Annotated in this window: 46 protein-coding genes and 1 pseudogene (1 of these 47 running past the window's edge); 22 read left to right on the top strand and 25 right to left on the bottom strand. The window is 41.0% G+C overall.

The features are described from left to right. The 9 genes from ndk to der form a co-directional block, all read left to right on the top strand. Positions 1-313: the 3' portion of a nucleoside-diphosphate kinase gene (ndk, locus tag ATS76_RS06300; protein ID WP_008111339.1), read on the top strand. 119 nt of this gene lie to the left of the window's left edge; 313 of the gene's 432 nt are visible here — the last part of the coding sequence; the start codon falls outside the window, past its left edge; it ends in the stop codon at positions 311-313. A 183-nt stretch (positions 314-496) separates the two neighbouring features. After that, entirely contained in the window at positions 497-1,630 is a 1,134-nt protein-coding gene (locus ATS76_RS06295) for a bifunctional tRNA (adenosine(37)-C2)-methyltransferase TrmG/ribosomal RNA large subunit methyltransferase RlmN (protein WP_006793574.1), read from the top strand. Between the two features lie 115 nt (positions 1,631-1,745). Continuing rightward, the gene (gene pilW, locus ATS76_RS06290) at positions 1,746-3,617 is read left to right on the top strand and encodes a type IV pilus biogenesis/stability protein PilW (protein ID WP_058551480.1); all 1,872 of its coding nucleotides are present in this window, start codon (positions 1,746-1,748) and stop codon (positions 3,615-3,617) included. Continuing rightward, a complete protein-coding gene (locus tag ATS76_RS06285; RefSeq protein WP_058551479.1) occupies positions 3,614-4,474 on the top strand; it encodes a RodZ domain-containing protein in 861 nt (286 codons plus the stop codon). Before pilW ends, ATS76_RS06285 begins: the two co-directional genes overlap by 4 nt. A 5-nt stretch (positions 4,475-4,479) precedes the next feature. After that, positions 4,480-5,598: a flavodoxin-dependent (E)-4-hydroxy-3-methylbut-2-enyl-diphosphate synthase gene (gene ispG, locus ATS76_RS06280; RefSeq protein ID WP_058551478.1), complete on the top strand. Its 1,119-nt coding sequence runs from the start codon at positions 4,480-4,482 to the stop codon at positions 5,596-5,598. Positions 5,599-5,855: 257 nt separating this feature from the next. Then, positions 5,856-7,136: a histidine--tRNA ligase gene (hisS, locus tag ATS76_RS06275; protein ID WP_058551477.1), complete on the top strand. Its 1,281-nt coding sequence runs from the start codon at positions 5,856-5,858 to the stop codon at positions 7,134-7,136. Between the two features lie 19 nt (positions 7,137-7,155). After that, positions 7,156-7,776: a YfgM family protein gene (locus ATS76_RS06270; protein ID WP_058551476.1), complete on the top strand. Its 621-nt coding sequence runs from the start codon at positions 7,156-7,158 to the stop codon at positions 7,774-7,776. A 10-nt stretch (positions 7,777-7,786) separates the two neighbouring features. Beyond that, the gene (bamB, locus tag ATS76_RS06265; RefSeq protein WP_058404574.1) at positions 7,787-8,965 is read left to right on the top strand and encodes an outer membrane protein assembly factor BamB; all 1,179 of its coding nucleotides are present in this window, start codon (positions 7,787-7,789) and stop codon (positions 8,963-8,965) included. A 74-nt stretch (positions 8,966-9,039) separates the two neighbouring features. Continuing rightward, positions 9,040-10,506 carry a ribosome biogenesis GTPase Der gene (gene der, locus ATS76_RS06260; protein WP_058551475.1) on the top strand — a complete coding sequence of 489 codons (1,467 nt, stop codon included), beginning with the start codon at positions 9,040-9,042 and terminating at the stop codon, positions 10,504-10,506. Between the two features lie 78 nt (positions 10,507-10,584). Here der and ATS76_RS06255 read toward each other — a convergent pair whose 3' ends face one another. Further along, the gene (locus tag ATS76_RS06255) at positions 10,585-11,088 is read right to left on the bottom strand and encodes a TFIIB-type zinc ribbon-containing protein (RefSeq protein WP_058551474.1); all 504 of its coding nucleotides are present in this window, start codon (positions 11,086-11,088) and stop codon (positions 10,585-10,587) included. A 40-nt stretch (positions 11,089-11,128) separates the two neighbouring features. Beyond that, positions 11,129-11,716: a DUF4202 domain-containing protein gene (locus tag ATS76_RS06250; protein WP_082664327.1), complete on the bottom strand. Its 588-nt coding sequence runs from the start codon at positions 11,714-11,716 to the stop codon at positions 11,129-11,131. Positions 11,717-11,935: 219 nt separating this feature from the next. Here ATS76_RS06250 and ATS76_RS06245 point away from each other — a divergent pair, with 219 nt between their 5' ends. Next, positions 11,936-13,663 carry a DUF885 domain-containing protein gene (locus ATS76_RS06245; protein ID WP_058551472.1) on the top strand — a complete coding sequence of 576 codons (1,728 nt, stop codon included), beginning with the start codon at positions 11,936-11,938 and terminating at the stop codon, positions 13,661-13,663. Between the two features lie 157 nt (positions 13,664-13,820). Next, positions 13,821-15,131 carry a DASH family cryptochrome gene (locus tag ATS76_RS06240; RefSeq protein WP_058551471.1) on the top strand — a complete coding sequence of 437 codons (1,311 nt, stop codon included), beginning with the start codon at positions 13,821-13,823 and terminating at the stop codon, positions 15,129-15,131. 1 nt (position 15,132) lies between these two features. Here the strand turns inward: ATS76_RS06240 and ATS76_RS06235 are convergent, their stop codons facing one another. After that, positions 15,133-16,227, bottom strand: a complete 1,095-nt coding sequence (locus ATS76_RS06235; protein WP_058551470.1) for a YeiH family protein — start codon at positions 16,225-16,227, stop codon at positions 15,133-15,135. A 137-nt stretch (positions 16,228-16,364) separates the two neighbouring features. Between ATS76_RS06235 and ATS76_RS06230 the strand changes: the two genes are divergently transcribed. Next, positions 16,365-17,243 carry a LysR family transcriptional regulator gene (locus tag ATS76_RS06230; RefSeq protein WP_058551469.1) on the top strand — a complete coding sequence of 293 codons (879 nt, stop codon included), beginning with the start codon at positions 16,365-16,367 and terminating at the stop codon, positions 17,241-17,243. Positions 17,244-17,451: 208 nt separating this feature from the next. Here the strand turns inward: ATS76_RS06230 and ATS76_RS06225 are convergent, their stop codons facing one another. Both ATS76_RS06225 and ATS76_RS06220 read right to left on the bottom strand, forming a co-directional pair. Next, positions 17,452-17,640 (bottom strand): hypothetical protein, encoded by a 189-nt coding sequence (locus tag ATS76_RS06225; RefSeq protein WP_058551468.1) that lies wholly within the window; start codon positions 17,638-17,640, stop codon positions 17,452-17,454. A gap of 152 nt (positions 17,641-17,792) precedes the next feature. Beyond that, positions 17,793-18,254: a thioredoxin family protein gene (locus tag ATS76_RS06220; RefSeq protein ID WP_058551467.1), complete on the bottom strand. Its 462-nt coding sequence runs from the start codon at positions 18,252-18,254 to the stop codon at positions 17,793-17,795. Between the two features lie 671 nt (positions 18,255-18,925). On the opposite strand from ATS76_RS06220, the gene ATS76_RS06215 reads away from it, so the two are divergent. Then, complete coding sequence (locus tag ATS76_RS06215; RefSeq protein ID WP_058551466.1) at positions 18,926-19,411, top strand: hypothetical protein; 486 nt, start codon at positions 18,926-18,928, stop codon at positions 19,409-19,411. 20 nt (positions 19,412-19,431) lie between these two features. Here ATS76_RS06215 and ATS76_RS06210 read toward each other — a convergent pair whose 3' ends face one another. Then, positions 19,432-20,637, bottom strand: a complete 1,206-nt coding sequence (locus tag ATS76_RS06210; RefSeq protein WP_058551465.1) for an anhydro-N-acetylmuramic acid kinase — start codon at positions 20,635-20,637, stop codon at positions 19,432-19,434. 147 nt (positions 20,638-20,784) lie between these two features. On the opposite strand from ATS76_RS06210, the gene ATS76_RS06205 reads away from it, so the two are divergent. From ATS76_RS06205 to ATS76_RS06195, 3 genes are all read left to right on the top strand, one after another. Continuing rightward, on the top strand, positions 20,785-21,273 hold the full coding sequence (locus ATS76_RS06205) for a GNAT family N-acetyltransferase (RefSeq protein ID WP_058551464.1): 489 nt from the start codon (positions 20,785-20,787) through the stop codon (positions 21,271-21,273). Between the two features lie 178 nt (positions 21,274-21,451). Beyond that, positions 21,452-22,480 carry an NADP-dependent oxidoreductase gene (locus tag ATS76_RS06200; protein ID WP_058551463.1) on the top strand — a complete coding sequence of 343 codons (1,029 nt, stop codon included), beginning with the start codon at positions 21,452-21,454 and terminating at the stop codon, positions 22,478-22,480. Positions 22,481-22,528: 48 nt separating this feature from the next. Continuing rightward, complete coding sequence (locus tag ATS76_RS06195; RefSeq protein ID WP_058551462.1) at positions 22,529-23,146, top strand: glutathione S-transferase family protein; 618 nt, start codon at positions 22,529-22,531, stop codon at positions 23,144-23,146. 51 nt (positions 23,147-23,197) lie between these two features. On the opposite strand, the gene ATS76_RS06190 is transcribed toward ATS76_RS06195, so the two are convergent. The 4 genes from ATS76_RS06190 to ATS76_RS06175 form a co-directional block, all read right to left on the bottom strand. Then, positions 23,198-24,733, bottom strand: a complete 1,536-nt coding sequence (locus ATS76_RS06190; RefSeq protein ID WP_058551461.1) for an HD domain-containing phosphohydrolase — start codon at positions 24,731-24,733, stop codon at positions 23,198-23,200. 19 nt (positions 24,734-24,752) lie between these two features. Beyond that, positions 24,753-26,867 (bottom strand): ATP-binding protein, encoded by a 2,115-nt coding sequence (locus tag ATS76_RS06185; protein ID WP_235590916.1) that lies wholly within the window; start codon positions 26,865-26,867, stop codon positions 24,753-24,755. Positions 26,868-27,111: 244 nt separating this feature from the next. Further along, positions 27,112-27,780 carry a winged helix-turn-helix domain-containing protein gene (locus ATS76_RS06180; protein WP_058551459.1) on the bottom strand — a complete coding sequence of 223 codons (669 nt, stop codon included), beginning with the start codon at positions 27,778-27,780 and terminating at the stop codon, positions 27,112-27,114. Continuing rightward, complete coding sequence (locus ATS76_RS06175) at positions 27,773-29,098, bottom strand: DUF4118 domain-containing protein (protein WP_058551458.1); 1,326 nt, start codon at positions 29,096-29,098, stop codon at positions 27,773-27,775. Before ATS76_RS06175 ends, ATS76_RS06180 begins: the two co-directional genes overlap by 8 nt. Positions 29,099-29,383: 285 nt before the next feature. On the opposite strand from ATS76_RS06175, the gene ATS76_RS06170 reads away from it, so the two are divergent. Beyond that, positions 29,384-30,037, top strand: a complete 654-nt coding sequence (locus ATS76_RS06170) for a potassium channel family protein (protein WP_058551457.1) — start codon at positions 29,384-29,386, stop codon at positions 30,035-30,037. A 2-nt stretch (positions 30,038-30,039) separates the two neighbouring features. Continuing rightward, positions 30,040-31,404 (top strand): TrkH family potassium uptake protein, encoded by a 1,365-nt coding sequence (locus tag ATS76_RS06165; RefSeq protein ID WP_058551456.1) that lies wholly within the window; start codon positions 30,040-30,042, stop codon positions 31,402-31,404. A gap of 335 nt (positions 31,405-31,739) precedes the next feature. On the opposite strand, the gene ATS76_RS06160 is transcribed toward ATS76_RS06165, so the two are convergent. The 4 genes from ATS76_RS06160 to ATS76_RS06145 form a co-directional block, all read right to left on the bottom strand. Continuing rightward, positions 31,740-32,048 (bottom strand): YkgJ family cysteine cluster protein, encoded by a 309-nt coding sequence (locus ATS76_RS06160; protein ID WP_058551455.1) that lies wholly within the window; start codon positions 32,046-32,048, stop codon positions 31,740-31,742. A 139-nt stretch (positions 32,049-32,187) separates the two neighbouring features. Next, entirely contained in the window at positions 32,188-32,595 is a 408-nt protein-coding gene (locus ATS76_RS06155; protein ID WP_058551454.1) for a phosphate ABC transporter substrate-binding protein, read from the bottom strand. 12 nt (positions 32,596-32,607) lie between these two features. Continuing rightward, positions 32,608-33,681 (bottom strand): porin, encoded by a 1,074-nt coding sequence (locus tag ATS76_RS06150; protein WP_058551453.1) that lies wholly within the window; start codon positions 33,679-33,681, stop codon positions 32,608-32,610. 117 nt (positions 33,682-33,798) lie between these two features. Next, the gene (locus ATS76_RS06145; protein ID WP_058551452.1) at positions 33,799-35,727 is read right to left on the bottom strand and encodes a RecQ family ATP-dependent DNA helicase; all 1,929 of its coding nucleotides are present in this window, start codon (positions 35,725-35,727) and stop codon (positions 33,799-33,801) included. Between the two features lie 236 nt (positions 35,728-35,963). Between ATS76_RS06145 and ATS76_RS06140 the strand changes: the two genes are divergently transcribed. Together ATS76_RS06140 and ATS76_RS06135 are read left to right on the top strand one after the other, a co-directional pair. Then, positions 35,964-37,268 carry an NAD(P)/FAD-dependent oxidoreductase gene (locus ATS76_RS06140; RefSeq protein WP_058551451.1) on the top strand — a complete coding sequence of 435 codons (1,305 nt, stop codon included), beginning with the start codon at positions 35,964-35,966 and terminating at the stop codon, positions 37,266-37,268. A 110-nt stretch (positions 37,269-37,378) separates the two neighbouring features. Beyond that, positions 37,379-38,878: pseudogene (locus ATS76_RS06135) on the top strand (phospholipase effector Tle1 domain-containing protein). 120 nt (positions 38,879-38,998) lie between these two features. Here the strand turns inward: ATS76_RS06135 and nagP are convergent. The 7 genes from nagP to ATS76_RS06100 all read right to left on the bottom strand — a co-directional run bounded on the left by nagP (position 38,999) and on the right by ATS76_RS06100 (position 50,001). Further along, entirely contained in the window at positions 38,999-40,294 is a 1,296-nt protein-coding gene (nagP, locus tag ATS76_RS06130) for an N-acetylglucosamine MFS transporter NagP (protein WP_058551450.1), read from the bottom strand. 34 nt (positions 40,295-40,328) lie between these two features. Then, positions 40,329-41,456, bottom strand: a complete 1,128-nt coding sequence (nagA, locus tag ATS76_RS06125) for an N-acetylglucosamine-6-phosphate deacetylase (protein ID WP_058551449.1) — start codon at positions 41,454-41,456, stop codon at positions 40,329-40,331. Beyond that, the gene (gene nagB-II, locus ATS76_RS06120; RefSeq protein ID WP_058551448.1) at positions 41,457-42,455 is read right to left on the bottom strand and encodes a glucosamine-6-phosphate deaminase NagB-II; all 999 of its coding nucleotides are present in this window, start codon (positions 42,453-42,455) and stop codon (positions 41,457-41,459) included. Beyond that, positions 42,455-43,363 carry an N-acetylglucosamine kinase gene (gene nagK, locus ATS76_RS06115; protein ID WP_058551447.1) on the bottom strand — a complete coding sequence of 303 codons (909 nt, stop codon included), beginning with the start codon at positions 43,361-43,363 and terminating at the stop codon, positions 42,455-42,457. Before nagK ends, nagB-II begins: the two co-directional genes overlap by 1 nt. 161 nt (positions 43,364-43,524) lie before the next feature. Next, complete coding sequence (locus ATS76_RS06110; RefSeq protein WP_058551446.1) at positions 43,525-46,194, bottom strand: family 20 glycosylhydrolase; 2,670 nt, start codon at positions 46,192-46,194, stop codon at positions 43,525-43,527. A 20-nt stretch (positions 46,195-46,214) separates the two neighbouring features. Further along, positions 46,215-47,252, bottom strand: coding sequence for a cupin-like domain-containing protein (locus tag ATS76_RS06105; protein WP_058551445.1), 1,038 nt, complete (start codon positions 47,250-47,252; stop codon positions 46,215-46,217). 85 nt (positions 47,253-47,337) lie between these two features. Continuing rightward, entirely contained in the window at positions 47,338-50,001 is a 2,664-nt protein-coding gene (locus ATS76_RS06100) for a TonB-dependent receptor (RefSeq protein WP_058551444.1), read from the bottom strand. 451 nt (positions 50,002-50,452) lie between these two features. Here ATS76_RS06100 and ATS76_RS06095 point away from each other — a divergent pair, with 451 nt between their 5' ends. Next, positions 50,453-51,469, top strand: coding sequence for a LacI family DNA-binding transcriptional regulator (locus ATS76_RS06095; RefSeq protein ID WP_058551443.1), 1,017 nt, complete (start codon positions 50,453-50,455; stop codon positions 51,467-51,469). 160 nt (positions 51,470-51,629) lie between these two features. On the opposite strand, the gene eat is transcribed toward ATS76_RS06095, so the two are convergent. The 3 genes from eat to ATS76_RS06080 are packed head-to-tail and all read right to left on the bottom strand — an operon-like array spanning position 51,630 to position 55,363. Further along, positions 51,630-53,042 carry an ethanolamine permease gene (gene eat / locus ATS76_RS06090; RefSeq protein ID WP_058551442.1) on the bottom strand — a complete coding sequence of 471 codons (1,413 nt, stop codon included), beginning with the start codon at positions 53,040-53,042 and terminating at the stop codon, positions 51,630-51,632. 54 nt (positions 53,043-53,096) lie between these two features. Next, a complete protein-coding gene (eutC, locus tag ATS76_RS06085; RefSeq protein ID WP_058551441.1) occupies positions 53,097-53,960 on the bottom strand; it encodes an ethanolamine ammonia-lyase subunit EutC in 864 nt (287 codons plus the stop codon). Beyond that, a complete protein-coding gene (locus ATS76_RS06080; RefSeq protein WP_058551440.1) occupies positions 53,960-55,363 on the bottom strand; it encodes an ethanolamine ammonia-lyase subunit EutB in 1,404 nt (467 codons plus the stop codon). The genes eutC and ATS76_RS06080 overlap by 1 nt, the downstream gene beginning before the upstream one ends. A 215-nt stretch (positions 55,364-55,578) precedes the next feature. Here ATS76_RS06080 and ATS76_RS06075 point away from each other — a divergent pair, with 215 nt between their 5' ends. Further along, positions 55,579-56,538 carry a helix-turn-helix domain-containing protein gene (locus ATS76_RS06075; RefSeq protein ID WP_058551439.1) on the top strand — a complete coding sequence of 320 codons (960 nt, stop codon included), beginning with the start codon at positions 55,579-55,581 and terminating at the stop codon, positions 56,536-56,538. Positions 56,539-57,042: 504 nt separating this feature from the next. Here ATS76_RS06075 and ATS76_RS06065 read toward each other — a convergent pair. Continuing rightward, positions 57,043-57,671, bottom strand: a 629-nt coding sequence (locus ATS76_RS06065) for an IS3 family transposase (RefSeq protein ID WP_058551437.1), incomplete at its 5' end; no start/stop codon positions are given.

The following is a 57,671-nucleotide window of genomic DNA, read 5'->3' as shown; positions in this document are numbered from 1 at the left end:
TCACCTTTCACAAGAGAAAGCTGAAGGTTTCTACGCTGAACACAGCGAACGTCCTTTCTTTGGCGCTTTAGTATCTTTCATGACATCTGGTCCAGTAATGGTTACCGTTCTTGAAGGCGAAAACGCTGTTCTTAAAAACCGTGAAATCATGGGTGCTACTAACCCTGCAGAAGCGCTAGCTGGTACTTTACGTGCAGACTACGCTGATAGCATCGACGAAAACGCTGTTCACGGTTCTGATGCTGTTGAATCTGCTGCTCGCGAAATCGCGTACTTCTTCGCTGACGAAGAACTTTGCCCACGTACTCGTTAATTCGAGTTTCACAGCTAACCCTGTGATGCAAAGTATGAAAAGGGCTTTCGAGCCCTTTTTTAGTCATTAATTAAAGTATTACTCTGCTATTTATGATGCTTTACTTAATGATTAAAGTGAACGAATTGTGTACAATTTGTCTCTGTAAATTTTATCACCACCGTTACTGATTAAGGTTGTTTCATGACCACTGCGCAAAAAAAGATTAACTTATTAGATTTAAACCGAGATGCAATGCGTGAGCTATTTGTATCTTTCGGTGAAAAGCCATTTCGTGGCGATCAGGTGATGAAATGGATTTATCATTTTGGCGTAGATAACTTCGACGAAATGAGCAACGTGAATAAAAAGCTTAAAGAAAAGCTTAAAGCTGAGTGCGAAATTGTAGCCCCTGAAATCTCAGTTCGCCAACAGGCGAGCGACGGTACTATTAAATACGCTTTAGTACTAGAAGGCGGACAAGAAGTTGAAGCTGTGTGGATCCCTGAAAAAGAGCGCGCAACATTGTGTGTATCTTCACAAGTAGGTTGTGCACTAGAATGTACTTTTTGCTCGACAGCACAACAAGGCTTTAACCGTAACTTAAAAGTATCAGAAATTATTGGCCAAGTTTGGCGAGTAGCCAAAGATATTGGCCTAGATGGCAATAGTGAAAAACGCCCTGTTACTAACGTAGTAATGATGGGTATGGGCGAACCATTACTTAACGTTAAAAACGTAGTACCAGCAATGGAGTTGATGATGGACGATTGGGGCTTTGGTTTATCTAAGCGCCGCGTAACATTAAGTACATCGGGCGTAGTACCTGCTCTTGATTTATTAAAAGAGAAGATTGACGTAGCGCTTGCTATTTCACTTCATGCACCAGATAACGCACTGCGTGATATTTTGGTACCAATTAATAAAAAGTACCCTATTGAAGAGTTTTTAGCGGCATGTCGTCGATACATTGATGGCTCTAAAGCCAATAAAGACGTAACAATTGAATACGTAATGCTTAATGGCGTAAACGACAGTACCGACCAAGCACACGAACTTGTTAAAACGTTAAAAGGCACGCCATCTAAGGTAAACCTTATTCCGTTTAACCCGTTTCCAGGTAACGAATATACACGTTCAAGCAACAGCCGAATAGACCGCTTTTCTAAGGTTTTACAAGCTGCTGGCATTACATGTATTGTTCGCCGAACTCGAGGTGATGACATTGACGCAGCCTGTGGACAATTAGCCGGAGATGTCGTTGACCGTACAAAACGTATGGCAAAAAAGAAAATGCGCGACGATAACAAAATCTCAGTTAACATCCAACAAGCCTAATTTAGTTAAACTACCTAAAGCCCTCCTGTTAAATCGTTTATTATTAAATAATTGATGCAACATGAGGGCTTTTAGGTAATATAGGCAATATGGACAAAAATAAAGAGATAAGGTAATGCGATCTATACTTGCTATAACACTATCGGCACTGGCTTTAAGTGGCTGTGTTACCGAAAGTAGTTATAACGGCAGTAATAAGCCCGTTGTCAAAAATAAAATCAATAACGCCGGGGCAGCACGCACGCGAATAGCTTTAGCCTTACAGTACCTAAAAACAGGTAATAATTCACAAGCAAAATACAACCTAGAACGCGCAGCTGAATTCGCTCCCAACTTACCTGAAGTTCATTACTCTATGGCATATTATTACCAGCAAGTAGGTGAAAACCCATTAGCCGACAGAGCTTATCAAAAAGCACTAGATATAAAACCAGATGACCCTAATACACTTAACAACTACGGTGTATTTTTGTGTAGCATTGATGAATACGACCGTGCCACCGATCAATTTTTAAAAGCCATTGAAATTCCAACGTATATCCGTGTTGCCGAAAGCTACGAAAATCTAGCGTTGTGCGCTATTGAATTTGACGATTTTGAAAACGCAGAAACTTACTTCAAGCAAGCGCTTAATCACAGCTCTCAACGAACCTCAACTCTTATAAGTTTAGCGGCTTTGTTTTATGCAAAAAGTGATTTATACAAAGCAAACGACATTCTTAAAAAACATGACGACACAGGTCGGGTTTCGTCGCGTGCTTTAATGCTTAGCTATTTAGTAAAAAATCGTATGGGGCGAATAGAAGAAGCCGAAAAAGTAGCAAGCACCCTTTTACAAACCTACTCTACTAGTAACGAAGCGTATGCAATCAGAGAGCAACGAACACGTTTTAACGAATTTGAAATACTGCGTGAAAAATACCGTAAAGCAAAACTAAATGAGTTAAAAGCTGATGCAGACAGCACATATATAAGTGCAAAACCAAAAATAAAAATAGTCAGAAAAAAAGCACCTAATCAAGACAGCACAAAAAGCCTGGTTATTAAACAACCAGCGCAAGTTAGATCTGCAGAGCCTGAGCAAAACACGCAAGACGCGAATCCAGTCATTGCTAGAAATGATACAAACACAAGCATTGAAAACACCGTTGCTGCAGTTTCAGCACCACAACAAATTGCTCCCAAAAAAGCCACAACTAAAGCGACAGCAACAGCAATTGTCGAACAGCCAGAACAAGTTGAAATAAAGCAAGTTACACCTACTGGGCCATCAACAGATACGTCTGCAGTATTACTTGCGTTAACAACTGAACCCAAAGCACCAAAAAAACCTGAGTCAGTTATTGAAAAGCCTGCTACTAATTCAAGTACAGCACCTGCAACAGTGGCAGCTAAAGTAGCATCAGCACCACCAAAAGAAGAGGTGAAAATTATTTCTTTTGGGGCACCTAAAACGGCTAACTTTAATTCACCTCAAACAAATCAGCCAGCAGTCACGGCAAACACTACCGTTGCCAATAACGACTCAAATGTTGTTTTTTACGAAGCCACTAAAAACGAAGATATTTTTGAAACGAGTGATTACCAAAGCGGTAATGATGTTACATTTACAAACTTAGCGTCAAATAAGCAAACAGCATTACCGATGTTAAACCCTAAAGTGGCAGCATTACGTGTGCCTTTTCATATTATTGAGTTTGGTGAAAACCTATTTAGCATTTCGGTGCGATACAATGTTAAACTACAAAAACTCCTGCAATGGAATGGATTAAAAGAGTCGGATCGGGTAATGAATGGCAGCAAAATTTACTTAAACGATCCTAATATTTATTACGAAATTAAATCTGGCGACTCCCTTTACGATATTGCTACCCAGAAGCAAGTATTAATTGATGAATTAATGCGATGGAATAAATTAAGTCCTGATATAGAGCTAAAACCAGGACATAGACTTTTACTAGTGGATCCAGACTCATACTTATTATGAATGAAGAAAAAACGCAGAGCGCACAGCCTACCGTAGGCCAAATTCTAAAAGCACACAGAGAGCAAGCCAAGGTAAGCATTGAAACCATTGCTAAACCGCTAAAGCTCTCTGAATTTCAAATTAAACACCTTGAAAACGATGAGTTTCAAGCGTTAGGACCTATTACCTTTGTAAAAGGGTACATAAAAAACTATTGCCGCGAATTAAAGGTAGATAGCACCCCTATATTAGCCATGTTGCCAGCGCCACCAGAGCCAGCAAAACCAGCTAACATGCAAAGCTTTTCTCGTCGTACAGAAAAAGAAGCCAGCGATAGCCGTTTAATGTTAGTTACTTACGTTATATTGGCCATCGTTATTGGCTCGTCTGCATTATGGTTTTGGCAAAACGCTACCCCCATAGAAGAGCAAACCACAAATATAAATATTGGCAACACTATAATGAGTGAGCGCCAGGCAATTCAATCAACAAATATTGAACAGCAAAAATCGGCAAACGACGCTGAGGAGTTACGTCAAGAGTCTATTGAGCAAAGTACAGACTTAACAAATGACGAAATAACACAAACACTTGACGAACAAACCCTAGAGTCAGATACCGATAAGTCCAACATCAGCACAATAGAAATGCTATTCAATGACGAAAGTTGGGTCGAAATACACGACGGCGAAGGGGAAAAAATAGCCTTTGGCGTTAAAAAAGCAGGTTACAGAATGACTGTTTTTGGCACACCTCCTTTTGCTGTTGTGCTTGGTAAGCACAATGTAGTTAACATTACTTTAAACGGTGAGCCAGTGGATATCTCGGCGTTTCCTAAAAACCGTTTAGCCAAATTTACCTTACCATTAGCAGAGTAGTCGCTATGTTTTCAGAATCTCCTATCAAACGCAGAAAATCCACCCGTATTAATGTAGGCAATGTGCCTATTGGCGACGGCGCACCTATTGCAGTGCAATCGATGACCAACACTGACACTATGGATGTGGATGCAACAGTTGCACAAATACAAGCAATTCAAGACGCAGGAGCCGATATAGTTCGTGTGTCAGTACCGACTATGGACGCAGCAGAAGCGTTTAAAAGTATAAAAGAGCAAGTCAGTATTCCCCTTGTTGCCGATATTCACTTTGATTACCGCATAGCCTTAAAAGTGGCAAAATATGGCGTAGATTGTTTGCGCATAAACCCAGGTAATATAGGCAGCGAAGAGCGTATTAGAGCCGTTGTTGATTCAGCCCGCGAGAATAACATTCCAATTCGTATTGGTGTAAACGGTGGCTCGTTAGAGCGTGACTTGCAAGAAAAATATGGCGAGCCAACACCAGAGGCATTACTCGAATCAGCAATGCGCCATGTAGATATATTACGCCGTCTTGATTTTGATCAGTTTAAAATTTCGGTAAAAGCGTCAGACGTGTTTTTAGCCGTAGGCGCATATCGTTTGCTTGCTAAAGAAATAGATCAACCTCTACATTTAGGAATTACCGAAGCTGGCGGCATGCGCTCTGGTTCGGTTAAATCAGCCGTTGGTTTAGGTATGCTACTTGCCGAGGGCATAGGCGATACGCTACGTGTATCACTCGCCGCCGACCCAGTACAAGAGATCAAAGTAGGGTTTGATATTTTAAAATCGCTGCGTATACGCTCACGCGGTATTAACTTTATTGCCTGCCCAAGCTGCTCACGCCAAGAGTTTGATGTAGTGAGCACCATGAACCAATTAGAAGAACGCCTTGAAGATATAATCGAACCGGTTTCTGTATCGGTTATTGGTTGTGTAGTAAACGGCCCAGGCGAAGCCCTTGTTAGTGATATTGGCCTTGCCGGTGCAAACCGTCGCTCAGGTTTATACATTAACGGCGAACGCCAAAAAGCACGTATAGATAACAACAACATTGTTGAGCAACTAGAGGGCTACGTTCGCGATTTCATAGATAAAAAGCAAAGCCAAACCCCTATCGATGTAAAAATAGTCGAATAAATAACGTATTAACCGCCAAGCATTCGTGTTTGGCGTTGACCTTTATAATAGATTTACCCAAGCATTCACAAAATACAGAGTTCAGCGCTTCATCGGGCTTTATATCAAAGTAATACTTTTAATAATGGTAATTTCTTTTAATTCCAACGACGCTCGCATCTTGAGGTCGTTTGGGTATATAATATTGGGTCAATTTTTAGCGTTCTTGTTGTGTAAGCATTTTTTTATTACACATAAACAGTATTTAGGATTTATCAGTGGCAAAACAAATTCAGGCAGTTCGCGGTATGAACGATTGTCTGCCGGGCGACACGCAAGTTTGGCAGAAAGTAGAAAACATTTTACGCGAGACAGTAGCTTCGTTCGGTTATCAAGAAATTCGTTTTCCTATTGTAGAATCAACCGATCTATTTAAACGCTCTATTGGTGAAGTGACCGATATAGTAGAAAAAGAAATGTACACCTTTTCTGATCGAAACGGTGATTTACTCACTCTTCGCCCAGAAGGCACCGCAGTGTGTGTTCGTGCTGGCAACCAAAATGGCTTACTGTATAACCAAGAGCAACGTCTTTGGTACATGGGCCCTATGTTTCGTCATGAGCGCCCGCAAAAAGGGCGTTATCGTCAATTTCACCAATTTGGTTTAGAGACCTTTGGTATTGCCACAGCCGATATAGATGCTGAAGTTATTTTATTAACAGCACAGCTGTGGGAAGCGTTTGGCATTACCGAGCATGTACGATTAGAGCTTAATTCATTGGGGTCTAATGAAGCTCGCGCACAATACCGAGATGCGCTTGTTGCTTACCTTGAACAACATACTGACGTGCTTGATGAAGACTCAAAACGACGCATGTATTCAAACCCATTACGTGTACTTGATAGCAAAAACCCTGACGTACAGGCAATATTAGTTGATGCACCTAAGCTGTCAGAACATTTAGATGCTGAATCAAAAGAACATTTTGAAAATTTATGTGAACGTTTAGACGCAGCTGGCGTCTCATACACGGTTAACGAAAAATTAGTGCGCGGTTTAGACTATTATAACCGTACCGTATTTGAATGGGTAACCGACAGCCTTGGCGCGCAAGGTACTGTGTGTGCTGGCGGACGCTACGATGGCTTAGTTGAGCAACTTGGTGGAAAAGCAACGCCAGCCGTTGGTTTTGCAATGGGCCTAGAGCGCTTAGTATTGTTACTTCAAGCACTTGAATGTGTTGGTGACATTCGCCGTAATGCTGATGTATATTTAGCGGCCATGGGCGACAAAGCAAGTATTCAAGCCCCGATTATTGCGTCTGAACTACGCCGTGATGTGGCTGGCCTTCGTGTGATGGTTCACGCGGGTGGCGGAAACTTTAAAAAACAATTAAAACGTGCCGATAAAAGCGATGCACTTGTTGCTGTAATTATTGGTGAAGATGAATTAGAACAAGGCGTGGTGACCATAAAGTATTTACGTGAGCGTAAAGAACAAGTCACATTAGAATTAGAACAAGCTAAAGCGCTACTAGCTGAGCTTATAAACGGCTAAGCAGATATTAGAGGTAATCATGGATATACATTCAACAGAAGAAGAACAAGCAGAAGCCATTAAACGCTTTTTCCGTGAAAACGGTCTTTCACTGGCACTCGGTGTAATTGTAGGTTTAGGTGGCTTATACGGTTGGAAAGCCTACAACCAAAACCAAATTACAACCGCTGAGCAAGCGTCAGATTCTTACACTAAATTAGTAGAAGGCGATGATGTTTTATCATCAGCGGATGCTTTTATCAGTGAAAATAAAGACACAAACTATGCAGCACTTGCGGCGTTTGTAGCAGCTAAAGACGCCGTAGAAGCCCAAAAGTTAGATATTGCTAGCGAAAAGTTAAGCTGGATTGTATCAAACGTTGAAAATGCAGAATTAAAAGCGATTGCTATTACACGTTTAGCACGTATTCAAATTGCACAAACTAATTTTGACGATGCGTTAAACACACTAAATGCACCATTACCTGAAGCGTTTAATGCAAACGTTGCAGAGCTTAAAGGCGACATTTATGCTCAGCAAGGTAATAAAGAGCAAGCGCGCACCGCCTATCAGGCTGCGGTAGATGCAGGTGGGTTAACAGGCAACCCACTTTTACAAGTTAAGTTAGATGACCTAGCAGTAACTAGCCCAGCGGCATAAGGTTTTAGGTATGAAAAAATTAACGACCGCAACCCTTGCCCTATGTATGGCAACGCTAATGGGTTGTTCATCAAGTGATGAAGAAGACGAACTAGTCCTTCCCGAAATCGCCAATCAGTTTGAAACTGATGTGGTTTGGCAAGAGTCTGTAGGTAGCGGCGTAGAGCATTATTTTTCTCGCTTAACACCTGCTGTATACAAAGACACTGTTTATGTTGCAAACCGCGAAGGTCAAGTAGAGGCATTGTCGCTTACTAACGGCGATGTACAGTGGGAAACCGACGTACGTCAAGACACCTCATTTTGGCCTTGGAGCGACGACGGTACAGCAAAATTATCAGGCGGTATATTACAAGCTTATGGTAAACTGTATATTGGTTCTGAACACGGCTTTGTAGTGGCACTTGATCGCGAAACTGGCGAAGAAGTATGGCGCAAAAACGTACCTGGTGAATCACTTTCAAAAGCAGCAGCCGGCGACGGCCTTATATTTGTAAACCTAGGCTCAGGTAAATTATTAGCACTTCACCCTGATACAGGTGAAGAGCGTTGGAGCTTTGAACAAGAAGTGCCAGCACTTACATTACGCGGACAAAGTGCACCTACGGTTGCAAACGGTGGCGTTTTAGTTGGCCTAGAAACAGGTAAATTAAGCGTTTTAATTTCAGAAAGTGGTTACTCAGCTTGGAGCGCAGAAATTGCAGCTGCAAAAGGTGCTTCAGAATTTGAACGCCTGGTTGACGTAGACACGCAGCCACTCATTAGCGGCCCGTACGCCTATGCAATTGCATACAACGGTAACCTAGCAGCAGTTGATATTCGCTCTGGTAATGTGGTTTGGAAACGTGAATACAGCAGCTACCGCGAAATTTCGATGGATGCACAAAGTATTTATGTAGTAGACAGCAACGGCGTTGTTTATGCATTAGATAAAAATTCAGGTATTGAACGTTGGAGCCAACCCGCACTTCGTGGCTGGTACTTAACAGGTCCTGCTGTTACAGGTAACTATTTAGCCTTAGGCGACCAAGAAGGTAACCTACACTGGCTAAACAAGGAAACTGGCGAATTAGTAGCGCGTGAAGACTTTGATAGCTCAGGCTTCTTTGTTGAACCTGTTGTTGCCGACGACAAACTGATATTATACACCCGTGACGGTGAAGTAAGTGCGGTAACAATACCAAACTAACTTACTAATAGTCATATGGTTTTTATAAGGCTTCGCTCTGCGAAGCCTTTTGTTGTTTTTTTAAGAGGTAGTTTATGCTTCCCGTGATCGCTCTAGTTGGGCGACCCAATGTGGGCAAATCCACATTATTTAACCGTTTAACACGTACTCGTGATGCGCTCGTAGCCGATTTTCCAGGTTTAACACGAGATAGAAAATATGGCCAAGCTAGTTACGATGGCTATGAATTTATCGTGGTAGACACGGGCGGTATTGATGGCACTGAAGAAGGCATCGAGATCGAAATGGCTGACCAATCGCTACTTGCAATTGAAGAAGCCGACATCGTACTGTTTTTAGTTGATGCCCGCGTAGGCATGACCGTTGCCGACCAAGCTATTGCTAATCATCTTCGCAAGCAAGACAAAAAATGTTTTGTTGTTGCCAATAAAACTGACGGTATTGATGCTGACTCAAATTGTGCTGAATTTTACCAGTTATCACTGGGTGAGATTCATCACATTGCAGCAGCTCATGGCCGCGGTATTACGCTTTTACTTGAGCACACACTTCAGCCTGTTATTGCCGAACTCGCAGCACAAGATGAAGACGTAGCCGATAATGATGAAGAGCTCATTGATCTTTACGAAGAAGGTGAAGGCGACGATACTGACCACCAAGCATTTGCAGATAAACCAGTAAAGCTGGCTATTATTGGTCGACCTAACGTCGGTAAGTCTACACTTACAAACCGTATACTTGGTGAAGAACGTGTGATTGTGTACGATATGCCTGGTACAACACGCGACTCTATTTATATCCCTATGACACGTAACGAAAAAGAGTATGTGTTAATCGATACAGCAGGTGTTCGTAAACGTAAAAAAGTAAGCGACGTAGTAGAAAAGTTCTCAGTGATTAAAACTCTGCAGGCCATTGAAGATTGTAATGTTGTTTTACTGGTTGTAGATGCACGTGATGGAATATCTGATCAAGACTTAAGCCTATTAGGGTTTGCGCTTAATTCAGGCCGCTCGCTTGTTATTGCCGTAAACAAATGGGATGGACTAGATGATTACGTTAAAGATCGTATTAAAACCGAGCTTGACCGTCGTTTAGGTTTTATTGACTTTGCACGCTTACACTTTATATCTGCACTGCACGGTACAGGTGTTGGTCATTTATTTGAGTCGGTTGATGAAGCTTACGAGTCGGCCACTAAGCGTATTAGCACCGCAATGCTTCGCCGTATTATGGACATGGCACAGGCAGATCACCAGCCGCCACTTGTTCGTGGTCGTCGTGTTAAGCTTAAGTATGCGCATGCCGGTGGTTATAACCCGCCACGTATTGTAATTCACGGAAACCAAGTTCACGATTTACCAGATAGCTACAAACGCTACCTCATGAACTACTACCGTAAAGCACTTAAAATTATGGGCACCCCAATCAAAATCGAATTTAGAGAAGGTGATAACCCATTTGCAGGGCGTACTAATAAAGTAACGCTTTCGCAAAAACGTAAAATACGTGCCTTTGCAAAAGAAAACCGTAATAAATAAACTGCACAAGCGTTAATTTATTACAAAAAACGGCGTACTTTTTAGTACGCCGTTTTTGTTTTAATACGTTATTAAGAGTTACAAGCCAAGTAAAGCTAAGCGCACCAAGTTCTCAACCGCGGTTTCGTGCGCACTTTTATTTTTATTAGTTGGCATAAACCTAGAAGCAGGTGCCTTAATAGTTATAAACCCATGATTGGTGGACATTTCGTGCGCTAACAGTTTTCGCTTTTTGGGTGTTAGGTGGTTTTCGTGTATTTTTGCAAGCTCGCCGCTATCAAGCCATATTCCTGCACAACCCGGGCACTCGTCTATCTCAACCACTTTGAGCGGTGAAAAAAACCGACGCATCATCACTACCTTTTTGCACTTTGGGCAATTAATTCGTAGCGATACATCGTATTTACTCTCGCTATATTCACTCAAATGCTTAAGCAAAACCTGACCATGTTTTAACTCTGGCGAGCTAAACTTAAAAATTTGGCTGTTATCAAAAAATACGCCGCCTTGCGCTGACGTAAAAACAGTAATCCCGCCAATTAATAAAGGCTCAAGAGAGGTATTTGTACGTGGGCATAACATTCTAAAATCCTTTTATTTTAATACTTAACTTACACTACTTTTACTCAAGTGCTTTATGGATAAGCCCAACAAGCGGCGCAGGTAATGTAATATTGCCTGCAATTACAAACTCATGCGCGTCATCTGACATTTTTTGCCATGTACGGCGAATAATACCTATCCATTTTTGCTCATCGTAATCAGGCTTACTATTAGCAAACCCCAACATGTAATGCTCAATAAATACAAGACTTGCTACGTCTTCTACTAGTTGGCTATCGGGATTACGTTTAATATTTTTTTTAGCGACTGCATCGTACACCCTGTTTTGCTCAGCATCGTCATACCCAGCTCGCTGCATAAGTGCAACAACACTGCTTGCATGAAATATATAAAGTGCACTGCGCCATTGATGATAGCCCTGCTTGTTCATTTCAAAGTCACTACGCGGCGACTTCCAACGTTGTATATGCTGCCCACGCACTGCAATTTGCATAAGCTCATCTGCATCGGGCTTATAACGGCTAAGCATATCGCTCATACGAGTCGCATATAGGCTTTCTTTTGGCATGCTTTGTCCATTAAATAGCTCAGTGTTAGGGTCTTGGCTGTTTGCTTCATCAATTAAAGCGATTAATTTATTAAACATGACGGTCATTTTTTATAATAAGTTTTAGTCATTCTAAACGCTGATAAAACAATAAACTAGAGCTGCTATAAGTTATGCAGTGAAATTTGCTCAACCTTAAAATACAACCGATAAATTCATAAGGATAAAAGTAAGCGCATTGATTAAATTAACTTGGTACTATATTGAGCACAAATTAAAATAAAAAAAGCGCGACAAACTCGCCAATACCGGATGACTATGTTTAAAAAACGTATTTTAGCTATGTGCTTAGCAGCAACCTCGCTACCAAGCCTAGCCGACAGCAACAGCGATTTAAAAACCATTATTTATAATCACTGGCAAAACGCCAAAGCTGAAAAAATATTTTTTCGTACCGATCCAGACGGTTGGAAACCAAACGGCACATTACCAAATTGGAGCGAGCAAGCCATTGCAAAGCGCCAAGCCTATAACAACAGCGTTCTAGAGAGCTTAGCCAGCATAGACCCAAAAACGCTCGACACCGAGCAACTAATGAACTATCGCTTATTTAAATATGAGCGAGAAACCGAGCAACAAAGCTACCTTTATCAAGATAAGTATTTTCCGGTTAATTTTTTAAGTGGCTGGCATACCTACTTTGCAGAAGCGCCCGCTAATATGGCTTTTTTAACAGCTGATGATTACAACGCATTTTTAACCAGCCTTGCCGACTACCCGCGCTTCAATCAGCAAAATATTGATTTAATGAAAGAAGGTATAAAAACAGGGTTTACTCATTATTGTAAAACCTTTGAAAATTACAGCCAAAGCATTAGCGCGCATATAGTTAAAAACGCCGAAAACAGTGCCCTTTATGAGCCCTTTACGCGTATTCCTAATACATTTACCGCACAGCAAAAGGCAGACTATCAAGCCAAAGCTAAAGCTATAATTGCCAAAAGCATATTACCCGCATACGAACAGTTCTACGACTTTTTTAAAAATGAGTATATGCCACACTGTAGAGCGCAGCCTGGTATTGCAAGCGTTAAAGGCGGGCTTGATTACTACAAGTACACGGTTAATTACTACACCACAACAAACGCCACACCTAAACAAATACACGAACTAGGCCTTAAAGAAGTTGCGCGTATTAAAGCGCAAATGCAAAGCATTATTGATGAAGTAGAATTTGATGGCACTTATAGTGAGTTTTTAGAATTTTTAGCAACCGATGAGCAATTTTACGCAAAAGACGCGCAAGACCTGCTAGAAAAAACCGCTTTTATCACGCAAAAAATGTATGGCAAACTCCCCACTTACTTTGGCCATTTACCGCGTAATACCTTTACTATTAAAGGCTCAGCGAGTCGTGGCGCGTTTTATATGCCACCGCCAGACAACCGCTCACCAGGTACTTACTTTTTAGCCTCAACACCTAAACTGCAACCTTTATATAATTTAGAAGCACTCAGCCTGCACGAAGCCATACCAGGGCATCACTTACAAAATGCCATTGCTATGGAGCTAAATGTACCCGAATTTAGACGCACACTTAGTCACTCTGCTTTTGGCGAGGGCTGGGCCCTATATACAGAACGCTTAGGTAAAGAAGCGGGTTTTTATCAAAGCCCATACAGTGATTTTGGCCGTTTAGGTTACGAAATGTGGCGTGCTGTGCGTTTAGTGGTTGATACCGGTATTCATGCATTCGGCTGGAGCCGCCAAAAAGCAATTGATTACCTAGCAAGCCACACCGCTTTACCACAAAGCGCCGTGGAAGATCAGATAGATCGTTATATTTCATGGCCAGGCCAAGCGCTCTCTTACAAAATGGGCGAGATAAAAATACGCGAATTACGTGCAAAAGCCGAAAAAGAACTCGGCGCACAATTTGACATACGCAGCTTTCACGACACCGTTATAGGTCAAGGTTCACTCCCTATGGCTGTACTTGAAGACGTAATAAACGATTGGATAGCAGAGCAAAAATCAGCTATTTAAAATTTTCCCGATAAAATCAAAGGCGGTAACTTTACCGCCTTTTTTCAAATTGCAATCTTGCACGTATTTATAAATCTACTCGATTAAAAACACGATTAACTAATCCCTACCCGCTTTTGCTTCGTAAATACAACATCTAAAAAACCAGAGTATAAGTATGAGCAAACGCATTTTATATTGGCTACAAAACGATTTACGCCTTCACGACAACGCTATTTTTAGCAAACTTGCACTACAGCAATGCGCACTAGACGTCGTGTTTGTAATTAACCCCAACTGGTTTAAAAACACAAATTATCAGCAAAAGCAGTATGGTGAAAACAAGTACGCCTTTTTAATGCAAAGCCTTTATGAATTACAGCAAGTATTAATTGCACGTGGCCAAACTCTGCACGTGCTAGAAGGCGAACCAGTGAACGTTCTAAAGCAACGTATAAAAGAGCAATACATCGATGAAGTGGTTTACAGTGAGCAGTTTGGTGTGTACGAACAACGCGAAATTAATTTATTAAAAGCCCATTGCCCTGAAATTCAATTTACCAGTACCCTGCAGGATACTTTATATCAGCAAAACGAGCTGCCTTTTAATTTAAACGATTTACCTAAAAGCTTTACCCCGTTTAAAAAGAAGGTTGAAGCAGTCAATGTTCCAATTACACTCTCGCACATTACAACCGAGCTATTGCCTAAACCTATTACGCTGTGCGCTAAAAACCCAATTGAGTTGCCAAAAGCAATTAACACCTCAATGCATGGTGGCTTAACAAGCGCACAAAAACACTGTGAACAATACTTTTCAGGCGAATTACCTAGCACTTACAAAATAACTCGTAACGCGCTTGATGGCTTTGACAACACCACCAAATTTAGCCCATGGCTTGCTTTTGGGTGTATTAGCGCAAAACAAATATACAATGCTGTTGAACAATACGAACACACATATACCGCTAACGATTCAACCTACTGGATTAAGTTTGAACTACTGTGGCGCGAATACTTTAAATGGCATGCACTAAACGTACAAAGCAGCTTGTTTAGTTTCAAGGGGCAAAAGCAAACTAAGCCGCTTACTACGTTTATGCCAAACCGTTTTGCTGCTTGGTGCCAAGGCACAACCCCATACCCTTTAGTTAATGCCATTATGAAAGAGCTCAATGCAACCGGGTTTATAACAAACCGCTCCAGGCAAATTGTGGCAAGCTGCTTAGTAAACGAGCTTGGCCTTGATTGGCGATACGGCGCAGCTTATTTTGAGCAGCAGCTAATTGATCACGATGTAGCAGCCAACTGGGGAAATTGGCAGTACATAGCGGGAGTCGGCGTTGACCCACGTGGCGGACGCCACTTTAATATACAAAAGCAAACTGCACAGTTTGATCCAAACGGTACCTACACCAACAAATGGCAAGGCAATCAACATTCAGCTGCACAGCTTGATCACTTAAACGAGGTAGATTGGCCTGTATAGGTTAATGATTTAAAACCCCAAAAAGTTGCGCTATGCCTATATTAATGGCATAGCCACCCAAGGTTAAAAATAAAAACAAACAGCCCGCTAACAACAGGGGCTGTATGCCTGCTTGGCGAATAGCCCCCACTTGCGTCCGAAGCCCTAGCGCGACCATGGCAATGGTGAGCAATATATTGTCAAACCACACAATGTAGTTTGTAGCACCTTGGGGAATAACCGAGAACGAATGTACACCACTTGCCACAATAAATAACACAGCAAACCAAGGGATTGTAATACCTGCTTTTTGCTCGCTGCTGTGCTTGTTGTTTGTTTTTGCATGCTTTTTACTTTGCCAAAACGATAAGCCTACTAAAAATGGTGCAAGCATCATTACACGTAGCATTTTTTCAATCACGGCGGTGTCGGCTGCACTAGCGCTTACAGCAGTACCTGCTGCAACCACTTGCGCTACTTCATGAATGGTTGAACCTACAAAAATACCGTAAGCGTGCTCACTCAACCCCATAAACTCAAACATTATTGGGTAAGCAAACATACTTAACGTGCCAAACACCACTACCGTTGCTACCGCTACTGATACTTTATGCGCCTGTGCTTTTATAACAGGCTCGGTTGCCATTACCGCTGCGGCGCCACAAATAGAACTACCCGCGCCTATTAGTATGGTTGTTTGCTCATCGAGCTTAAATACGCGCTTACCTAGCTGCACTGCCAAAATAAATGTACCTAACAGCATTACCACATCGGTTAATAGGCCATGCCAGCCTACACCCCCTACTTGCGCAAAAGTAACTCTAAACCCAAATAAAATAATGCCTGCTTTGAGTAATATACTTTTAGCGTAATCAACACCTACATCGGTACGCGTAGCTATGCGCGAAAACACACTGTTGCCCACAATAATGCCAAGCACAATACCAATAGTGAGTGAGCTAAATTGCGCAGTTTGCATTATTTGTAACTTACTTAATGCAACAGATGCCCCCGCTAAAATAACCACCAGTAGCATACCTAGCCACCAGCGCGTATCGCCGTATTGCTTAGTATTAATACCCAAAGGCTGAAACCCATTTTTAATAGCGCTAAGCATACTATTCCCTCAATTGAACAACGTTAAACTGTTGACTTCATTTTAAGAAAGCGCAAAATATAACTCCAATACATTAAAATCATGATTTAATAACTTTAAGTTATACAATTAAAAGTTATGAAATTTAAGGTTATACAATGAACTTACATGCACTTCGGGTGTTTTATACAGTGGCTAAATTGGGTAGCTTTTCAGGCGCAGCCGAGGCGCTTTTTATAAGCCAGCCGGCTGTATCTAAAGCGCTAAAAGAGCTAGAGCACCAATTAAATTTACAACTTATTGAACGTGCATCTAAGGGCAAAAAGCTTACCTTAAGCGAGGGCGGCCAAGCCTTGTATGATCATGCACGTAGCATTTTTGCCATTGAAAAAGCCGCCATTGACGATATTAAATCGCGAACGGGGCTTAAGCGCGGCACGCTCGTTATTGGCACTAGCACAACCATTGCCAGCTATTGGCTACCGCCCTATTTAGCCAAATTTTGCGCTCAGTACCCGCATATAAAAGTAGAAGTACAAGTGGCCAATACCGCGCAAATTGAGCACGCATTGCTAGAGTGCACTATCGATTTAGCACTGGTTGAAGGCACACCCACCGAGCCGCATATAATAAGTAAGCACTGGCAAAACGATTTAATGAGTGTTGTTATACCCAGTAACTTTAAGCCCACTAAAAACTTAAAAGCATGGTTAAACAATCAATTTTGGCTACTGCGCGAGCCAGGATCGGGCACGTTAGAAATGTCGGTAAAGTTATTAGCAAAGCATGGCGTACAAGCAGAGCAAAGTATGCAATTGGGCAGCAACGAAGCCATAGCAAGAGCCGTTACTCAAGGTATGGGCGTTGCTTTATTGCCAAATGTAGTTACTGAGGATTTAGTTCAGTTAGGTAAATTAACACGCCTGAATCAAAACAATAGCGGGCAACTTTCAAGGCCCCTGCATCAGTTGCATTATAAAGACAGACCGTCTTCGCATGCTGCGCAAGCGTTCGAAAAAAGCCTATTTAGTGAATAGAGGTTATGCGTGTAAACTATGACTAGATTGTAAGACACCTATAAGCAAAAAAACTTTAGCTACATACAATTTGTTGGCATTTATCATAAACCACAATTGAACTTTTTCAGATCGCATTAATGTCATAAGCCACACAATTTTTAAGTAAAAGATTAATAATCAATACCAAATTCCTACTCATTCACATGTGTGGATAATACAAATAAGGTTAAGAAAAATACTTTGATGCTAAACCAATGCCAATAAGTAAAATAATTAATAAAACCCAATATTTTTTTGAACCATCTAGATTTTCACCACATACAGGGCAAGATGATGACGCGATTGGAGTCCCGTTAAGGTTTGTCGTTTTAACTACAGGTGAAGTAATCCCTGATTTACACTTTTTACACTTCATAAATATCCCTATTAATTTTAAATAAAATTACTGGTTGATGTTCGCATAACCCGTATCAAACCGACGCTAAATATCTGCCTATGGTTAGCAACAAATCAAAAAAGCCAAGCTTTATAGCCACTAACTGAATGGCTATAACATAAGGGTAGACCTTACAAGCCCTGCGTTAAATCTTCTGCTAATGTTCCGGTTGGCTTTTCAATTACGCGAACTAACTCTTTACCATCGTCTTTTACTATAAACGTAGGCGTGTACTGCAAGTCGTATGCCTCGGCTATTCCGGCATCATCGCGTTTGTTGTAACCCACTGCCACGTAGTCAATACTTGCAAGCTCTACCTTAGATTCATCAATTAACTTAATCAGCTTTGGCACTTCGCGATGGCTGTCGTGGCACCAAGTACCAAATAATACAATTAGCTCCTTACCTTCTAGCTTTTGCATTAAGGCAATATCTTGTTCGGTTGGCGTAAATGCGTTGTATTGTTCGTTAAATTTATCGTAGTCGCTTAATAGTGCTTGTGTACTTATCTCGCCCGAAAATGGCGCAACATCATCCGCACATGCTGCAAGTGGTACGCTTAACGCACACAATAAAATTAATTTTTTTAACATAAAGTTACTTTATAAAGAAGAGTTTAAACAACTATACCCAATGTTTAGTATTGAGTGAATAAAGAGTTCATATCGTACAAATTTATTTCCAATAAACTTGGCTAAAATTTAAAGAAAATATTCACTCTGCCTAAACAGTAAAAAAACATAAGTCGATCTTAAACTAGGGTCTGTTGATCTTTGTGGATTAAATTTTGTTCAAACTAGGGGCTATTTAATAGCGGCTCGAGGTTTGTAACCTAGTGTGCTTGATATCGGCTCCTAATTTATTTTACTGGTTTACATGCATGTAATAATAAATAAAAACCGAGTAAACTTCCGCGTCCTGCTCACGCCCGTCACCTAAACCTATGAAGGTAACTAAGCGTAAATAGGCCCTACGAGCCCCATTGGGCAGCGCCTGTTTGGCAATAAAGCGACGTTATCGCCAATTTATGGAGAATAAACTAAATTGGCTTTGCCTTACCTAAATACCAAACAAACTGGTGTAAATTCAATCTTGAAAACTCAACAGACCTTAATAGTTAACTGAAGCTCCGGTTAGTTAAGATCGCTTTTGATCAAACTACTCAAAAATTATACGATTTCGTACAATAGTCATAATTCTGTAATGTTGATGGTGGATAATTTCTACTCGATAAACTGATACTGTTGTAAGAAGACGAAGTAAAATGACCACACCTCTAGTGCAACTAACATTTGCACTGCAATCACTTGATGACCCGATGTCTGCGGCAATGAGCCACACCATGGAATACGAAAATCTTTCGGTACAAGCTAATGCGCTTCATGCAATCACACTGCAATGCGATTTACCCGATGCGGTACATGAAGGCGATGTTATTTCGCTTAGCGCAACACATCCAAGTGCCCGTGGTGCTCAGTATTTTACTGAAAACATTATTACGCAAGCCGATTTAGAGCGTGGTTACGTTAACCTTACTTTAAACAAGATCGCCCACAGCCAATGTTTTGTAATGCAGCTAATGTTGCATGGAAAATACGCTACCTTAAAAAATAGCCTTCAGTTTGATATGAATATTGACGCCTTTGAGGGCGGATATAACGCGCCACTCATCAATATCGAGCAATCAAAACCACAAGGGTTGCGCCGATATTTTGCAGGGGTAGGATCAACCTTTTTATCGTTATTTTAAAACGGTTTGCTCGAGAAAGCTTAATCGGGAAAGCTTATTTTTCCCATCGTTACTCCCGCAATACCTTGTGAGCAGCCTTTAAAATGTTGTTTTTCACCTGCTAGGCATTCGTTTGCTAAAATGGCAAACAATACGGCTTCTTTTGCATCGGGATCGATTCCCAATACTTGAGTATTTTTAAATGCCTTAACCTCTGGGCAAAGAGTTAAAAGCTGTTCCATTAATAACGGGTTATGTATTCCGCCGCCACTGGCATATACCACACAGTTTCCCTTGTTTTTAGCGCACTCTTTTATTGCAGCACTTATTACATTAGCACTAAATGCATTGAGTGTTGCCATTACATCTTGATGAGTTAAATCCTGTGTATTGGAGAGTGCTTGAGCCGCTTTTAAATACGCTAAATTAAATACTTCTGGCCCAGTTGTTTTAGGCATACTTAAATTAAAAAAGTCATCAGTGCATAACGCATTTAGCAAAGGTGTATTCACCCTACCTGCTTTTGCTATTTTTGCACCGTCGTCAAAATGCATCCCCTCAAAATATTTATGTACGTAGGCATCCATTATTGTATTACCCGGGCCAATATCGGAGCTAAATACCGCGCTAGCATCACCGCACTTGGGTAAAAATGTTAAGTTAGCAATCCCCCCCATATTAAGCAAAATACGGTTTTCAACAAGGCTTGAAAAAAACAAGTAATCGCCATAAACTGCAAGAGGTGCGCCTTCGCCCCCTGCGGCTATGTGCTTTTGCCTAAAATCACCAATGGTTGTAATACCGGTAGTAACGGCTATTTGGTCGCTATCGCCAATTTGTAATGTGCCATTAGTAAAGCTTTTATAATTATGTTGCGACTGTGGGCAGTGGTAAATTGTTTGCCCGTGACTGGCTATAACATCAATGCTTGCCGGATTTATCTGCCAAGTATGTAAGCACTGATTAACTATATCGCCATGTAATTTACCCACCCACGGGTGTAATAAGGTTACAAGTTCTAAATCGCACTCTCGTTTTGCAAATACCTGCTTTATTTTGCTTTTATACTCATTGTTATAGTCAACGGTAGTGAAATTTAGTATTTCAATATGCGTGTTTAAGCCTGCACCGCTTACCTTACATAAAGCAACATCGAGCCCATCTAACGAGGTACCACTCATTAAACCTATAATTAAACGGCTTGGCTTTTGGGCACTATTATAAAGGGCGGCTATGTGTGGATGCATAAAAGTATCTTAAACAGGTATCATATTTTGCTTATATTAGAGTACTTTAAAACAAAGTTATAGGCGTAAACGGTTAATCTTTGTGATTGTGCAATCTCTAATTGCTTGCTAACTTGACCCGTATGCAACAGACACTTAATTAAAACAATGATCACCCTAAGAGATTTTCAACCGCACGATGTCCCGCACATTATTAAAACCTTAAACGATGGGCTGGTGACACGCTTTTTATCGTCTAAAATTCCATTTCCATATACGCAAGCTGATGCGGATTGGTGGATAAACCAAGGCTCAAAAAATGGTATAATTAAAGCCATAGTTGTTAATGGGCAATGTGCAGGTTGTATAGGTATCACCCCAGGAGAATTTGAATACAACCGCAGTGGCGAAATAGGCTATTGGCTTAATAGTCACTTTTGGGGGCAAGGAATAATAACACTCGCTATTACACAAATTTGCGATGAAGCCTTTAAAAACTCAAATCTAAACCGTATTTTTGGCGCTGTGTTTGCTGGCAATACTGGCTCTATAGAAGCATTGACTAAATGCGGTTTTGAAGCCGAAGCCGTTCTCAAACACGCCATTTATAAAGACGGCGTTTTTTACGATAGCCATATTTTTAGCAAGCTAAAATAAATTGTTTAGAATAAATACTCTGCAAAGCTTGAATTAGCAGCCCTCCGCCCAAAACTCCTGTTATAAGGTACAAATTTGTACATATATAGACTGCTTAGCGCGCATTATTGTTTATGCAATTAGGTTATTAAACGCATACACATTCGTTAAGTGGGTTCACCCTCAAAAGGAGATTTTTATGTCTACAACTAGTCGTCAACTTACTTTAGCATCACGCCCACATGGCGCCCCTACCGAAGAAAACTTTGAACTTAAAACAGTAGATTTACCAGCGCTTAAAGATGGCGAAGTGCTGCTGCGCACTATTTACCTTTCACTTGACCCATACATGCGTGGCCGCATGAGCGATGCAAAGTCGTATGCTGATCCGGTAAACGTGGGCGATGTAATGGTTGGCGCTACAGTGTGCCAAGTAGAAGAGTCTAAAAACGATAAATTTAGTGAAGGCGAATGGGTGCTTGCCTACACAGGTTGGCAAGACTACGCCATTACCAATGGCGAGGGCTTAATGCAATTAGGCAAAGAACCTGCAAATCCGTCTTATGCGCTTGGCATTATGGGTATGCCTGGCTTTACGGCTTACATGGGCTTACTTGACATTGGTGCGCCTAAAGAAGGCGAAACGGTAGTCGTCGCCGCCGCAACAGGGCCTGTGGGCGCAACCGTTGGTCAAATAGCTAAAATTAAAGGCTGTAAAGTGGTAGGCGTTGCTGGTGGCAGCGAAAAATGTGCCCATGCCGTTGAAAAGCTAGGCTTTGATGCATGTATTGATCACAAAACCGATGACTTTGCAGAGCAACTAGAAAAAGCCTGTGATAACGGCATAGACGTATATTACGAAAATGTGGGCGGTAAAGTATTCGACGCCGTATTACCCTTACTTAATACCGCAGCACGTGTACCACTGTGTGGTTTAGTATCGCAGTATAACGCAACAAGCTTACCAGAAGGGCCAGATCGCTTAGGTATGCTTATGGGTCAATTACTTACTAAACGTATTAAAATGCAAGGCTTTATAATTTTTGACGACTACGGTCACCGCTACGACGAATTTGCACAAGACATGCAAAAATGGCTACGCGATGGCAAAGTACAATACCGCGAGCACATGGTAGAAGGCATTGAAAACACCATAAGCGCATTTAACGACATGCTTAGTGGTAAAAACTTTGGCAAAACCGTGGTTAAAATTAACGAGCCTCTTTAAATTTTACTAAGCGTTACTGCCTATGCAGTAACGCCAACAAGGACTGACATGATAAAACTACACCATTTAAATAAATCGCGTTCTAAACGTATTATTTGGCTTTTAGAAGAGCTAGATGTTGATTACGAAATTGTTGCCTACCAGCGCAATACAGAAACTTTTTTAGCGCCTGACGAACTAAAAAAAGTGCACCAATTAGGTAAGTCGCCTGTTATTGAAGACGATGGCTTAATTGTTACTGAATCTGGCGCCATCACCGATTACTTAATTACTAAATACGGTAACGGTAAATTTGCGCCAAAAGCAGGTACTACTGAATATGTTGATTATCAGCAATGGCTTCACTTTGCAGAAAGCTCTGCAATTTTACCACTACTACTTAAAATGTTTGTGCTAAAAGATGGCGCTAAAACACAGTTTTTAGAAGGATACGCTGATGCCGAAACCGCTAAAGTTATTAGTTATTTCAACGACCGCCTAGAAGGTAAACGTTATTTAGTTGGCGACACTCTAACCGGCGCCGATTTTATGATGTCGTTTATTGTTGAAATCGTTAAAAATGCAGGCCAGTTAGAGCACTTTAAAAACCTGGTTAAATACGATGAGCAATTACAATCTCATGAAAAATTTCATACCGCTAACGAGTTAGAAGCCAAGTACGACTAACTTACCTTTCGCTTTGATTGTGGTTTCACAGTCAAAGCGATACCCGCTTTTCTACTCAGGTCTATCAAGATAAATTTGTTTAAAATCATTAAAATGTGCTTCAAAAAGTGCAACTAAGTTTGGATCAAAATGATTACCTGCACCTTTAATTATTTCCGCTTTTGCGTCATCCATACTCCAAGGCTCTTTATAACAACGGCGACAACATAACGCATCAAACACATCAGCAATCGCAGTAATTCGTCCCTCTAAACTGATTTCTTGCTGTTTTTTTGCGTGCGGATAACCGGCTCCATCCCAACGCTCGTGATGATCAATCGCAATGTTTGCAGCCATATCAATAACAGGATTAGCTGTCCCTTTGAGAATTTCCCATCCCTTAGTAGTATGCTGTTTCATAATTTCCCATTCGTCAGCATCTAATTTTGCTGGCTTATTTAAAATGAGATCTGGTACCCCTACCTTTCCTACATCATGTAATTGCGCAGCTAGGCTAATTTTATCGCAGTACGCTTGATTTTGATTATGCAGCTGCGCGAGTAATTTTGCATATAAGCCAACCCTAATTACGTGAGATCCCGTTTCCTTGGAGCGCGACTCCATGGCACCTCCCATCAGTGAAATAGCCAGCTGCTGGGTTTCTTCAATTGAGTTAGCTAATAATAAACTTTCAAATGTGAGAACAACATTGCCCAAAAACAAGTCAACAAGCTGTTGCGCTTCTTTTTTAACCGGTTGCAATGATTGAAATGCGAGTATTGAATCGAGCCCTTTTTGGGAGTGATGAAAATAAACATAATGATCATCTGCTATAAAATTCTGCTTAGTTTGCTTTGCTCTTAAAAAATACTCTTGATGTTTTTGTGGAATACTGTCAATTCCGTTGCCCGTGAATAAATGTATGCCAGAAAGCTCTCCTTCGATCATTTGTAGTCTTTGATCTAGCTGGCAAATGCCAAATACTTTAGGCGCATCAATATAGAGATTTGCCTCGCTCATATTCAGCACTAACTTAAGCTCTTCCATAACAACAGAGGTAAACTCAACTAAATCACCAATTTGGGTAATAGTAGAAATTGCTTTTATTAGTCGCTTTAAATTATGGCGGTGGGTTTGTAACATGCAAATATCGCGATACGCTCGCAAAGAAGTATAAAAAATTAATTCAAGGTCATGGCTTTGCAGTTGGCTCTTTGCTTTATAGCCATCAATATCATAATCGCGAATAACATTGCGCTCAGGCGCAACCCCAGGCTGACCTGTTCGCAAAATAATTCGACTATAACCATTTTGTAAGTCTTGGCGAATAAATCGCGCAAGATCTAATCCTGCATGTTCTGTTTCCATTACGACATCTAGTAAAATTAATGCGTAACGTTCTGAGCTTTGTAGTTTCTCTTTCGCCTCAGATGCACTGTAAACACTGTGTAGTTCAACAGGGCGTTGCTCAAATTCAAAGCGCTTCATTGCAAGTTGAGTTACCTGATGCACCGAGTCATCGTCATCAACAATTAAGATTTTCCATGGCTTAGCATTGCTGTTGGCAACCGCTTTATCTGACACTACATCATCTTGTAACCACTCCATAAACACACCCTGCTATTAATTAATTCGGTGGCGTTACCGGAAATTGAATGAAAAAATAAACGCCTGTGGATTCTTTTTGCTTTACTGCAATTTGCCCTTTCAGGCGGTGAACTACGAGGTTATAAACAATATTCATCCCCAAGCCACTGCCGCCACCCGCTCTATTTGTGGTGTAAAACGGGTCAAACACTTTTTTCTGAACTTCATCTGTCATGCCTTGACCACTGTCTTGATAATGAATACAGACAGAGTCTGAGTACTCAATATGAACATTTATCTGCCCTTTTTTGCTACCATTTTGAAAACCGTGAATAATTGAATTCATTACTAAATTAGTGAAAATTTGCGCTAAGGCACCAGGATCAGAATACACTTCTGGCTCAAGCTCCGTTGCACTAATGGTAATATCAACCGGTGTTGCTTTAAGGGTATGATAGAGGCTTTTTAGCACCTCATTAAAATAACTACTTACATACAAATTACGTAATTCTTCGGTTGTTTGATCAACCGCTACACGTTTAAAACTGCTTATTAAATCAGCGGCACGTTGCATGTTTTTTAGCAAAATGTCACAGCTTAAATCAACTTCACTAATAAACTCACTAAACTCTGTTTTACTTAAGGTGCCAGAAGCCACTTTGTTTTTAGTTTCGATTAACATTTCTCGCAAATGAGATGTCGCTGTCACACAAACACCTAACGGTGTATTCACCTCATGTGCCACACCACTGACTAAACTTCCAAGTGAAGACATTTTCTCTGCTTCAACAAGTTCCTGCTGAGTGCGACGAAGCTCTATGGTTTGCTCAAGTAGAGCCTGCTCTGCCTCATGGCGTTTACTCGACATTAAATTAATAGAATCACTTAAACTGTCATAAGGGCTGCGCTTAGAAACTGTTTGAGAAAAATCCCCAGCTGCAATCGCAGAGCAAACCTGATCAATATCTTTACTGGCTTTAATTAAACGCTCAAAGCTTCTAAACATGGTGCCAAGTTCATCCTTTTGAGTCATATACTTTTGAACATGAATAGATAAATCTCCATTAGCTAGCTGTTCAACAGATTTAATCGCAATATTAATACGCTTGGTTGCTTGGTTAATAAAATACCAAAAGAGTAAAAACACCAGTAATACACTTGCAAAAGCCGCTGCCAATAATGGGCTAAATTGCGCTTGAATAGGCCCAATAATATCGGTTTCAGAGCGCCGAACTATTACACTCCAATGTCCGGTGTTTACCTCTGCTTTATCAAAATAATACACGTGAGAGTCTAGAGGGTCATTATCAGCAATGACGCGCCGCGCCTGCCCTTGTGACTCTAATTGCTCAATTAAGTTTGCATACTGAGTCTCAGCAATCGCTTTGGTTGTCAGCTCTGAGTTAGTTAATGTAGTCGCAATTACATTATTACGCTGACTGAGCAACAAAACATCTATTTTTAACTGTTGTTTGATAGTTTGTAAAAAATCAGTAATATCGGCCAGAGCCCTATCTACACTTGCCATACCGACAAATTCGCCATTAATAATAATTGGCGAACTTTGTTCAACCAGCATTCTTCCCTCGTAAACATAGGGCTCAGTGATCATCGTCTCGGTATTACCATCACGTAAAAACTGTTGACGTACTCCCTCATAATAAAGACTTGATTCCATATCGACCAAGGGCTCAAGTAACAAACGTTCAGAGTCATTAAAATCACGATGCCAATAAGGTAAAAAACGGCCAGTTTGGTCTACATAAACGCCCTCTTTTAACGGTGGAGCATTAATATAGGCTTGATCTTGATTATCGGCATTAGGCTCATAACCAAACGAAGCCCCCACAAATGAAGGGTTCATTTTAAGCACTGCACGAACAAAATTAATACTTGCCTCTCTATCACCAAACAACCCATTTTGCTGTGCTAAGGCCATAATCTCTGTAGTGCGTACCGCTAATTGCGTTTCTTCATTTACCTTCGCGGCAATCGTATCTGCCGTCTGGCTTAAATTTAGTTTTGCTTGTATAACAGCCTGATTAAGGCTAGTTGAATACCAATAACTCAAGATACTGGCAATAATGAGCATGACGGGCAATGCCAAATACAGCAACATCTTTCCTTGCAAAGAGTGTATGAGTGGTAGTCGCATAATTTTAGGCTTAAACAAGCAAGCCAACATCCTGAGGATCTGAAGTATTAAGCTTAAAAATTAGACTATAAAAACTTTCTAGGCAAATCAATTGTGTAGAAATTAATGCAGAAGCGGGGTATTAAAATACCCGCTATATAACGGACAAGGTTGTTAAATAGAGTATCGCTTGGAAACAAAAGCGTTATTTATATAATTTATCAGACTCGCTGAGTTGTAGAGCAGACTGTAAAGTTCTTATTGTTTAATCGACCAACCGATAACCCACAGCGGGTTCAGTTAATATGTATTTTGGACTAGCGGGGTTAGCTTCTAGTTTTTGTCTGAGCTGCGCTACATGTACCCGCACATATTCAGGACGGTCTATGTACTGCGCTCCCCAAATATGGCTTAAAATTGCATTATGGGTGAGTACTTTATTTTTATTTTGAAACAGCAATAAAAGTATTGCGTACTCTTTTTTAGTCAGTTTTATCTCATTTCCCGAGGTGGTTACTATGTGCTTTTGTGGATCTATTTTTATATTCCCACAGGTAAATGCTACACTCGGCTGACTTTGGGTGCGCAATAACACTCGAATTCGCGCTAGTAACTCATTCGCGCTAAACGGTTTGGTAATATAGTCATTTGCTCCATTATCAAGCGCGGTTACCTTTTCAACTTCGCCATCTCGCGCTGACAGCACCAAAACAGGTAAGGCACTCCATTGTCGAAACTCAATCAGCCAGTCTTGACCGTCCATATCTAACAAGCCTAAGTCTAATAACACAAGATCATAACTTTGCTCACTTAAACGTGCAAAACCATCTAAGCCTTTATCACAAATACTTAGCTCGTAACCACTGGCTTGCAACAAGGTTTTTAAAAAGCTTTGTAAAGGGAGAGAGTCTTCCAATATTAAGATTTTAGTCATTGTCTTTTTCCCAGATCAATTTTGCGTACGCCATCTGTGTCTCGCTGTTAATTGTTAATGTAAATGTGCCTTGGTGAAATTTAGCCACCACATCACAAATAATACTGCCCAGCCCAACGCCTTCATCGCTACTTGTTTGCGCTTTAGTGATCACGTTATTAGTGAGAAGTAACTGATAACATACCTTTTGCTGATTGCTACTTTGAGTAAATTCAACGCTCACCTTCCCATCACCGTAACGCCACGCATTTTCGAGCATATTAGCCAGCGCAATTTCTAACAAAGTCACATCCCCTTCGCATATTGTCTGAGCGTCTATATTGGTATTTATGACAAATTCAGCAAGTTGCTGTTGTCTGCGAGCTTTAGCTTCACTAAGTAGTGCTTGTAAGTTTATTGTTTGCCAACTTAGGTTTTCACCCATTTTATTAACTCGGCTTAACTCCATTACTTTATCAAAGTGCTCATTTAGTATTTTACTTTGCTCATAAATATTACTCGCTTGCTCTTTTATCACGCTGTCACTGAGGGTAATTTCATCATCTGCAAGCATGCTAGATGCGCCCATAATGGTTGCCAGTGGTGTGCGTAAATCGTGTGACAAACTGCGTAAAAGTGCATTTTTAGCGCGTTCTAATTCCGCTTGCACCGAAATCGCAGCTGACTGCTGGCGTAACAACGTTTTTTCATGTACTTGATAAAGCAACGAAATAGCGGTATCTGCGAAGGCTTTTTGCCCTTGCGTTAACCGTTTAGTAAAATTAAGCCCGCCCCAACTCGGGCTAGCCTCACTAAGCAATATAAATTCACTATTGCCCCGCGGTGCTGCAGGCATAAATGTGCAAGATGCATTTAAATGCTTACCGATCCGCTGTACAAAGTACTTTTTTTGTTCATCCAGCGTATCTAGACTGTTTAAGTCTTTGGCCAGTTCGTACAAGGTGCGACTATTACTCGCATGTAATTGCACATCCCTAACTTTAGTACTGAGCTCCCCTGCCAATTGGCTGATCACAAAGCCAACAATCAGCATAACCATAAAGGTTACTAAATATTCTATGTTTTCAATATGAAAAGTAAAATTAGGGGCAACAAAAAACCAATCTGTACACGCCACACTCACTAAGGTGGTCAGTATGGCAAGACGACGATTACTGCGCACAGCAACCCAAGTCACCCACAATAACTGAAGCATCACGATATCGGTGGTAGTAAACCAGTCACGTATTGGGTAAATGGCCATAACCACAATTAATGGCATTATTACCGACAAAAACAATGCTTTATACCAACGTGGTTTAGCCTCAGCCTGATTCATTAATTATTCCTCTAACATTTGAGCACCTAGATTACTGCCTTTTCGAGATTGCCTCTATAAAGTTTTTATAAAGTTTTTTATCTCGTTCGTTAAATCTTTATAAAGCTTTTAACACCTACCTACATTGTTACTTTAATAACTCATATTCTAACTTCAGCAGAAGGAGTAATACGTATGTCAGGTCGGATAAAAATAGTGATGCTTACAACAGCCTATGTATTAAATGTTTATTGACCAAATGGTTCTTTACCACTTCTCTCTTTTAACTTTAATTTAGGTATCAACATGGCACATTTTACAGTGATTGGTTTAGGTAGATTTGGCATTGCAGCAAGCCTTGAGTTAATTCATTTAGGGCACACAGTGACTGGCGTGGATAGTAACTCAAAACTCGCTGAAAAGTATGTTGAGCATTTATCTGAAACCGTAGTTTGCGACTCCACCGATGAAGCCGCACTGAAAGAGCTTGATTTAGCGAGTAGTCAGGCTGTTTTAGTGGCGATTGGTGAAGACATGCAATCGAGCATTCTGTGCACGCTTGCATTAAAAAACTTAGCTGTTGAGCAAATATGGGTAAAAGCGAGTACTAAAGCTCATCACACTATTATCTCTAAATTAGGTGTAACACGCATTATTCACCCTGAGGAAGAAATGGGGGTGCGCGTTGCACAAGCGCTTAATTACCCGATAGTGAACGACTATATTTCATTAGGCAATGGCTTATACGTTGTTGAAGTAAGTATAAAAGCGCACCTACATAAAACAAAACTAGGGCATCTACTCAGAGAAATAAAAGGCACTGTAGACCCTCTATTGGTAAAGCGCGCCAAACAAACGTTTGTCAAACTTGATGACGACTTTGAGTTACATACCCACGACACCTTACTGTTATCAGGTAGCCGAGTCGAGTTAAACTATCTAGCTCCAAGGCTTTTATAATCATGGTTTTATGGCACCCTCTCAAAACGCCTATTGAGCGCAAAGTCAGTGGGCATAAAAAACTCAATGCGGCTCCGCCTCTTATTTTATGTTGCAGTTTTTTAATATTAATAACGCTAGGGGCATTGGCATTAAAACTGCCTTTTGCAACCTATGAGCCTATTTCATGGATACAAAGTGCGTTTACTGCAACCTCTGCGGTAACTGTAACTGGACTAGTTGTAGTGGATACGGGTTCAGTGTTTACCCCTTTTGGACAAGGCGTTATTGCGTTATTAATTCAACTGGGTGGTCTGGGTTTAATGACCTTTGCGGTTGTAACTTTAATGGCGCTGGGTAGTAAAGTTAGCTTTATTCAAAAAACAGTCACCAAAGCTGCTTTTAATCAAACAGATACATCTACTTTGGTAAATACCGCTAAGTCTGTTTTGCTGTTTGCGCTAATCGTTGAATCTGTAGGCATTATTATTTTAACGCTGTATTGGCTACCCGAAATGGGCTTACAAAAAAGCTTTTTTCATGCACTTTTTTATACTATTAGCGCTTTTAACAACGCAGGGTTTGCATTGAATCCCAATAGCTTAATGCACTATGTAGAAGACCCCGTTGTAAATTTAACAATTACCTGTTTGTTTATTATTGGCGGCCTTGGCTTTACCGTATTAACAGATTTATATAAATCAAAGCGTTGGGCTAAGCTCAGTCCCTACAGTAAATTAATGCTGATCAGCACTGTTCTTATTAACGTTATTGCATTATTGCTTATTTACGCAATTGAATACGATAATCCAAAAACACTGCAACCACTATCTGAAGTAGGTAAATGGTTAGCTGCTTGGTTTCAAGCTGTCACTCCCCGTACTGCGGGGTTTAATACCATTGCCATTGAAGAATTAAAAAATGCCAGCACCGCTTTAACTATGATGCTTATGTTTATCGGTGGCGGCTCTTTAAGTACCGCAAGTGGCATTAAAGTCGTTACGTTTATCGTTTTAATATTAGCAACGTATAGCTACTTAAGACGTGACAAAGGCGTCACCGTGTTACGCCGAGAAATAGACAAAGATTCAGTATATAAAGCATTAGCCTTAACCGTTATTTCAGCGGGAGCCACGTGGTTGGCTATTTTTACATTACTTGTTGTTGAAGATGCACCTTTTTTGGATGTTGCTTTTGAAGCGGTATCGGCACTGGGTACGGTAGGGCTTTCACGCGGTTTAACGTCATCATTATCGCCGTTGGGGGAGTTTATCATTATGTTTTTAATGTTTATGGGCAGAATAGGCCCGCTCACTCTCGCTTACTTTTTAGCAAGTCCACGAAGTAAAAAACTAAGATACCCAAGCGCTCAACTATCAATTGGTTAACAAACATTCACTCGGGTTTATTCGGGTCTGTTGACATTTGCAAATTGATACTTGTTCAAACTAGGGGCAATTTAATCGTAGCGCGAGGTTTGTAAGGTAGTTGGCTCGGTAACTGCTCCCGCGTTTTTCTACTGGCTTACATTCATCCATGTAGACAAGAAAGAGTCAATTGCTCCTAGGCAGAACCCTTCGGGGAGTACCTGTTTGGCATTAATGCGGCGTGATTGCCTATTTATGGTAATACCATACTACATAGGCTCAGCCTTGCCTAAATACCAAACAAGCTGCTGTAAAGTTAACCTTGAAATATCAACAGACCCTAGTTAGCCCGCATTTTATATCCCCGCTAACTCTCGTTCGGTAATACACTCACCCGATGCCATTTCAAACTCGCGGCATACCAAAGGGCGGTTCTCGTAAATAGAGCACATTAGCGTGTTACGATCGAGTGCTTCGCACCAGCCATCATCAGCGCGTTTCATTACTTCACTGCCCCATTTGTCGTATTCAATAAAATTAAAAGGGACACCAGTGTCGGTTACTATACGCACTTCTAATTGACAGCAACACGCTTGGCAATTGGCACATGTAATAGGCTCTGGCGTAGATGCAATTGTTTTACTTGGAATAACGGTATGTGGCATGGTGGCTTAAATAAAAGAAACACATAAGATAGGATACACGAGCACGCTAAACGCGCTAGTTAATTTTAATGATGAACAAATACAGTAAAATAAAGCGTGCTGCTATTTAGCACGCTTTATTGTTGGCTTTAGTGTTAAATTAAAAGGTTAATACTACTTTAACATCATCAGACACGGTAGACGCCGAAACAAACCCAATCGTATTTGGGTTAGCTGCAACCATTTTAATCACCTCAGCGTCATTTTCTAGCTCTTTTGGTGGTGTACCTTTTCCCGTAAAAATAAGCTTTGACCAATAAGCTCTTAACTGTGAGGCGCTTTTATTAAGCAACTTACTATTAAACTGCTCAGTAGTCGGGTTTTTTGAATCTTGTGAAATTGGAATGATCGTATTGCCATTACTAAACGACTTTTCTTTTCCGGTATAAATTCGACTAATAACGGATTCGTCAAAGCTACTCTCGTTTGACGGATGTACAATAATAGCAAAATCAGCAAAGGCAACGTTGCTAAACAAAAACACTACACATAACATTAATTTCTTCATTTTTAATTCCTCTTAAAATACAACATCAACACCAAGCGTGATTGCCTTACTATCACCCGCTACCGCTAAATCGAATGAATCATCTTTGACTCTATCGTACTGCATTTTGAGTGCCGCTGAAGGATGAAAATCCCAACGAACCCCCACCGCAAAGGTATTATGGCTTTCAGTATCACCTTCACCTTCTTGCTCAAAATCTGAAAACATCACATAAGGTGTAATTGCATCAAACCGGTATCCCGCACTAATCATATAGGTGTCTAGGTTTCCATCTAGGTCTAAACGGTTAAGTTCGCTTAGTACAAAAAAATCGCCAAAATCAAAATTGGCAGCTAAACCATAAAATTTACCATCACGGCTATCTTTTCCATCCCATAAAACAGGCTCACCAGAACGAAAACGTTTATTAGTGTATTGCATGTGCGTTACTCTCACTTCAAGCCAATCATGGCTTAACGAAAGTACTCCACCGAGCATATCTTCCCAAATTTCTCGGGTAGGCTCTTGAAAGAAAAAGTCTGATAGCAGTTTGTTGTCGTCATCATCTTCTTTACCGGCATATACATTAGCCGACACTCCCCACTCTCCAATCGAGCCAGAATAAAGAAGGTTTACGCCCTCATAGTTAAATACTTGCCATGTATAATTGTCGGCAGGTGCCCGCATCCACACATATGCGTAACCTACGTCAAAAAAGTCTGAGTAATAAAAAAGAGGCAAACGTTTTTTACCCGCTTGAACCGTCCAATTATCGTTAATTTCATACGAAATATATGCCCACTCAAAATTAGCATCAAAATCGTTTACACCTCGTGCAACAATTTGACCTGTGACAGATAAGCCTTCACCAAGATCCCCCGATACTTGTATGCCAATTAACGACTCAGGCGAGAAAGATAAATCTTCTGTATAGCCACTCACATTAGGGTAGTCAGCCAAAAAAGTTGGCTCAACATCATATTGCGGCACACCACTTCCACTTAGTACTTTACCAGCGTTAATACTTGCAAAGCCTGAAATATTAATTTCAGCGTAACTAGTCCCTGAAATAAACACTCCTAACAGCATCAATTTTTGCAGTTTCATCGTTCACCTCATTTTTATATGACCTTCATAGTCATGTTGAGTATAGTTAAACGCTGAAAAAACAAACAAAAATTTAACATTTTTTATAATTATGCGAGTTTGGTCATCATTTCAATACTATCTTGCAAGCAGTGTTGCTTTAATTTCGCTATAGCGCTGCTGCTCGCACAGTGCAAAGCCACCTAGTAGACGCACTTTATTTCGGGCAAACAACGGGACACTCATGCCGGCTAAAAAGCGGCACTGCGTTTCAATACCTACACTGTGAATACCTTTTGTTGCCATATGCGCTAAAAACTCATCCACTTTTTGATAAACAACATCATCGGCAATGTGAGCAGGTTCTATTGAATACTCAAGCTTTACGGCATTACCACGGCATACACTACAATGCCCGCATTGCGCTGGCGCGTTTTGGTCGTCAAAGTAGCGCGCTAAGTTATAACTCAAGCACGTTTTCAGCTCAAAAAAGCGCACTAACGCAGCAATTCGTTTAATCTCAGCCTGTTCTTTGTCAACAAAGTAATGGTGCAGTTGCGCGGCAAGCTCTGGGTTATTTATAACCTCACCATGCATCTTATATACTTGGGTAATGCGTTTAGTTTCAAGAGTAATAAGGTTTTTTTCGGCTAGATAGTCAAGTGCAGCCACTACGCGTTTACGGTCAACCTGCGCGGCTTGTGTAAGGGTGTCAAAATTAAGCGTGCCCCATATTTTTTTAAAATCGGTGTGGCTAAATATTTGCGATAAAAATGCTTGGCGTTGCTCATCAAACTGGCTAAGTAGCTCGTTTTTATCAACCAAGAACTTGTATTTAAAATCGGCATAATAGGCGTACTGCGGCGTAATTGCGCCTTGCATTTCAAGTTGAACCAGTAATGTTTTAAGTGCTAATTGGCGAATATTACTTTCGCTTGAAAGGCTGTATTCTTGCATTTCCCATTGCTGTTGGGCTTGGCGAATATCGTTAATTACATATTCAATGCCACTCAGCTCAGGGGTGTCGCCATATACAAAGTTTTCTACTGTGTTTAGGCCATCTAAATGAGCAAGCGTGTAGCAGTTTGATGTGTTGCCATCGCGCCCTGCGCGGCCAATTTCTTGGCTGTAGTTTTCAATCGATTTTGGTAAATCGTAATGAATAACAAAGCGAATATCTGATTTATCAACGCCCATACCAAAGGCTATTGTTGCCACAACAACGTTAATTTTGCCCGCCATAAAATCGTCTTGAATTTGCCCGCGAAGCGTATCTTCAAGCCCTGCATGATACGCCACCGCTTGCAAACCCTGCGCGCTTAATATATTGGCAACTTGCTCTGCACTTTGCTGTAGTGTGACATACACAATACCGGGGCCAGTTTGCGCACGCACTATATTAGTGAGCTCGGTGTTTTTATCAGCTGTTTTTACACTTAGCACACTTAAATCGAGATTTGCGCGGTAAAAGCCTGTTTGTACAATGCACTCAGGCGATATATTAAAACGCTCAGCCATGTCACGCTTTACTTTTTTAGTGGCTGTAGCGGTTAGCAATAGTACCAGTGGAATATTTAGCTCATCACGGTAGCGCGGTAGTTTTAAGTAATCGGGTCTAAAGTTATGGCCCCATTCAGAGATACAGTGCGCTTCGTCTACCACCAACATAGAAAGCGCAACTTGGCTTATAAACTCTCTAAAGCGCTCGTTTTTAAAGCGCTCAACCGAGACCATTAATACTTTTACTTTACCACTGCGCACGTCGTTCATTACCGTGCTGCTTTGCATTTGATCTTGGCTTGAGTCAAGGCTTGCAGCATAAATGCCTTTACTATTTAAAAAGCTTATTTGATCTTTCATTAAGGCTAGTAAAGGCGATACCACTAAGGTTAAATGAGGTAAATGTAAAGCCGTTAGCTGATAACATAACGACTTACCCGACCCTGTAGGGAATATAGCAAGGGACGATTGCCCATTTAAAAGCTGCTCTATAGTTTGCTGCTGCCCTGCTCTAAACTGGTTAAAACCAAAATGTTGCTCAAGTGATTGTAAAAGCGGCGTATTCATAAAAATGTCCTTTTTGGCGTTGATAACACAGGGCTATAACAGAAAAATGCAGCCTAGATGAAGTATTTGCAAGTTAGTATACCGTAAATTAGGTGATTTACTGCTGACATATCCATTATTTAGGCGCACACTATAGCCCCATAAAAGTGAGCTTTGCCAAAATAATTTTTGATACCCAAGTCATTTTAAAATAATAAAACAGATCGCTTGGGTATATTATTTTTAAGGGCATAGTCATGAATATAACCAAACCTAAAATCGTCGTTATTGGCGGTGGCGCAGGTGGATTAGAGCTTGCAACTCAGTTAGGGCATAAACTAGGTAAGAAAAAACACGCCGAAATACTACTCATTGATAAAAACCGCACCCATATATGGAAGCCGCTATTGCACGAGGTTGCAACAGGCTCTATTGACCCCGATTTAGATGGCGTAGTTTACTCTGCCCATGCCGCAAAACATCATTATAACTTTCAACTTGGTACCTTTTGCAATCTCGACCAAAGTAATAAAACCATCACTCTCGCCCCTCTTTTTGACGAACTTGGACACACTATTTTACCCAAGCGCACTGTACGTTACGATCATCTTGTTATTGCTATTGGCAGTGTAAGTAACGACTTTAATACACCTGGCATAAAAGAGCACTGCTACTTTTTAGACTCAAATCAACAAGCGGAACGTTTTCAGCATTCATTGCTCGATAGCTTTACTCGCCTACACCAAGACGATAACCAGCAACAGTCTCTTGATATTGCAATTGTTGGCGGAGGAGCTACCGGTGTTGAGCTATCAGCGGAGCTGTATCATGTATCTGAGCTGTTAAAGCTATATGGACTTACAAATATGTCGTCTAAGCGTTTGCACATTCATTTAATTGAAGCAGGGCCACGTATTTTGCCCGCATTGACAGAGCGAATTGCCGTGAGCGCCAAACGTGAATTATTAAAGTTAGGTGTAAACGTACGCGAGCAAACACAAGTGAAGGAAGCCACTGAACAAGGCTTTATAACCAAAGACGATGAGCACATTAATGCCGATATTATGGTGTGGGCTGCAGGCGTAAAAGCGCCAGACTTTATTAAAGACTTAGGCGTTTTTGAGCTTACCCGTAGCAACCAAATTCAAGTTAATGAGTTTTTACAAAGCACCGTCGATGAGAGTATATTTGTACTGGGCGACTGCTGCGCCTTTACTCAAGAAGACGGAAAGCTCGTTCCACCGCGCGCGCAATCGGCGCATCAAATGGCGCTATGTGTTGAAAAAAACCTCATTGCCACTTTAAAACAACAACCTTTGTGTAGCTTTAAATATAGCGATCATGGCTCGTTAGTTAACTTATCGCGCTACAGCACGGTAGGTAATTTAATGGGTAACTTAACCAGCAACACCTTTTTTATAGAAGGGCGCATAGCCCGCTTTATGTATATATCGCTGTATCGCATGCACCAACGCGCCATTCATGGCAGCGCAAAAACCTTTGCGTTATGGATAAGCGAAAAAGTCCTGCGTGTAGTGCGCCCTAAAATGAAATTGCATTAATAAAAAGCCTATGGCGGTAATAAACACGTTTAATAAATATTTATTACCGCTGTCTTTGATTTTTCACAATTCCCATATAAATTTATACAAACTACTGAGGGAAATAGGCAATGACGGGCAAAACGCTAATTTTTAATTTTGATGGTACCGGGGGCGAGCCTCGCGACGCAGAGCAATTTAACTCAGACCATTTTAAAGAAGACAGTAGTATTTCTAACATCCTCAAGCTGCATTTATTATTAGGTGGCAAACTTGATGACTCCCCCACCACTCCATTTACAAACCAACTTAGTTTTTATTATCAGAGCATTGGCACTAAAGGTAGCCGCTTAAAGCGTATTTTAAATCAAACTTTAGCACCGCGCGGTGACGATGTTGCTAGCATTTTGAATCAAGCAATTAACGACTTTAAAGCACATTACCAACTAGGCGACACTGTGCTGCTTACTGGTTTTAGCCGAGGTGCAGCCCTAGCTAGACGCTTTGCAAAATGTTTAGAAAGCCTTATCAGCGAGCATGTTTATTTATGTGTGTTTGATACCGTTGCCTCTATTGGGCTTTCTAAAGTAAGTAAAGCGACACGCGGCGCAGAGCATGTTATTTTTGAAAACCACACCATAGCACACAATATAACCGCTGCGCTGCATTGTGTTGCGCTTGATGAAAAACGCCGTGCGTTTGAGCCCACGCTAATGAACCATCAAAATAACATTACTGAACTATGGTTTGCAGGCGCACATTCAGACATAGGGGGTGGTTATTACCGCGACGGATTAGCCGATATTTGCTTACGTTATGCACTTGAGTGGTTAATTGAGCAACCGTTAGCTATTTCATTGTTAACAAGTCACGAGATAAATTACGAAACACTCCTACCAACGAGTAATTTAATTGCACAAGACGATGTTACTGTGATCCCAGATCCACTTGCACTTAGCCACCAGCAAAACTACTTTTGGTTTAATTCGCTCTTTAAACTGGTAGATAGAGAATGCATTGTACTGGTTGATAATGAGGTAAGCACTATAGAGCCCCTTATACACCACAGTGTGGCTACACGAATTAATAAGCTCACCAGCTACCGTCCTGAGTCACTTAAAAAGCTAACATACAAAATTAGCTACAGTGACGACTCTACATTAAGTTTTACCGGCTTAAGTGCGCACATTGCGCTTGCCAACCAAAATATGAGCGTATTAAGTATTGGCCAAAGCCAAGATGTGGTGGTATTTGCGAGTGAGTTTTATAACAGTACGGGTTTGATGCTTGAGCAAGGTGCAACCTATCGCTTTACCCCATACCCTGATCAATATTGGTTTGACGACGGCATAAAGTGTACACCCAAAGGGTGGCATCGTAATAACGTGCAACTTGGCGTAAAAGAAATACCTATGGCATTACTGGAGCCTTTTAGGCGCAAGCCAAATGCTGATTGGTTTGCTTTAATTGGCGCCATTGATAAAAGTGACAAAGCCTTATTTGAAATAGCGCAAGGAGCAGATATAACTATGACTAAATCGGGCTAGTTTTGCCCTTTCGCTAACGATTTAAGTCGTTTTTATGGGGCAAACGCTGGCAGGATAAAACTGAAAGTAACGCGCTTAAGTTAACGTGTAATAGTTAACTTGAACTGTGGGTAATCAATCTATCCCTCGCCAAAGCTCAGGTTAGTTAATCATCAGTGCACTTTATATTGCAAAGTGCACTGGGGTTAGGGTAGCTGGTGGACGTTATTGCTTTTTCATTTTATGGCCTTTTACGGCATAAAATAAAATAAATAAATAACATGGTAACAACACCGAATACCCTGTTTGTAATGAAGTAAACCCGCTCAATAATCCCCATAAAACTGGACCAAATGCCCCCCCGGCTATACCCATTACTAACAGTGCAGAGCCTGTGCTTGTTAGTTTTCCAAGCCCCGACAACGCAAGTGGAAATACCGCAGGCCAAACAATGGCGTTTGCTAAGCCTAAAAAAGCTATAAGTAGTAATACATCGGGTAAGTTAGCGCCGCCTAATGGTATTAATAATGCGTTGGCAATAATAAACGACTGCGCATCAATTAATAAGATACACAAGGTAATAACAATACCTAATACGGCTGATAGTGTGAGGGCTGTTTGTTGAGTTATAAATCTGGGAATAAGCAAAATCCCCAAAATATAGCCAAACACCATAAAGATCATGGTGTAGGAAGTCATCACACTATAATTAGCAACGCCAAGAGAGAGCGCAAAAGTGCCAATGGTATCGCCAGCAATAACTTCTACTGCAACATATAAAAAAATGGCAATAGCCCCAAAAACTAAGTTAGGGTGAGATAAAGTTTCGCGTATTTCACTGTTGCTACTTGTTTGCTCAGCATCGTCAGTAATAAGTTCGGGTAATGGTGATTTTTTAACGGCAAATGCTAATAGTCCAATAAATAGTGCCATACCTAAATAAGGAAGAATAAGACCATTTGCCATATCATCAACTTGTTGCTGGCTAAGCTCAGTGCCTACTGTATCTGTAAAATTACTTAAAATTAACGCGGTAAACACTAAAGGAGAAATAACCCCCGCCCCTTTATTGAGTATGCCCATAATACTAATGCGAACCGCTGCAGACTCTTCTGGCCCAAGCCTTACAACATAAGGATTAACGGCAGTTTGAAGCAATGTTTGTCCTGCGCCCATCACTAGCTGTGCTAGCAAAAATAAAGGAAAAACTTGCGACATCGCAGCAGGAATAAATAACAAGCCGGCAATCATCATTAACCCCATGCCCATCGCCATACCGTTTTTGTAACCAACTTTTTTAATTAACACTGCCGATGGCAATGCGGTAAAAGTCACCGCGATATAAAACGAAAATAAAATTAACGATCCCTGAAATGGCGTTAACTTTAATATTTGGCTTAAATAAGGCATTAATGAACCATTTAGCCACGTTGCAAACCCCAGTATAAAAAATAATACTGCCACAATAGCCATGGGCAGCATGCTACTGCTTTTAGGTGTATCCATAACATTTGTTGTCATGTTATTTTTCCTTTATTTATATTTATTATCGTTTTTAAAAAAGCTGTTCACCACCAATCCACGTGCTTATAACCTGTTGGTGTGTATCGAGTTGAACAAAATTAGCAGGGCTGCCAACAATTAACCTTCCATGTGTTGTGGGTAAGTTAATATACTGTGCTGGGTATAAAGATGCCATTTTTAGTGCTTCTGATAGTGGCAACTGTAAATGATCAACGCTATTTTTTACAGCCGTTGCCATGTCAAGTACTGAGCCTGCAAGCTCCCCCGTTGTTGAGGTTAACTTGCCTTGGTTAAGTGTTACTGTTCGATCGAAAAAAGCAAATTCAGTTTCGTTTGTACCTACCGGTGGCATTGCATCGGTCACTAAAAACACACGCCCTTTAGGTTTAGCTTTCAGTGCTACTTGGCATGCAGCATAATCAACATGATGACCATCAACTATTAAGCCACAATAGGTATTGTCATTTAGCAAAGCACACCCCACAACGCCTGGCTCACGCCCTTGCAAAGGTGACATGGCGTTGTATAAATGTGTAAATCCTGTAGCGCCAGCATCAACGGCTCGTTGTGCCTGCTCAAAACACGCATTTGTATGGCCCAAGCAAACATGTATGCCTAACTCACGCATTTGAGTAATATCACTTGGCAATACATTTTCAGGGGCTAATGTAACCACCACTTTGCCTATATCTTTGCGCGATAAAACTTGCCACTCATCATCTGAAATCGGACGAATGAATTCTTCGCTATGTGCCCCTTTTTTAGCTATAGATAAATGCGGTCCTTCAAAGTGAATGCCCAAAATGCCAGGTGTGTGTTTAACAATCGCATCGGCTATTACATCAGCCGCTTGGCGCATAACTTCAACTGTATCGGTAATTAAAGTAGGCAGCATGGCTGTTGTGCCATACTTAGCGTGAGCCATAAGCATTCGTTTAACCTCTGATGCACTGCGTGCTCGGTTAAACAATACACCTCCACCACCATTTACCTGTAAATCTATAAACCCAGGGGTAACTAAGCCTGATAAGGTTTCATCTACATTATTAGTATTATCATCAATAGCGGTAATAACACCCGCGTCAATTGTGAGCACTTTGTCTTTTAAAAACTGATCACCATCAAACAGCGTAGCAACAAAAATACGTAGAACTGACATTTATAATGTCCTTGTTACTTTTTTAAGCCCTTTGGGCTCGTCGGGGTTAAAGCCTCGCTTAACTGCCACTTTGGCAATATCTAAATAAAAACGCTGCAGCACTAAAAACGGCGCTAAACGTGGGTGCACTGCAATCCCATTTTGAGTAAGGTTGATAATGTGAGCGCCGCGCTGGGTTACGTCTGCTATTTGCTGCTGGTGAGAGTATGCGGTTTCATCTTCGACCGCGCAGTTTAAAATCACCAAACCTTGTTCAACTAACGTAACGGGGCCGTGTAAAAATTCTGCACTACTAAATGCCTCTGCATGAATAGCACACACTTCTTTAAGTTTTAATGCCATTTCTTTAGAGACTGAAAACCCTAAACCGCGCGCTAATACAACCATGTTTTTAACAGGCAAAAATGCGTCTGACTGAAGTTGTATTGGTGAGTCAATGATTGCATCTAATGCTTCAGGTAACTGCTTTAACCCTTGTAATAATTCGTTATTTTGAGTCCAATTAGCAACTAAATGCACTAAAGCTGACAGCGTAGATAAATAACTTTTAGTCGCCGCAACCGATATTTCATCTCCCGCTTTAAGCCCAATAAAGTCATCAACAATGTCTTTTAACGGTGACGCTTCGTCATTTACCAGTGCAATACAGTATGCGCCAGCTTCTTTTGCCATTTTAGCTTGGGCAATAATATCTGGGCTTCGTCCTGATTGAGAAATAACAATCACCAATGCACTATCAAGTTTAAGTGTTTTACCGTACACACTGGCAACCGACGGCGCCGCTGAACTAACAGGGATACCTGCTTCAATTTCTATTAAATATTTACCAAATACTCCAGCATGATCTGACGAACCACGGCCGATGATCATCACCATTTTAGGTGCAATATCACGTAGTTTTTGGCCAATTTTTTCTACTAGAGGCTGATTAGCAAGAATTTGCTGTTTAATGACTTCGGGCGTTTGCGCCGCTTCTTTTTCCATTAATGTGTGATACATCATAGCTCCTGACTGCTGTAGTTAACTTGCTGTTGTTTCGCGTAAAGTACTGATCCCATTTCGGGTGATGATAAAGGCGCAGATAAAACACCTTGAATATCTATGTCCAGCCAAGGCGTCATAACCGAAGACAATCCACCTATAAAAGATAATCTTGGTGATTTTTTGGCTAATAATTGACGAGCAATGTCACTCAAATAGGCACCGCTTTCTTTTAAAATACTAATAGCAATATCGTCGTTTGCCGCAGCTGACTGAAATACACACCCGGCTAATTGAGCAAAAAATGCAGCCGGTTTATTTGCAATAATTTCGACTAACTCCATGGCATCATTGACCGATAAATACTTTAAAATACATTCAGTCAGCGTGTTATTAGGCATTAGCTTATCTAAGCTCAACAACACGTTTTGGCATGCTGTAAAACCAATCCATGCACCACTTCCTTTATCGCCATGCGGAAAGCCATGTCCGCCAATCATAAAAGACTGTCCTTTAACATATGAAAAACCACACGAACCCGTACCAGCAATTATCACTGCACCATCATCACCTTGATGTGCACCCATACAAGCAATAAGTAAATCGGTAGTTAAATACATTGTTTTGAAGGGGCTTTTCCAATGCATCATTTGTTTATGTAGGCTTGGTAAGTTAACACCCGCCAACCCCACACCCGCGACTAAGTAGGATAAAGGAGTTTCACTTAAACCTGCATCATTAAGAGCCAATTGAGCTGACTGCTCTATAGAATTAATAGCCTGTGTAAATCCATGTAAAGGGTTTCCTGGCCCAGCAATACCCGCTCCTAAAATTTCATTCGCGCTGTTAACGATAATTGCTTTACATTTAGTGCCGCCCCCATCGATCCCAACAAAGAGTTCATTATTAATTGTATTGGTGATCATTTTTGCCTCTTTACTTGTTCGACCGTGTTGCATAACACTCAAAATAAAACACGCTGCCAGAGCGGATGAATCTTATACTAACACAAATGACAGCGTTGTCATTCTTTAATTTATATTCAAATTATGTTTCTACACCCCTTATAATTTAAGGGGTGTGTATGCTACTGCTGTGTTACTTTTAATGTACGGCTAACACGACCAGATACTGGCAATTTGGTACGCACCCACACATCTTGAGTTACTTTTACCGGCGCATTATACGTCTGCCATTGCCCTCCGGCTTGCATATATTCTATTAGCAAACCGGGGTAAGCAACGTTAGCGTACAACATGCCGTTTTCAATTTTGGCTCCTGCGTTAGCAATGCGAAAGTGCACATTTGCCCTCTCTAACTTATTAAACTCTTTAAGCCCTAAACTAGCGGCAAACGTTAACCATTGTTGGTCTCGCTGCTGCTTCAGTGAAGGCGTAAAACGCTGCGTATTTCGGCTATAAACAAAGCCATCATGATCGTAAGGCACCGCCCATTGCGCCTTGTGCCATGCGCGTTGTGCTAACGATAATAAACGAGGAAAAAGCTTATACTCAGCCATATTATTGGTACGGGTATTTTCGCTCCATAACTGACCTTGAATACCAATAAATTGCTTACCTTTTTCAAGCGGTGCAAACTCAACTTCACCTGCATCATTTTTTATAACCGTGTCGTTTGCGGTGTAAGGCCTATCTTCTCTGTCTAACCAAAATTCGGCGTGTACGGGTAAATTATCAGGCATAAATTGAAATACTTTTTCTGTATTAATATGCCTTGAAGCCCAGTAATAACCGTGCTCTTGAGGATCTGCTTCATAAGGAAAATCAAAATATAAAACATCGGGTGATGACACCACTACCTGCCAATTACGATTAGCAAATTGGTGCGCGCGCTGGTGGCCATTCCACATCAGTAAATCCCAACTATTACCTTGCACAATGTCAGGCATATTATTTGGGTTAGTATGCGATAGGCCATCACTCCATGCAGCTGTTTCAATATTCATGTCAGCTAACATGTTCGACACACGCTCTATAAAGTAGCTACCTAATTGCTCAGCTTTGGTAAACGGCAAATTATTTTGTTTAATAAACTCAGTACAAGCTGGAGACGATACCCATGCACCCGCTGTTTCATCTGCACCTATGTGATAACGCGTTAGCGGGTGCTGCGCTTCATTATGAATTATTTTAACTTGCTCCATAACTTCGCGTATAAACGCATACGATGAATCTAAACATACATTGATGGTGTTATCGTTGTAATGCTGTACCGAAGAATACACGGTGGTATCGAGCGGATCATAAAGTAAAAACTGTTCAGCTTTTTGTTTATCACCCTGTTTTATGTACTTATTATAACGAGCTTGCATAGCCTTAATAGCCGCTCGCGAATGACCTGGCATATCTAATGAGGGAATAACTTGAATATGTCGCGCACTCGCAAATTTAAGGATTTCTTGGTAATCATCCACTGAATAAAAACCATTAACCGGGCTAGAAGTATCTATACCAGCACCAAGTTGTGGCATTAAACACTCCTGCTCTGAGAGGTCAAAACAGCGTTTTGAAGCAACATCAGTAAGCTCTTCAAGAGAAGGGATTTCTAAACGCCAACCTTCGTCATCGGCTAAATGTAAGTGTAATTTATTAAGCTTATATGCAGCCATTTGATCAAGTAACTTTAATATAAATGCTTTGTCTCGAAAGTTACGGGCCACGTCCACCAACACGCCTCTAAATTCATAATGAGGAGCATCGTTCACCTGACCTATTGGCAGTGTTGTATTGTTTACTTGGTATAAACTCGCCAAGCTCTGCAAAGCATAAAACACACCAGATTCATCAGTGGCGCTTATATTTATTTCACTGGCATTAATCGCTAATGTATAACTACCTTGTGAGCCATCTTTTGTGGGTGTTAAATTAAGATTTACCGCAACACCAGATTCACTCGTCGTTAAACCCAATAATTTAAGTCGCTCAATGGCCGCAGTTACCCCTTTTTCATTTACACCATTGAGGTTAAAGCGTAAGCCTTGGCTAATATCTAGCTGTTGTGTTTGACTAAATGTAGCCTGAGTTGGAGTAGGAATGATGTGCTGTGCTACTTGTTTATTTTCATCTGTTAAATAAGGTGAAAAATCATACTTTGTGTTTCGCTCAAACAAACGTTCTGCTGTCAGCCATTGTGTTTCATCGTTTTTAGTACGCTTAAATTGTCGCTCGTAATCACTATAAGGTACAACATGAGGTAATAGCTCTAAACCTGTCTCAGGGTCAACAGTGGGCTTAGTACTTGTAATTACTTTGGCGTACTCATTATGGTTAACCAAAATATAATTTGGGATTGCATCACTTTGCGATAACGACCAAAAATTAGCATAAAACGTAATAGTTTTGGTTTCGCCTGCTTTAAACCCCGTAAACGCCTCTTTTAACTCAATTACATGAAGGTCACCATTAACATGAGTAATAGTAAATTCATCACTGAGAGTCTGTTGAATAGGCGTAATTTGACTAAAGTAAATTTTCCACCCATCCACATTAACGGCACCACTTGCTTTAATGTGTAGCTTTGCTTCAAAGCAATTACCGTTTTCAATGGTTTTATCGCAGTATTCTGACGGTCTATTATCGACTTGTTCATACTGTATTTGTAGCATATTAGCGAGTGACTCTATTGCGCTATTACTCGCTTGAACCAGTTCAACATTTTGTTTGTGTGTTTTTGTGTCCTGACACGCTGTTAAGCTCAATGCTATACAGCCTGCTATCAGTAATGATTTGAGTGTCATTGCCTGTATCCTTTAATCTATTAACTGAGCTGCTTGATAAGCCACTGCTTAACTTGCGCTCGTTGTTGACTTGTAAGCGGGTTTAAGATTCCTTTAAGCTGTTCAGGAATATGCTGATTTTGCGCCTCTTCAAAGTCAAAAATATGGTAGTTAAAAAAAGCCTGCCACGCTTTTTTTTGAGCTGTGGGTAAATCTCTAATGGCCATAATTGATAACAATAATGCATCCATTGGCACGGGTTCGCTGCTCTTTGCAATAGACCCGCCCGACCAATAATTCATCATCATATTTATAGGGCTTAATGCCTCTACATGATGCCACCACAAGGTAGGAATATATAATGCATCTCCCGGTTGTAGCTGAGCGACAAGTGCCTCATTGAGTGCTTGCTTAAACTTGGGGAATTTTTCAAAATCGGGATTATTTAAATCCACCATTGAAACTGGCGCACCCGCTGGCGTATGCTCAATAGAGCCTACATACAAATTTGTGATTTGATGCGGTGCAAATAAAGTAACCTTGCGCTCACCAGCAATTACGCAGGCAATATTTTCTGCATCATCATAATGAGCCACCACCGTTGACTGATTACCCAGCCAAAATCGCGGCTTTGGTTTATCTGCAAATAACGCCATAGTGTGAGTTGTTGCAAGGTCATTAAAATAATCAACAACAGGGGCACTTTGAATAGCAACAGCACCAGGGTTATTGCCCGCCTTTATTAACTCTGCATTTTGTAACAACACCTGCATAAATTGCATAAAAGGTGCAACTTTGCGGGTAAAGTTAAATCCATCACGCGCTTTGTTATAAAAAAACTGAGGTGATTCGCTTTGCGGTATTTCAGCCATTCGAACACTGCCACCCACATAGTAATCGCTTAACATGTTAAGCCAAGCATGAGGGTTTTCGCCTGTGCAGCTAGTTACTTGCTTTACTAACGGCCAATCACTTACTAACCCTTTTAAAATGGCGGGCTCGGCTAGTGGTGCTATGTCGTTTTTAAACATAGCTGGAGTTACATTATGCCAAGTTGCTACCTGTTTTAAAGCACGCATAATTAAAGACCATAATTTGTATCAAGGTGATTAATAACCAAAAGCCGAGCTAAACTCGGCTTTTGAAATGCTTATTCATATTAACTTAAAAGTTAACACGAATACCTGCCACATAACGGCGTCCATTAGAGTAAATAGACATAATGCGTTCTTCATTCGTGTTGTACTCAACAATTTCTTCATCTGTTAAGTTAACCGCTTCTAAAGTAAGCGTAACGTATTCATTTACATTATAAGAGGCGCTTGCATCCCACTGGCCAAAGGCGTCATTGAAAAGCTCATCACCATTAAAGTGAAGACCTTTATACCAGTCGCTTCGGTAGTTATACATAATGCGCGCTTGGTAAGCGTCATTTTCGTAATATGCCATTAAGTTAAGCATATTTTTCGATGTCCCTTCGACTAAGCCACTTCCAACCTGATTTGTATCTCGCTGCTCATCAGCGCTTGCATCTGTGTATGTATAGTTCGCTGATACACCAAAACCACCAAAATCGTGTTGTAATCCCAATTCAATACCTTGAATTGTGCCACCTAGTCCATTACCCGGCTGTGCAAAATCAACAGGAACAAATACTTCGTTTTCTTGATCATAACGATCCTCTGTTACGGTAACGGTAGAGCGCAATGAGCTTAAGTCTTTAGCAAAGTAAGCAATCGATAGCATTGATGCCTCGTTGTAATACCATTCCCATGACAAATCAAACTGATTTGAAATAGTGGGTGCTAAGTTTGGATTACCACGGCTACCTGTGCCTCGACCACCGGTTAATGAACCGAAGGTTTCTGACGATGAAATATCGGCCCAATTTTGACGAGCCATAACACGTGCAGCACCGATACGAAGTATTTGCTCTTCAGTTAGATCAAAAGCAATGTTAAAGCTTGGTAAAAACTCAGCGTAGTCATTATCTTGGCTTACCCAGTTTAAAACGCTTGGCGTTAACCAATCACCATTAATTGTATTTAAGCCCCACGAATCACCTGAAAACTCATAACCATAAGAGGTCTGCTCGGTGCTTACATAACGCATACCTACATTACCTCTGAAACCCTCTCCAGAAAAATCACCTTGTACATACAGCGCCAAAATATCTTCTTCTACTTCCCAAATTTCGGCTAAATTATCGTGAATCGCATAACTGGCAGATATTCCATTTAAACCGTTAAAGGCAATTTCTTCCATTAGTTCACGGTTATGTGAAACTTGCTCAGTAATATTACCAGTCACAGCAGCATCAATACTTGTAGCGCCATTGGCATCTAAGCCACACGTTGCAAGCGTTGGGCAGGTGTCAAAAATGTGATCTAGATAATTGTCTGAATTTGCACCACCGTCGGCAAACGGTGCATGCCAACTATAAGCATGACGCCCTTGAGTTCGCTCTGCTTGTCGATATTTAACACCTGTTTTTATTGCTGTGAATGGGCCAAACTCAACATCGTATGTTAAATCGGCTTGAGCAAAGGTTTCTTCATCGGTAGTCGGTTTTGCCCCGCCCCAAATCCATCCAGCTGCAAAGTTATTACCATCGGCGGCGTTAACACCCACATTTACATTGGGTGTACCCGTTAAGTCGTAATCATAGCCTGAGCCAACAGCAACATATTCCCAAGACGTTTCACGGTAAGTACCCCCACTCGCTGCGGTTTTACCTAGCTCAAAATTAAGGCTGTAACCATCGCCTTGGTAGTCAATATCGAGATGTACTTGATCTGTTTCAGTACTTGATACGCGATTAATGTAATTGTAAGCATAATTACCGCCTGCGCTTGATGCTAAAATAGCGCCATTTTTAACTTTAGTCGCATTAGCAATAATTTCAGCGCGGTCGCCAAACGCAAAATTAATTAAGTTAGAATTTTGGTTGTCTACATCCATTTGCGAATCTAGATAATTTAACGTCATTAATAAGTTATCGTTCGGTGCGTATTGGAGGGTTGCAAATAAGGTTTCGCGCTCCCGGCTTTGAATAAATTTAGGTGCGCCAATGTTACGAGGCACAATATACTCATCATCGTCGCTTTCAACCCAACCTAGCACTTCAAAACCTTGACGCTCTAAATTACGTTCTTGCTTAACAGCCGATACCATAACACCCAATGTTTCATCGTCATTTTTCCACGAATACATTCCCGCTAACTGTGGATCTGTTTCGCCAGATGTTTCTGAATACTGCCCTTCTAATGACAAACTAACTGAGTTTGCATCCATATCCAACGGGCGGCGTGTTTTAAGTACAATAGTGCCCCCTATAGAGCCCTCATCAATACTTGCCACAGGTGATTTGTTCACCTCAAGTCCTTTTACAATAACTGACGGTAGCATGGTGTAGTTAAAGCTTCGGTTTGCTTCATCTAAAATAAACCAATCAGCAGTACCCACCGTTTGACCATTTAACAATGTTCGGTTGTATTTTGGGCCAGCACCACGAATACTGATTTTTTCACCTTCACCAAATTCACGGCTAACTGCAACACCAGTAATACGAGACAGTGTTTCAGCAACGTTTTTGTCAGGGAACTTGCCAATGTCCTCAGACGTGATCACGTCTGACACATTTGAAGAAAAGCGTTTTGCATTAAGGTTTTCTTTTAGTGAACTGCGGATCCCTTTAACCTCAATAACTTCTATTTCTTCTTGTGCTAATTGCGCATCTTGTGCAATGGCCGCAGCAGATAAGCTACCAGATAAAATAAGTGCAATTGAACTAGCTAGCATTCCCTTTTTAAACAGTGAATTTGACATTGGTTTCCCCTTATTGGTGTTTCATTTTTTTTTAGTGTTCTAGTGTCTGAGTGTCAGTATTTTTTATAAATAAACAACGCGCTACGGTGTCATGTCATTGTGTGTTAAACCCCATGACAGCGTTGTCATTACGAAGCGACTTTACACCGTTTTTATTTTCATAGCTACATACGAGCGCAAAAAAGATACAAAATATTTACATAATAAATCATACAAATTACATAATGTGTTGTATTTTATAAATAATAAATTAGTCATTTTTTTATAAAAAATTTCAGGATTTTCATGATCTGCGATACCCATTCAATAAATTAACTATCAATCTCAACGGATGTCTTTATAATTTGTTCATTAAAAATGATATCCAATGCGCAGTTATCGCTATTTTAACTGTCGATATTAACGAATAAATTAGTGCCAAAAAAAATAATATTAAAGGTCTATTAAGCTTATGAAAGCAACAATAAACGACGTGGCAAAAGATGCAGGGGTATCGATAAAAACGGTATCGCGAGTAATAAACAACGAAGCGTCTGTGCGTGACAATACGCGTGAAAAAGTCATGGCGTCGGTTGAAAAGCTAAACTACCATCCAAACTTAGCAGCAAGAAGCCTTGCAGGAACAAAAGCTTACAGTATTGCCTATATTTACGATAATCCTAATGCCTATTACATCATAGACATGCAAAGAGGTATTTTAGATGCCTGTAAAAAACAAGGTTTTGAACTACTCATTCACCCATGCGATGCGAAAGAAACACGAATAATAGATGAAATTACCGACATGGTAAAACGCACGCGAATTGCAGGTATTTTACTCACACCGCCCTTTTCAGAAATGCCCAATTTTGTAGAAAAACTCACGCAGTTAAATATTAAAGTTGTGCGCATACTATCGGGCCACAGCGCACCAGATACGTTAACCCCGTGTATTATGATTGACGATAACTGCGCTTCGAAATCTATTACTGAGCATTTAATTAATAATGGACACACCCGTATTGGTTTTTTAGCAGGTGGCTCAGAGCATAACTCAACTAAAGAACGATTAGAGGGCTATAAAGCAGCTTTAACGCAGCATAATATTGAAATAGACTCGCAGTTGATCATTGCCGGAGAGTACTCGTTTGAGTCAGGTGTTGAAGGGGCAAAAGTATTAATAAATCAAACCAACCGGCCAACCGCTATTGTGTCTTGTAACGATGAAATCGCTGCAGGTGCGTTATTTGCAGCGCGCTTAATGGAAATTGACATACCGAGTCAATTATCAATTACAGGCTTTGAAGATAGCCCGTTTTCGCGCCAAACATGGCCTAAGCTTACCACCGCTCACCAGCCTAACAACCAAATAGCGCAAGATGCTGCTAACTTATTAATTGCGCAAATTCGTAATGGCAACGACCGCGACATTATCAAGCAATATACCCCTGAACTGGTAGTTAGAGATTCAACCGCCCATATTGACTAATTCAGAAAAAGCAGGCTAAAACACTGTTTTTAGCCTGCCTTATCGGTTTATACCAATTCGCTTAATTAACTGATCTATTTTGAAGGTGGAAAAACGTGTTGAACGTTTAGCCCCGCAAAATGATTAAGTATTATTGCAGATTGGTATTCCTTAACCTTTATTACCCCTCGTTTACCGCCATTGCTAAATCAGATTCTGCATCAGCTAACATAGCAAATTCTTCATCAGCCGTTTTAGCCATTAAATGCTTAGAGCTGTAGCCAAAATAATATGCCGCACCCAATGCAAATAAAATTACCGTGTATAGAAACGCTCGAGGGTCAAAGGCGTATACACCGGTAAGTGCAACAAGCGATAGTACAAGTGCAATACCAGATGTAACCACACCACCAGGCGTTTTATAAGGGCGAACTAATTCAGGTTGCTTAATACGTAGCATAATATGGCTTAATGCCATTAATGCGTAAGATACCGTTGCACCCACAACCGCCATTGCCAACATTAAATCACCTTCACCACTTAGTGAGGCAATAAAACCAAAAATAGCAGGCACTATTAACGCACGAGCCGGTACTTTACGCTTTGTGGTAATTGACAAAGATTGTGGTAAATAACCCGCTCGTGAAAGGGCAAACACTAAACGGCTATAACCATAAATAATAGAAAAAAACGATGCGACCAACCCCGCTAAGCCTAAAATATTGACCACCGTGGCTAAGCTTGTATTACCCGTGGCGTTCAGCGAATCAACCAAAGGTACTGCACTTGCTCCCATGGCGTTGGCACCAGCAGCACCGGGCACTAACACCACGACTAACAATGCAGTGAACAGTAAAAATACCATTGCTCCAATAATGCCTTTTGGCACATCTTTAGCGGGATTTTTTGCTTCTTCTGCAGCAAGTGGTACACCCTCAACGGCTAAAAATAACCACATAGCAAATGGCAGTGCGGCCCATACGCCATACCAACCTAATGGTAAAAACTCAGTTGCGCCAGCGGCGTCGCTGACCGCCACATCAAATAAATTAGCTGCATCAAAATTAGTTACAAGCACAACCGCAGTGGCAACAATAGCAAGCACCGCTAACCCACTTATTACCATCATCACTTTTAGTGCCTCACCTACACCCGCTAAGTGAATGCCCACAAATGCCAAGTAAAACAGCGCATAAACCCACGGGCCATTAAACCCAGTTAATGCTTCTACCGCAGAGCCAATAAATATAACAATAGCGGCGGGCGCAAGAGCGTATTCAATTAATACGGCAAGGCCTGTTAAATAGCCACCAGCGGGGCCCATTGCTTGGCGAGCAAAACTGTATCCGCCTCCTGCTGCAGGTATAGCTGCCGACATTTCAGCCAGCGAAAGTACCAATGTTAAATACATAATTGCCATTAGCACTGCTGCAATGGCAAAACCACCCCAACCCGCCTCAGCTATGCCAAAATTCCAACCAGCAAAATCGCCCGATATAACATACGACACCCCTAGACCGGCTAGTAATAACCAACCTGCGGTACCGCTTTTTAATTGCCTTTTGGCAAGGTATTCTGAATTATTATTCGACATTGTTATCTCCGTTGATGCTTCATTTTTATTGTTTTAATTTTTAATTGCTTACTATTAGCCAATTAAAAAGTGGGTATTAGGTTGCTGATGTTCAATTACATTATCTTGTGTTCGATCTTTTAGGTTAACGCCTGTTAACTTGAGCTTTTTTGCCTCGCGTAATAAATACACTGCACGGCGAGCCGCCTCTTCATAAGACAAACCCGCAGGTCGAATATTTGAAATACAATTTCGGCACGCATCGTTTAACCCTGTTTTTGGCGCCCATGTTAAATAAAGCCCCAAACTATCAGGCGAGCTAAGCCCTGGGCGCTCACCTATTAGCACCATGACTATTTGCGCATTTAATAACTCACCAATATCGTCGCCAATAGCTACACGTCCTTGTTCTACTAAGGTTATTGGCGCTAGTTTAAGTTGCTGACTTTTGCCCAGTTGTGCCAACAGTTCACTAATAAATGGGTGCGCATTTTTTTGTACTGCTAGTGACGAAAGACCATCGACCACGACAAGAGCCAAATCGTAATTTAAAGGTGGGGTTTGCTTTTGCTCTGCCATAAAATCAAGCAAAATATCTTGGCTTTTTTTACTTAACTTACGTCCTAAATCAGGGCGTTGAAGATAACTTACTCGATCAACCGCTTGGCTATGTAAATGCAAAATAGGAGTGCGGGGAGTTAAAACACCAAGGCTATTTTTCATTTGATTAATATCCAGCGGAAAACTCACTGCATCGCGGGCTTGGGCATGAGATAACTGAAACGCCAGCATTTCTGAAGTCGGTAAACTAATCCCCGCTCTACCAAGGCCAATTCGCGCATCAGTAAAGCGGCGTAAATCATTCCACGGATTATGTACCACCTTGCCATTACTTTTATGATTGGTGTTTACATTTAAAGCTTTAGGGTTACTTGCCATTAATTCCCTCCTGAAATCGCGTTAAGTGGCTTTACAAACGCCGCAGGTAATGAGTCTGACAAAGTCACATTTTCAGTGCTTTGCATTATTTTCATCTCACTCAGCCATGCCTCAAATTCAGGTGCGTGTTTTGAACCCAGTACACGGCGTACATACAACGCATCGTGAAACGAAGTGGTTTGATAATTCAACATAATGTCGTCAGAACCAGGGATCCCCATTACAAACGAACACCCCGCTACACCTAATAACGTAAGTAAGTTATCCATGTCGTTTTGGTCGGCTTCTGCATGATTGGTGTAGCACACGTCACAACCCATAGGAATACCAAGCAACTTGCCACAAAAATGATCTTCCAGACCCGCGCGGGTAATTTCTTTGCCATCAAATAAATACTCTGGGCCAATAAACCCCACAACTGTATTAACAAGCAACGGATTAAACTTTCTTGCCACAGCATATGCTCGTGCTTCACATGTTTGTTGATCAAGCCCATGATGCGCATTTGCTGAAAGCGAGCTACCTTGCCCGGTTTCAAAATACATGACATTGTTGCCCACCGTGCCGCGCTTTAAACTAAGCGCGGCATCTTGCGCTTCAGCGAGCGTATTTAAATTAAAACCAAAGCTTGTGTTTGTTGCCTCTGTGCCTCCTACTGACTGAAAAACCAAATCAACTGGTGCGCCTGCTTCAATGCATTCAATCGTATTAGTTACATGAGTCAGCACGCAGCTTTGTGTTGGAATTTCGTATTTTTGTATAACATCATCCATTAGCGTCATTAGCTTAATGGCCTGAGCTACATTGTCGGTGGCAGGGTTTATACCTATTACCGCGTCACCATTCCCGTAAAGCAAGCCATCCAACATGCTGGCCGCAATCCCATTAATATCATCGGTTGGGTGATTAGGTTGTAAACGCGTTGATAAATGCCCGGGCAAACCAATCGTATTTCTAAATGCACTGGTTACGTGGCATTTTTTAGCAATTAAAATTAAATCCTGATTACGCATTATTTTGCTAACTGCTGCAGCCATCTCAGGGGTTATTGCGGCCCTTACACTGGCTAATACCCCTGGGGTGGCAAAATCACTCAATAACCAATTACGAAAATCCCCAACAGTTAAATGCGCTATTGCCTTAAATGCGTGTGCATCGTGATCGTCTAAAATTAGACGTGTTATTTCGTCGTCTTCGTAAGGAATTAACGCTTCATTTAAAAATGTTTTAAGTGGCACCTCAGCTAATGTCATTTGTGCCACGGCTCGTTCTTGCGCCGACTGCGCAATAACGCCAGCCAACCTATCGCCCGAACGCTGCGCGGTCGCTTTAGCCATCAATTCGGCTAAATCTCTAAATTGGTAGGTTTTTGTACCAAGCGTGTAGCGATACGTTTGCCCCATTCTTTACCTCATCTAACTCTTTCAAACCTTGGTACAGGTTTTGCTACAGCATTATTTATAGTTATTTGTCATTTAAGTACTAAAAGCTTAATTCGTACCAAAGCACTATCGAATTTTGGCAAATCGATTTTTTAAATATAAATCAGCAGCTTAAAAGATTCAAAACACGCTTAAAGTTCCTCAATAAGCAATACAAAATAAAGAGCGAATCCAAAATGGCGCATCAGCATTTATCTAACGCACCACAAAAGAGCAAAGTACATACTCACGACATTGATGAACAAGCAAGTAACCTGACCAACTGGGATCAAAAGTATGATCAGGTTAGTGAAGGTGGTTTTTTTGGTTGTATTGAAGGCATTGCTCATCCTAATCTACACGTATTTGAAGAGTACACAGAGCGTGCACTTCGCCAGCAATGTGTTATTGCCGAGAACTCTCTTTGGTTGGGTATTCCTAAAACATCGTGCGAAAGTAAAATTAATGGCTTAGATGTTCTAAATAACCAATTTATGTGCCGCAGTAGTCACAGCGATTTTGAATTAATAACCCCTGAAAAATTTAATATTTATGGGGTAGTGATTAACTGGCAATCAATTGAATGCATGGCGCAACTACACGGTATTAATTTACAAAACATAAATGCCTTCGGCGCAGAGCGACTCACAGTAAATAGCCCAACTCTCAACAGAGCGCGCAGTATTATTAACAGCATGGTTAATCATGGTGCCCATGGCTTAAACGCCAATTTACAACAAGAAATGCTTTACATGCTTGCGCTAAATTTATTAAAAACTGAAAGTCAGCAGCACAACATTGCGCCAAGTTATAAGCATCGCAAAGCCGTGGTAGACAAAGTAAAAGAATATATTAAAGCTGACCCACAGAACACAGTGACTATTACACAATTATGCGAACTCACACATGTCAGCAGGCGAACTTTACAGTACAGCTTCGAAAGTATATTAGGTATTAACCCGCTGCGATTTTTACGCTTATCGCGTTTAAATAATGTACGGCGTGAACTTAAATTAGTCGGTCAAACTAAGCCTATTTCAATCATTGCTGCAAACTGGGGGTTTTGGCATGCAGGGCAATTTGCTAAAGACTATACGCAGCTTTTCGGTGAGAACCCATCACAAACCATCGCCAATACCATAAAAAAAGGTGGCTAAAATTATCACCGGGTAAATTACTTTGTAGACCCAATTTTGCTGGCGTGACGAGCGATAGCTCATAAATAAAGCCAATTTATTCACAAAAAGATTTAGAGGTGCTTCGCTTTTAGAGAAGTAAATAGCAACTTGCGCGAGCAAGCTTTGCGCCTACAGCTTTCACTTCTCATTTACTCCTCATTCTCTTCTCTTTGTGCATTTTTTATAAAGATCAATAAGTCACAAAGAGGCTTAGAGGCACTTCGCTTTTAGAGAAGTAAAAAGCAACTTGCGCGAGAAAGCTTCGCGCCTACAGCTTTCACTTCTCATTTCCTCCTCATTCTCTTCTCTTTGTGCATTTTTTATAAAGATAAATAAGTCACAATGAGGCTTAGAGGCGCTTCACTTTTGGAGAAGTAAATAGCATCTTGCGCGAGCAAGCTTTGCGCCTACAGCTTTCACTTCTCATTTCCTCCTCACTCTCTTCTCTTTGTGCATTTTTTTATTAAAGATCAATTGTTGTGGTCAACTAATTCCGGACAGTAAATTAAGTTTTTCTTCTGCTATAGCAGGGGCAACCATTTGGTTGTGGCTATGTGGCCTGCGCCAGTTATAATAATTCATTAAATAATAGCTAATATCTTTTTCAGCTTCTTGGTAATTACTATAACCTAACGAAAGAACCCATTCCGTTTTTAAGCTTCTAAATAGGCGCTCCATCGGGGCATTATCCCAGCAATTTCCTCGGCGGCTCATACTTTGTTCTATACGGTAACGCCACAGCCTTTGTTGAAACCTTTTTGCGCTGTACTGACTGCCTTGGTCTGAATGAAACATAAGCCCAAGTGGCTTGCCTCGTTGCTCGTATGCTCTATCTAATGCTTTAATAACTAAGTCAGTATCAGGCTTATCTGACATTGCCCAGCCAACCACACGACGAGCAAATAAGTCGATAATAACAGCTAGATAAGACCATTTATTACCTGTCCAAATATACGTAATATCCCCACACCAAACTTGGTTTGGGCCATCAACGTCAAACTCACGGTTAAGTATGTTTGGAATATCTAGCCGCTCCACCGTCGCTAATTTATATGAATGAGGCCCTGGTTGTTTGCATACCAATCCCAAGTCACGCATGATGCGGCGTACCT

The organism is Pseudoalteromonas sp. 10-33 (genome assembly GCF_001469195.1).
Classification (GTDB): domain Bacteria; phylum Pseudomonadota; class Gammaproteobacteria; order Enterobacterales; family Alteromonadaceae; genus Pseudoalteromonas.
This window is presented reverse-complemented; position numbering and strand designations above follow the sequence as displayed.

Bases quoted from the DNA above. Each gene is read 5' to 3' on its own strand.
- pilW (WP_058551480.1), top strand. From the start codon at position 1,746: ATGCGATCTATACTTGCTATAACACTATCGGCACTGGCTTTAAGTGGC.
- ATS76_RS06210 (WP_058551465.1), bottom strand. From the start codon at position 20,637: ATGCATCCACACATAGCCGCCCTTTATAATAGTGCCCAAAAGCCAAGC.
- ATS76_RS06140 (WP_058551451.1), top strand. From the start codon at position 35,964: ATGAATATAACCAAACCTAAAATCGTCGTTATTGGCGGTGGCGCAGGT.
- ATS76_RS06190 (WP_058551461.1), bottom strand. From the start codon at position 24,733: ATGGAGTGGTTACAAGATGATGTAGTGTCAGATAAAGCGGTTGCCAAC.
- nagB-II (WP_058551448.1), bottom strand. From the start codon at position 42,455: ATGTATCACACATTAATGGAAAAAGAAGCGGCGCAAACGCCCGAAGTC.
- ATS76_RS06200 (WP_058551463.1), top strand. From the start codon at position 21,452: ATGTCTACAACTAGTCGTCAACTTACTTTAGCATCACGCCCACATGGC.
- ATS76_RS06165 (WP_058551456.1), top strand. From the start codon at position 30,040: ATGGTTTTATGGCACCCTCTCAAAACGCCTATTGAGCGCAAAGTCAGT.
- ATS76_RS06205 (WP_058551464.1), top strand. From the start codon at position 20,785: ATGATCACCCTAAGAGATTTTCAACCGCACGATGTCCCGCACATTATT.
- bamB (WP_058404574.1), top strand. From the start codon at position 7,787: ATGAAAAAATTAACGACCGCAACCCTTGCCCTATGTATGGCAACGCTA.
- ATS76_RS06185 (WP_235590916.1), bottom strand. From the start codon at position 26,867: ATGCGACTACCACTCATACACTCTTTGCAAGGAAAGATGTTGCTGTAT.
- ATS76_RS06230 (WP_058551469.1), top strand. From the start codon at position 16,365: ATGAACTTACATGCACTTCGGGTGTTTTATACAGTGGCTAAATTGGGT.
- ATS76_RS06250 (WP_082664327.1), bottom strand. From the start codon at position 11,716: ATGTTTAATAAATTAATCGCTTTAATTGATGAAGCAAACAGCCAAGAC.
- nagA (WP_058551449.1), bottom strand. From the start codon at position 41,456: ATGTCAGTTCTACGTATTTTTGTTGCTACGCTGTTTGATGGTGATCAG.
- ATS76_RS06170 (WP_058551457.1), top strand. From the start codon at position 29,384: ATGGCACATTTTACAGTGATTGGTTTAGGTAGATTTGGCATTGCAGCA.
- nagK (WP_058551447.1), bottom strand. From the start codon at position 43,363: ATGATCACCAATACAATTAATAATGAACTCTTTGTTGGGATCGATGGG.
- ATS76_RS06195 (WP_058551462.1), top strand. From the start codon at position 22,529: ATGATAAAACTACACCATTTAAATAAATCGCGTTCTAAACGTATTATT.
- ATS76_RS06295 (WP_006793574.1), top strand. From the start codon at position 497: ATGACCACTGCGCAAAAAAAGATTAACTTATTAGATTTAAACCGAGAT.
- ATS76_RS06105 (WP_058551445.1), bottom strand. From the start codon at position 47,252: ATGCGTGCTTTAAAACAGGTAGCAACTTGGCATAATGTAACTCCAGCT.
- ATS76_RS06080 (WP_058551440.1), bottom strand. From the start codon at position 55,363: ATGGGGCAAACGTATCGCTACACGCTTGGTACAAAAACCTACCAATTT.
- ATS76_RS06255 (WP_058551474.1), bottom strand. From the start codon at position 11,088: ATGTTATGCCCACGTACAAATACCTCTCTTGAGCCTTTATTAATTGGC.
- ATS76_RS06100 (WP_058551444.1), bottom strand. From the start codon at position 50,001: ATGTCAAATTCACTGTTTAAAAAGGGAATGCTAGCTAGTTCAATTGCA.
- nagP (WP_058551450.1), bottom strand. From the start codon at position 40,294: ATGACAACAAATGTTATGGATACACCTAAAAGCAGTAGCATGCTGCCC.
- ATS76_RS06240 (WP_058551471.1), top strand. From the start codon at position 13,821: ATGAGCAAACGCATTTTATATTGGCTACAAAACGATTTACGCCTTCAC.
- ATS76_RS06225 (WP_058551468.1), bottom strand. From the start codon at position 17,640: ATGAAGTGTAAAAAGTGTAAATCAGGGATTACTTCACCTGTAGTTAAA.
- ATS76_RS06150 (WP_058551453.1), bottom strand. From the start codon at position 33,681: ATGAAACTGCAAAAATTGATGCTGTTAGGAGTGTTTATTTCAGGGACT.
- der (WP_058551475.1), top strand. From the start codon at position 9,040: ATGCTTCCCGTGATCGCTCTAGTTGGGCGACCCAATGTGGGCAAATCC.
- ATS76_RS06215 (WP_058551466.1), top strand. From the start codon at position 18,926: ATGACCACACCTCTAGTGCAACTAACATTTGCACTGCAATCACTTGAT.
- eutC (WP_058551441.1), bottom strand. From the start codon at position 53,960: ATGGCAAGTAACCCTAAAGCTTTAAATGTAAACACCAATCATAAAAGT.
- ATS76_RS06145 (WP_058551452.1), bottom strand. From the start codon at position 35,727: ATGAATACGCCGCTTTTACAATCACTTGAGCAACATTTTGGTTTTAAC.
- ATS76_RS06075 (WP_058551439.1), top strand. From the start codon at position 55,579: ATGGCGCATCAGCATTTATCTAACGCACCACAAAAGAGCAAAGTACAT.
- eat (WP_058551442.1), bottom strand. From the start codon at position 53,042: ATGTCGAATAATAATTCAGAATACCTTGCCAAAAGGCAATTAAAAAGC.
- ATS76_RS06110 (WP_058551446.1), bottom strand. From the start codon at position 46,194: ATGACACTCAAATCATTACTGATAGCAGGCTGTATAGCATTGAGCTTA.
- ATS76_RS06160 (WP_058551455.1), bottom strand. From the start codon at position 32,048: ATGCCACATACCGTTATTCCAAGTAAAACAATTGCATCTACGCCAGAG.
- ATS76_RS06095 (WP_058551443.1), top strand. From the start codon at position 50,453: ATGAAAGCAACAATAAACGACGTGGCAAAAGATGCAGGGGTATCGATA.
- ATS76_RS06270 (WP_058551476.1), top strand. From the start codon at position 7,156: ATGGATATACATTCAACAGAAGAAGAACAAGCAGAAGCCATTAAACGC.
- ATS76_RS06245 (WP_058551472.1), top strand. From the start codon at position 11,936: ATGTTTAAAAAACGTATTTTAGCTATGTGCTTAGCAGCAACCTCGCTA.
- ATS76_RS06285 (WP_058551479.1), top strand. From the start codon at position 3,614: ATGAATGAAGAAAAAACGCAGAGCGCACAGCCTACCGTAGGCCAAATT.
- ATS76_RS06155 (WP_058551454.1), bottom strand. From the start codon at position 32,595: ATGAAGAAATTAATGTTATGTGTAGTGTTTTTGTTTAGCAACGTTGCC.
- ATS76_RS06220 (WP_058551467.1), bottom strand. From the start codon at position 18,254: ATGTTAAAAAAATTAATTTTATTGTGTGCGTTAAGCGTACCACTTGCA.
- ATS76_RS06180 (WP_058551459.1), bottom strand. From the start codon at position 27,780: ATGACTAAAATCTTAATATTGGAAGACTCTCTCCCTTTACAAAGCTTT.
- ATS76_RS06175 (WP_058551458.1), bottom strand. From the start codon at position 29,098: ATGAATCAGGCTGAGGCTAAACCACGTTGGTATAAAGCATTGTTTTTG.
- ispG (WP_058551478.1), top strand. From the start codon at position 4,480: ATGTTTTCAGAATCTCCTATCAAACGCAGAAAATCCACCCGTATTAAT.
- ATS76_RS06235 (WP_058551470.1), bottom strand. From the start codon at position 16,227: ATGCTTAGCGCTATTAAAAATGGGTTTCAGCCTTTGGGTATTAATACT.